Origin of the sequence: Acidovorax sp. SUPP2539 (assembly GCF_030158975.1) — a bacterium.
GTDB lineage: Bacteria > Pseudomonadota > Gammaproteobacteria > Burkholderiales > Burkholderiaceae_C > Paracidovorax.
Map to the genome: position 1 here is coordinate 784,422 of NZ_BQXJ01000002.1, position 50,832 is coordinate 835,253.

Genomic DNA, 50,832 nt, shown 5'->3' on the forward strand with positions numbered 1-50,832 from the left:
GGCGCGCGCACTCTTCCAGCGCCAGGATGTACAGGGCATAGAACAGCGTGCTGGCGAAGGTCAGCGTATCGCCCAGGTTCCAGGGGTCGTTCTCATGGAACATCAGCGCCATGCCGGCCAGGGCCATCGCGCAGGCGGCCCACAGGCGCCAGCCGTAGCGCCGCCCCAGCACGGCCATGGCCAGCAGCGGCACCACGAGCACGTTCAGCCCCGTCACGAAGGCATTGCGGTTGCTGGTGGTGCGCGCCAGCCCTTCGATCTGGAGCCAGAACGCCAGGAACAGTAGCAGGCCGAGCGCGAGGCCCCAGCGCGCCTCGGCGCGGCGCATGCCGCGCCACAGCGGGCCGAGCACCAGCAGCGCGATGGCAAAGCGCAGCCAGATGAGCTGCAGCGCATCGAGGTGCGCCGACAGCAGCTTCATCGCGGGGAAGGTCGTGCCCCACACCAGGGTCACGGCCAGCAGGGCCAGCAGGCCCAGGCGTTCAGGTTTCATGGAGACAGGGCGCCCGCGCACCCGAAAGCACGCGGGCCGTAAAAAGCCAGTGGCCCGGCGGGAAGGGGAGGCGTGCGCCTCCCCGGTTCACGCACCCATGCGGCCGATGAAGGCGCGGATGCGGTCGCTGGCGGGGTTGCCGAAGAACTCGGCTGGCGGCGCGTCGTGCGCGATGCGGCCCTGGTCGAAGAACATCACGCGGTCGGCCACCTCGCGCGCAAAGCCCATCTCGTGCGTGACCACGATCATGGTCATGCCGCCACGGGCCAGTTCGCGCATGACGTCCAGCACCTCCTGCACCATCTCGGGGTCGAGGGCGGAGGTGGGTTCGTCGAACAGCATCACCTTGGGCGCCATCGCCAGCGCGCGGGCGATGGCCACGCGCTGCTGCTGCCCGCCCGACAGCTGCCACGGGTACTTGTGCGCATGGTCCTGCATGCCCACGCGCCTGAGCAGCGACATGGCCTGTTCGTTGGCCTTGGCGCGCGGGGTGCGGTGGATGCGGCGGGGCGCCAGCGTCACGTTGTCCAGCACGCTCATGTGGCCGAACAGGTTGAACTGCTGGAACACCATGCCGACCTCGCTGCGCTGTTTTTGCAGCGTGCGCTGGTCGTCCGTCACCTCGGTGCCGCCGATGGTGATGCGGCCGCTGTCGTGGGGCTCCAGCCGGTTGATGGCCCGCAGCAGCGTGCTCTTGCCCGAGCCCGAGGCGCCGATGATGACCGTCACCTCGCCGGTGTTGAAGGTGGTGGACACCTCCTTGAGCACCTGGTGCGCGCCGAACGACTTGCACACGCAGTCGGCGACGATGTAGGGCGTGGCCTGGCTCATTGCGCCCGTCCTTCCACGTCGAAGCGGTACTCGACGGCGTTGGAGATCTGCGTGACCAGCGTGGTCAGCAGCAGGTAAGTGACGGCCACGGTGGAGAGCGTCGCGATGGGCTGGAAGGTCGCCGACTGGATGCGGTTGCCCACGTTGGTCAGCTCCACCACGCCGATGGCGTAGGCCAGCGAAGAGTCCTTGAGCAGCGCCACGAAGTTGCTCACCAGCGGGGGCAGGGAGATCTTGAAGGCCTGCGGAAACACCACGTCGAAGAACACGTGCAGGCGCGACAGGCCCAGGGCCCGCGCCGCCTCGGTCTGCCCGCGCGGCACGGCCAGCAGTCCGGCGCGCACCGCCTCGGCGTTGTAGGCACCCACGTTCAGTCCCAGCGCCACCACGGCGGCGGCGAAGTCGGGCAGGTTCAGCCCCGGCACCAGCACCGGCAGCGCGAAGTACACGAAGAGGATCTGCACCAGCAGCGGCGTGCCGCGGATGACCCAGATGTAGAACCCGGCGACCCAGCGCAGCGCGATCCAGCGCGAGGTGCGGGCCAGCGCGGCGCTGGTGCCCAGCACCAGGCCCACGCTGCCGCTCACCAGGGTGAGCCACAGCGTGGTGCGCGCGCCGTCGGAGAACGCCTGGGCGTTCGGTCCGATCGGGTCAGGCAGGAAGGAAAGAAGCTGGCCCAGCAGGGCCAGCGCCAACACCATCAGCAGCAGGGCGGAGACCAGCGTCGCATTGCTGCGGTGCTGGCGCGTCCAGTGCTGTGGCCACAGAGCATTGAGCATGGAAGGAAGGCGGTCCGAAGCCGGCGCCGCGGCTTATTGCGCGCAGCGGACGTCTTCGTTGAAGTACTTCTGGGACACGGCGGCGTAGCTGCCATCGGCCAGCACTTCGGCAAAGGCCTTGTTCCATGCGTCAGCCAGGCCGGTGTTGCCCTTGGAGACGGCGGGTGCGATCTTTTCGATGAAGAGCATGTCGCCCAGCTTCAGGCCCGCCTTGGGGTTCTTGGCGACCACTTCCTTGGCCACGAACTTGTCGGTCACCCAGGCATCGACGCGCTTGGAGGTGAGCGCGCTGCGGGCGTCCACGTCGGTGGGGAAGTTCTTCATTTCCTTGATGCCGGCGACCTTCTGCACGTTCTCCAGGTAGCTGGTGCCGGTCTGCACGGCGACGATCTTGCCGGTGAGGTCCTTGGCGGTGCGGATCTTGGGGTCGGTGGCGATGATCATGCCGCCCGAGCAGTAGTGGGGCGTGGCGAAGGTGACGGCCTTGGCGCGCTCTTCGGTCACGCCGTGCGAGGCGATGACGGCATCCCAGCGGTCCTGCGCCAGGCCGGTCAGCAGGGCATCGAAGCCCAGCGTCTTCCATTCGACCTTCAGGCCCATCTTCTTGGCGACCAGGTTGGCCACTTCGATCTCGAAGCCCGTGAGCTGGGTGCCCTGGAAATAGTTGAAAGGCGCGAACTGGCCTTCGGTGGCGATGATGATCTTGCCGTCCTTCTTGACGGCCTCCAGCGTGCGGGCCTGCACGGAAAAAGCGGCACACATTGCCACTACGGTGGCGATCGTCTTGAACATCTTCATCTCTGTTGTTCCTGCGCAGGGTGGTTTCAGGTACAAAAAATCCGGCTTGGCGGTTAGCGAAGCCGGAGCCAGCGGCCAGTGGGCCGCCCGCGGGACGGGCAGTCACGGGATTGCCACATTATAAAAGGCGTGCATGAGGCCATGCACACCCGCAAACCCTGAGCCGGAGCGCAAAAAACGGGCCCGCTTGGACTTTTTTTCTCAGCGCAGGAAGGCGTCGTAGCCCGTCTTGAGAATGAGCGCGCTGACCACCACGATGAAGATGCCGCGCACGAAGCCCGTGCCGTGCTTGAGCGCCATGTGCGTGCCGATGACGCTGCCCACCACGTTGGCCACCGCCAGCGGCACCGCGAAGTGCCACCACACGTGCCCCTTGGCTGCGAACAGGATGATGGCGGCCACGTTGGTGGCCAGGTTCAGCAGCTTGGCCGACACCGAGGCGTTCAGGAAGTCGTAGCCCAGCAGCCGCACGAACAGGAAGACGAAGAAGCTGCCTGTGCCCGGCCCGAAGAAGCCGTCGTAGAAACCCACCACCAGCCCGATGGCGCAGGCCAGGCGTGTCTCGATCCGGCCCTCGAAGCGCGGGGTGTGGTGGCGGCCCAGGTCCTTGCGGGCCAGCGTGTACAGCAGCACGGCCAGCAGGATCAGCGGCAGCAGCTTGCGCAGCGAATCCGCCGAGATCACCGTCACCGTCCAGGCGCCGGCGAAGGCCCCGATGAAGCCCGCCGCGGCGGCCGGGAGCATCGCCTGCCAGCGCATCTGCACGCGGCGGCTGTACTGCCAGGTGGCGATGCCCGTGCCCCAGATGGAGGCGCTTTTGTTGGTGCCCAGCAGCGTGGCGGGCGGCGCGTTGGGAAACGTGGCGAACAGGGCGGGCACGAGGATGAGGCCGCCGCCCCCGACGATGGCGTCCACGAAGCCGGCCAGCAGCGACGCCAGAGAAACAATGATCCATTCCATCCCCCGATTGTCGGGGCTGCCGCAGGGCGGAACGGGGAATGGGGGGCGATTCGTGCGTGCCGGCGCACAGCGAGCCGGCCAGGAGAACGGGCAAAGAAAAAGCGCCGGGGTCGCCGGCGCTTTGTAAAAAAGGCATCTTATAGGGGGATGCTCGGAATGGTTTGTTCGACTTCGAGATGTCTCCTCGGTCCCCTCGTTCGACGCGACGGGCGCGTTTTCGAGTGGTTGAACTGTAACGAGTGCACCCTGCTGGTGCATTGGTGGTTTCCCGCACCCCGTTCTGGGGCACCCTGGCGAAGCGCTTGCGGGATTGGCGAAGCTCGGGTGCGGCGGGCGGTTCTTTTTACGCGGTATTGATGCGCGGTTTGCTTCAATCGGCGGTCGTTTCGCTTCCCTCTTCAAGGCCTGTTCGCCATGACCGATCTTTCGCTTCGCCGCACCCTCTCCGCGCCTGCGGCCCTGGCCGCGTCCCGCTCGGCCGCCCCCGAGTGGCCGGCGTTCCCTGTCAAGGCGCCTGCGCTGCGCCGAACGGTCTCCGCCCCGGCCGGCCTGCGGGCCCGCAGTGCACCGCCGGCCCCGCAGCCGGGTGCGAGCCTGTCGCCCCGCGCTGCGCTGCTGCCCCGGGCCGCCTCGGCACCGGCGGCGCTGGGCGCCAGGAGGGTGGAAACGGACCGGCCCGCCGGCCCGGCGGTGGAGCGGATCGGCGCCCCGGAAGATGCTGCCGCCGAAACCGCCGAAACCGCCGAAACCGCCGAAACCGCCGAAACCACCGCGCCACGGCCGTCCGGATCGCCCTGGAGCGCGGTGCGCACCGTGTCGGCCTGGAGTGCCCCGGTGGTGGATGCCGCCGCGGCGGCGCTGTCCCTGGCGTCGGCCCGGCTGGCCGCAGTGCCCCGCGCCGCGCAGGCCACGGCCGCGGTCAGCGGCAGCCTGTGGGCGGGCGCTGGAATGGTGGGCGAAGTCGGCAACGTGCCGTACCGCGCCTGGACCACCGGGGCGAACGCCTTCGCCGTGGTGGCGGGCGGGCTGAGTGCCGCCGCCCCCTTCACGCTGGGGCCGGTGCAGCGCGCGATCGCCTACGGCTCCGCCGGTGCCTGGGCCGCGAGCGGCGCGGCGATGGCGCTCGGCGCCGTGGGCACGGGGGCCACCCATGCGGCCACGGGGCTGCTGCAGGGTGTGAGCGGCATCGCCAACCTGGCCGCCGCCGGCTTGAGCGCGGCGGCCGTCCAGGCGTCGACCCGCGATGCCAGCCAGGCCGTGCGGCTGCAGACGGCGTCTTCCGCCCTGTGGCTCGCGGGCTCGGCCGCGGCGGTGGGGGCGGTCTGGGCGAAGACGGCGCAGCAGTACCGCGAGCCGCAGGCCGATCCGGAGCGCGGCTGAGCGCGACCCCTGAAGCGCCGCAAGGAGATCAGCGCGTGGCCGCGGCCACCGCCTCGGCCCCGGGCGCTTCGGCCCGCGCCGCCTGCCGGATCCATTCGGCGGCCTTCTCGGCCAGCATCAGCGTGGGCGAGTTGGTGTTGCCGCTGGTGATGGTGGGCATGGCGCCCGCATCCACCACGCGCAGGCCGTCGATGCCGCGCACGCGCAGTTGCGAATCCAGCACCGCCATCGGGTCGCCGTCGCGGCCCATGCGCGTCGTGCCCACGGGGTGGAAGATGGTGGTGGCGATGTCGCCGGCCAGCCGCGCCAAGTCCTCGTCGGTCTCGAACTGCACGCCGGGCTTCCATTCCTCGGGCCGGTAGGGCGCCAGCGCCGGCTGGGCGACGATGCGGCGCGTCACGCGCAGGCTGTCGGCGGCGACCTGGCGGTCCTCGGGCGTGCTCAGGTAGTTGGGGGCGATGGCCGGCGCGGTGCGGAAGTCGGGGCCCTTGATGTGCACGGTGCCCCGGCTGGTGGGGTTCAGGTTGCAAACGCTGGCGGTGAAGGCGGGAAAGGCGTGCAGCGGCTCGCCGAAGGCCTCCAGCGACAGCGGCTGCACGTGGTATTCGAGGTTGGGGTGGGCCTGGTCGGGCGAGCTGCGCGTGAAGGCGCCCAGTTGCGAGGGCGCCATGCTCATGGGTCCGCTGCGCTTGAAGGCGTATTCGAGCCCGATCTTCGCCTTGCCCAGCCAGTTGCCGGCCAGCATGTTGAGCGTGGGCACGCCGTTCACCTTGAACACCGCGCGGATCTGCAGGTGGTCCTGCAGGTTGGCGCCCACGCCGGGCAGGTCGTGCACCACGTCGATGCCGTGCTGGCGCAGCAGCGCCGCCGGGCCGATGCCCGACAGCTGCAGCAGCTGCGGCGAGTTGACCGCGCCCGCGCTCAGCACCACCTCGCGCGTGGCGTGGGCGGTGACCATCTCCTCGCCGGTCCACACCTGCACGCCGGTGCAGCGGCGAGAGCCGTCGGGCTGGGTGTCGATCAACAGCCGGGTGGCCTGCGCGGCGGTCCACATCTCGAAGTTGGGCCGCCCGTAGCAGGTGGGGCGCAGGAAGGCCTTGGCGGTGTTCCAGCGCCATCCGGCCTTCTGGTTGACCTCGAAGTAGCCCACGCCTTCGTTGTCGCCGCCGTTGAAATCGTCGGTGGCCGGAATGCCGGCCTGCTGCGCCGCCTGGGCGAAGGCGTCCAGCACGTCCCAGCGCAGGCGCTGCTTTTCCACGCGCCACTCGCCGGTGCTGCCCGTGGTCTTGCTGCCGTGCAGGCGCTTGAAGGCCTCGGTCGCGGACGCGGGCTGGTCCAGGCGCCAGTGGTCCTCGTGGCGGCGGAAGTAGGGCAGGGCGTGTTCCCAGCGCCAGGCGTCGTCGCCCGTGATCTCGGCCCACTGGTCGTAGTCGCGCGCCTGGCCGCGCATGTAGATCATGCCGTTGATGCTGCTGCAGCCGCCCAGCGTCTTGCCGCGCGGGTAGCGCAGGCTGCGGCCGTTCAGGCCCGCGTCGGGCTCGGTGTGGTACAGCCAGTCGGTGCGCGGGTTGCCGATGCAGTACAGGTAGCCGACCGGGATGTGGATCCAGTGGTAGTCGTCCTTGCGGCCGGCCTCGATGAGCAGCACGCGGTGGCGGCCGCCGGCGCTCAGGCGGTTGCACAGCAGGGCGCCGGCCGTGCCGCCGCCGATGATGATGTAGTCGAAAGTGGTGTCGCTCATGGAGGCTGTTGGACGTTGAACACGTTCCCGGGGCATTGCGGCAGTGCCGGTCCATTGTGCGTAGCGCCGTGCCGCTGTCGATAGGGAAACAGCCGATTGCTATTATTTTTGTAGCTATATGCCCTAGAAGATATTGCGCTGGAGGGCGTTTTGATCATAATTCACGCGGCCCGTGCCCTGCGCAGGGACGCGTTCTGCGCTGACGCGCCCGGGCCCATCCGCTCCGCTACCATGCACAGCTTCTCCCGCCCCCCTCCATGACCGAAGACGACAGCCAGCCCCGCATCACCCGAGACGACACGCCCGACGGCCCCTGTGCGGTGTTGCACGGCCGCTGGGGTGCGGCGGAACTGGGCACGCGCCGCCACTGGCGCGCCCTGTCGGCCCAGCTGTCCGAAACGCGGGGCGGCCCGGCCATCGGCTGGGACCTGCGCAGCCTGCAATGGCTGGACCACGTGGGCGCGCAGCTGCTGTGGAACCACTGGGGCCGCGACTGGCCCGAGCGGCTGGCGCTCGACGACAGCCAGCGCGACATGCTCGAACGCGTGGCCGAATTCAGCACCACCCGCCCGCCCGACACACCCTGGCGGCTGGCCGAGCAGGTGGACCGGCTTGGCGTGCAGGTGCTGCACGCCCTGTCCCACATGCGCCACCTGCTCGAACTGGTGGGGCAGCTCTTCATCGACATCTTCCGGGCCGCCCGTTCGCCGCGCCGCGCGCCCTGGCGCGACATGTCGGGCCACCTGTACCGCATGGGCGCGACGGCGATGCCCATCACGGCCATCGTGGGCTTTCTCATCGGCGTGGTGCTGGCCTACCTGATGTCGCTGCAGCTGCGGCAGTTCGGCGCCGAGTCGTTCATCGTCAACATCCTGGGCATTTCATTGATCCGCGAGCTGGGGCCCATGCTCGCGGCCATCCTCGTGGCAGGGCGCTCGGGCTCGGCCATCACGGCGCAGATCGGCGTGATGCGGGTGACCGAGGAACTCGACGCCATGCGCGTCATGGGCATTCCGCACGGCTTTCGCCTCGTCATGCCGCGCGCCGTGGCGCTGGCCGTGGCCATGCCGCTGATCGCCGTGTGGACCACGCTGTGCGCGCTGGCTGGCGGCATGCTCGCGGCCGACCTCGCGCTGGGCGTGTCGCCCGCCTACTTCGTGCAGGCGCTGCCCAACGCGGTGAGCTTTCCCAACCTGGTGATGGCGGTGGCCAAGTCGGTGGTGTTCGGCGTGTCCATCGCGCTCATCGGCTGCCACTGGGGCCTGCGCGTCAAGCCCAACACGCAGAGCCTGGGCGAGGGCACGACGGCTTCGGTGGTGAGCTCCATCACCATGGTGATCATCGTGGACGCGCTGTTCGCCATCGCGTTCAAGAACCTCGGGATCTGACGCCATGGACGACACCTCGCTCATCCCCGCCCCCGCCGCGCACACCGCGCCGCAGGCCCCGCCCGCCGACGCGCCGCCGGTGGTCGAGATCAAGGGGCTGTCCACCGTGTTCGGCAAGGGCAAGGAGGCCTTCGCCGTGCACGAGAACCTCGACCTCACCGTGCGCCGCGGCGAAATGCTGGCCCTGGTGGGCGGCTCGGGCACGGGCAAGACCGTGCTGCTGCGCCAGATGCTGGGCCTCACGCGGCCTGCCAAGGGCGAGGTGACGGTGCTGGGCCGCCCCGCCGCCGAGATGGGCCGCGCCGGCGCCGCCAGCCGCGTGGGCATGCTGTTCCAGCAGGGCGCGCTGTTTTCCGCCTTCAACGTGCTCGACAACGTGGCCTTCGCGCTGCGCGAGCAGGGCACGCTGCCGGGCGATCTGGTCTGCGATGCGGCCATGGTCAAGCTGCAGATGGTGGGGCTGAAGCCCGAACACGCCACGCGCATGCCGGCCGACCTGTCGGGCGGCATGATCAAGCGCGTGGCCCTGGCGCGCGCGCTCATCATGGACCCGCCCCTGCTGCTGCTGGACGAGCCCACCGCGGGCCTGGACCCCAACAGCTCCGACGATTTCTGCGAACTGCTGCGCGAACTGCGCGCCGCCCTGGGCCTCACGGTGGTGATGGTCACGCACGACCTGGACACGCTGTTCGCGCTCAGCACGCGCGTGGCCGTGCTGGCCGAAAAGAAGGTCATCGTCTCCGGCCCCCCGCAGGAGGTCGTGCACTTCGACCACCCGTTCATTCAACATTTCTTTCTCGGCGAACGCGGCCGGCGCGCCATGGCGCCCGCACCGGTTTCGCCCTCGACCAAGGACGCCTGATGGAAAACAAGTCCCACGCCCTCGCTGCGGGCATCTTCGTGGTCGTCGTGGCGGCCCTGCTGGCGGGCCTGGGCCTCTGGCTCACGCGCGACAACACCAGTTACCAGCTCTACGAACTGTCCAGCAAGCAGAGCGTGGGCGGGCTGCAGCCGCAGGCCGCCGTGCGCTACAAGGGCGTGGCGGTGGGCAAGGTGGTGCGCATAGGCTTCGACCCCGACGTGGCCGGCAACGTGCTGATCCGCATCGCCGTGAGCGACCAGGCGCCCATCACCCCGGCCACCTTCGCCGTGCTGGGCTACCAGGGCGTGACGGGCCTGGCCCACGTGCTGCTGGACGACGGCCAGCAGGCCGAGCCGCCGCTGCCCAAGGGATCGAGCGGCCTGCCGCGCCTGCCCCTCAAGACCTCGCCGTTCGGCCAGCTGGCCGAGCAGGGGCCCGCCATCCTCTCGCAGGTGGAAGAGGCCACGGGCCGCATCAACGACCTGCTGAGCGACGACAACCAAAAGCGCATCGCCACCGCCATCGACAACCTGGGCCAGGCCGCCGGCAACGCCAGCGCGCTGATGAAGCGCCTGGACACCACCGTGGTGCAGCGGCTCGACCCCGCGCTGGCCGCCGTGCCGGGCGTGGCCAGCGATGCGCGCGAGACGCTGCAGGCGCTGCGCCAGGCCGGCAGCAGCGCCTCCGCCGCGGCCAACGAAGTGGGCGCCGCCGTCAAGCAGCTGAGCGCCGAGGGCGGCCCCATCGACCAGATCGCCGAGGGCTCCAAGTCGCTGGCCACCGCCGCCGACCGCTTCGGCCGCGTCACGCTGCCGCGCCTGAACCACGCCGCCGACGAGACCTCGCGCGCCGTGCGCCGCCTGGGCCGCACCGCCAGCACCATCAGCGACAACCCGCAGTCGCTCATCTACGGATCGGGCACCGCCGCCGGCGGGCCGGGCGAGCCCGGCTTCGAGGCGCCTGTTGCCTCCAAACCTTGAGAGGGCTTGCCATGAGTACTATTAAAATGATAGCTAAACGCCGGCGTTTTCATTGTGCTGGAGCCGTTTTCGGCCTGGCATTCGCCGCCCTGCTGGCCGGCTGCTCGGCGCTGCCCGCACCGCCCGTGCGCGCCGAGGTGTACGACTTCGGCCCCGGCCTGATGGAAGCCGCGCCCTCGGACCGCCGCGCGCCGCTGCCGCCCCTTGCCCTGGCCGACGTGACCACCACCGGCCCGGTCGAGGGCAGCACCGCCGTGCTGTACCGCCTGGCCTACGACGACGCGCGCCGCCTGCGCCCCTACAACCAGGCACGCTGGAGCCAGCCGCCCGCGCAGCTGGTGCAAAAGGCCGTGCGCGACCAGCTGGGCCTGCGCCGCGCCGTGCTGACGGGCGACGAAGGCGCCGCGCAGATCCTGGAGGGCGGCGCCCTGCCGGCCGTGCTGCGCCTGGAGATCGAGGAGTTCAGCCACGTGTTCAGCGCCCCGGCCACCAGCGCCGGGCTGGTGCGCCTGCGCGCCTCCATCGCCGAGTCCACGCCGGCCGGCGAGAAGCTGCTGGCCCAGCGCGTGTTCCTGGTCCAGCGCCCCGCCGCCACGGCCGATGCGCCCGGCGGCACCCGCGCCCTGGCCGACGCCACGGCCCAGGCCGCGCAGGACATCGGGCAGTGGCTGGAGCAGATGGGGCGCTGACCCGTCTCGTTTCGGCCCGCTACCTGCGCCGCGCCCGCGGCGCCTGCCCCGTCAGAAGCTGTGCCGCAGCGTCAGCGTCGCATTGCGCGGCGCGCCCGGCAGGTTCAGGTTGGGGCTGGTGCCGTGGGCCGAGACGATGTAGTTGCGGTCGAACAGGTTGCGCAGGTTCAGCTGCACCGTGGTCGCCTTGCCGATGCGGTACTGCGCCATGGCGTCCACCACCACATACGACGGCAGGGTCACCGTGTTGCCCGGGTTGGCGAAGCGGTCGCCCACGTAGTTGATGCCGCCCCCCACGCTCCAGTCGTCGCCCAGGCGCTGGGTGAGCCAGGCCGAGAACGCGTTGCGCGGCGTGATCGTGGCGCGTTTGCCCTGGACCGCCTGGCCGGCATCGGTGGCCGTGGAGCGCGTGATGCGGGTGTCCAGCAGCGCGTAGCTCAGCGTGGCCTGCAGGCCCGACGCCAGCTCGCCCGCCAGCGACAGCTCCAGCCCGCGCGTGCGCTGCGTGCCGATGGGGATCAGCTGCGTGGGCTGCGCCGGGTTGGTGGTCTTGATGTCGGTGCGCTCCAGCTGGAACAGCGAGGCCGTGGCCGTGGCGCGGCCGTCCATCAGGTCGAGCTTGGCACCCACCTCGTAGTTGGTCGTCTGCTCGGGCTTGATGGCCGTGTTGGTGGCCGACAGCGCGAACATCTCGGCCGAGGGCTGGTAGGAACGGCTCACCGACACGTAGTACGACTGCGCCGCCGTGGGCTGCCACACCAGGCCTGCGCGCGGGCTCCAGGTGGTGTCCGTGCGCTCGAAGTCGCTCTGGCCCGCCAGGCGGTTGTCGGTCTCCTGGCCGAAGCGGTCGTAGCGCAGGCCGGCCAGCACCTTCCACTCGGGCGACAGCGTGATCTGGTCCTGCACGTAGAGCGCGCGCGTCAGGTAGCGGTTCAGCGCGCTGGCCGACACGGCCCCGCCGCCGTTGAGCGGCGCCACCGGCAGCACCGGGTTCCACAGGTTCACGTTGCCCAGCGTGCCGCCGGTGAACGAGATCGCATCCTTGTTCTGCTGGCCCAACTCCAGGCCGTACAGCACCTCGTGCGCGATGCTGCCGGTGCGCAGGTTCTGGATCAGCTCGGTCTGGTTGAACACGCCGCGCTCGCGCCGGTCCACGCCCGAGCGCGTGAGCGCCACGGTGCCCGCGGCCTCGTTCGTGGTGCCCGCGGGCAGGGTGTTCTGGCGGTCCAGGTCGTAGTGGTAGTAGCGCAGGGCGTTGCGCACGCGCAGCGTGTCGGAAAAGCGGTGGCTGAACGTGGCGGTGAACGAGCTGACCGTGGATTCGGAGGTGTCCGCATCGCGCGCGTTGGCCGAGCCGAAGTAGGTGCCCGCGGGCACGTTGACCGGGCGGCCCTGATAGGCCGGGATGCCGAAGTCGGTCACGCGCTTGTCGTGCAGGTAGTCGGCCTGCAGCATGAGCGAGGTGGCGCCGTCGGGCTTCCACAGCACCGAAGGGGCGATGGCCTGGCGTTCCAGGAACTGCTGGCTGCGGTAGCTGTTGGCGTCCTCGGCCGCGCCGGTGACGCGCCAGGACCAGTCGCTGCCCGGGGGCGCGCGGCCCACGTCGAACTCGGCACGCTTGTCGGCCCAGCTGCCCACGCTCAGGGCGATGTCGGACACGTCCGTGCCGGGCTTTTTCGTCACGCGGTTGACCAGGCCGCCGGACGAGCCGCGCCCGTACAGCACGGCGGCGGGGCCCTTCACCACCTCCACCCGCTCGATGTTGGACAGGTCGCGGAAATACAGCGCGTCGTCGCGAAAACCGTCCACGAACTGGTCGCCGATGCTGGTGAAGCCGCGGATGCTGACCTGGTCGCGCTGGCCATCGCCATGCGACAGGCCCACGCCCGCCACGTTGCGCAGGGTGTCCTGCATCGAGGTCGCGCCCTGGTCGCGGATCACCTGCTGCGGCACCACGTCGATGGTCTGCGGCACGTCGCGCAGCGGGGCCTCGGTCTTGGTGCCGCTGGCGCTCGAAGCGGCGTTGTAGGCCGTGTCCTCGCCACGCGCCGCCTGCACGCGCACCTCGCTCATCGTGGCGCCGGCCGCCGCACCCGTGGCCCCCGGGGTGCCACCAGCGGGGGCGGTGCCCGCGCGCTCCACCGTGAAGGTGCGGGCATCCTGCGCGCGCACCACCAGCCCGGTGCCGGCGACCAGGCGCTGCAGCGCGTCGCGCACCTCCAGCGTGCCCCGCACCGCCGGCGCTTGCTGGCCCTGGGCGATGTCGGTGACGAACACGATCTGCACGCCGCTCTGGCGCGCCAGGGCGTTCAATGACTGCGCCAGGGGCTGGGCGGGCAGGTCCACTGCGACGGGCTGGGCCTGGGCGGCGGTGGCGGCGATGCACAGCGCGGCGGCCAGCGCGGCCCATCGGGCGCGGTGTGGCGGGCGGCGGTGTTGGGGGATCGGCATGGAGGCTCCTGGAAAGAAATCGGTCAAGACACAAAAAAAGGGACGGCGGGCGGGCAGGGTGCGCCCGTCCCCCTGTGAGCCGATGCAGCGGGCGGGTTTGTACACGTCGCCGATCCAAATCAATGAATGGCCAGCGGCAGCCCCTCGGCAGGAGACCGGGCACTGGGCATCGAAACGGGCGCCACCGCAATCAATGCGCCGGCATCCTGCTATGGTTTTTGATGTGCCGTGCGCAGGCCGATCACCACGCTGCCGTCTGCATGGCGGTCCACCCGCACCGGGGCCAGGCGCGGCAGCAGGTCGATCAGCTGGTCGATGCGGTCCAGGTCGAACTCCCCCGAGATGCGCAGCGTCGCGGCGTGCCCGTCGGCCAGCGTGATGGGGGTGCGGCGGTGGCGCTGCATCTCGGCCACGGCGTCGGCGAGCGGCGTGGCGTCCAGCCGCAGCCGGCCGGCCTGCCACGCGGCGACGCGGGCGGTGTCCGCTTCCACCGGGGCGGGCCAGGCCGTGCCCGGCCGGGTGTGCAGCGCCTGGCCCGCATGCAGCACCACCGGTGCCGTGCCAGTCCCGGCGTGCACGCGCACGCTGCCCTGCTGCACGGTGATGTCGGCGCCGGCTGCGGCCGCGTCGCCGGCCGCAGCCGTCCCGTCGCGGCGGATGTTGAAGACGGTGCCGATGTCCTCTACCGCCACCGCGCCCGCCTGCACGGTGAACGGGCGCTGCAGCCAGGGCGCCCAGGCGTGCCAGGGCGCGTGGGCGACTTCGAAGGCGGCCTCGCCGTGCGCCAGCGACAGGCGGCGCGAGCGCAGGTGCAGCGCCACCTCCACCCGGGTGCCGCTGTTCAGGCGCACCGTGCTGCCATCGGGCAGCGGCCGGGCCTGCCGCTCGCCCACGGCGGTAGCCAGCGATTCGCGGTGCAGCACCGGATCGGCCCACAGCACCCCCGCCAGCACTACCACTGCTAATGCCGTGGCCGCGCCCGCCGCGCGGGCTTTGGCGGGGCGCCGGCGTCGCTCGCGGCGCAGGGCCGCCGCCTGCTCGATGTCTTCGGGCGTGGGCAGATGCTGGCGCAGCAGGTCGGCGAACGGCGCCAGGGCGTCGTCGATGGGCAAGTGGGCGCGGCGGCCCGCGCTGCGCACGGAAGGGTTGCCGGCGCCGGCTGCACGGGCGGCCGGCGCCGCGGCGGATTCAGCGGGCGGCATGGCCGGCGCCCTCGATCAGCACCGGCTCCACGTCGCGCAGGGCGCGCGCCAGGTGCCGGGCCACCATCCCGCGCGAGACGCCCATGCGCCGGGCGGCCTCGTCCTGCGGCATGCCGTAGAGCTTGGTGAGGATGAACGCCTCGCGGCTGGCCTGCGGCAACTGCTCGATGGCGGCCAGCAGCGCCCGCTGGCGCTGGTGGGCGGCCAGCGCCAGTTCCGGCGGCGACAGCGGCGCGGCCGAAGGGACGGGGGCGTCCGCCTCGGGGTGCTCGTGCGCCGTCTCGCGGCGCCGGGCCTGGGCGCGGTAGCGGTCGATGGCCAGGTCCCGCGCCACGCGGCGCAGGAACGCCAGCGGATTGGCGATCTCGCCGGGCACCGGGCGCTCGAGCAGCCGCACGCACAGGTCGTTCACGATCTCGCGCGGAAAGCACTCGTCCCCGAAGCGGTGCCGCAGCGATCCCACCAGGTCCTCGTAGTGCTTCACCAGGGCGGCCAGCAGGGGCTCGGGCGGCGGAGGAAGCGAGGCGGGGTGCGGCATGGAACGCCGATTATAAAAAGAGAATGGGAATGATTCTTATTGTTGTATTTTTGCTGTGCTGCGGCGCTCCGGTGCCCCGCCGGGCGGCAGGGGCGCGTGGCCGGCCGGCTGCGGCCCTGCGGCGCAAAAGGCACAATCGCCCGTCCCACCGGGCCGCTCGCGCCCGGTCCCGTTGGAGCATGGAATGAGCAGCATCGACCTCGCAAGAATCAACGCCGAACTCGGCAAGGACGCCCAGGGCCTCGTGGACTGGGCCGTGGGCCTGGGCCGGCCCACCATCGTCACCACCAATTTCCGGCCGTTCGAGGCCGTCATCCTGCACATGGTCACGCGGGCCCGGCCCGACGTGCCGGTGGTGTGGATGGACAACGGCTACAACACCGAGGCCACTTACCAGTTCGCCGACGAGGTGACCCGGCAGCTCGGCCTGAACCTGTCGATCTACCTGCCGCGCCGCTCGCGCGCCCACCGCGAGGCCGTCGAAGGCCCGGTGCCCGCGCTCGACGATCCGCGGCATGCCGCCTTCACCGAAGAGGTCAAGCTCGAGCCCTTCGCCCGCGCGCTGCGCGAGACCGCGCCGCAGGTGTGGTTCACCGCGCTGCGCGCCACCGACACGGCCGTGCGCGCGCAGATGGACCCCGTGAGCATCAACCCCGACGGCCTGCTCAAGGTCGCACCGCTGCTGCACTGGTCGTCCAAGGACCTGTACGAATACCTCGTGGCCCACCAACTGCCCAACAACTTCGACTATGTGGACCCGACGAAGGGCGAGGACAACCGCGAATGCGGGCTGCATCTGGCGCACTGATCGCATGGGCCAATAGCCGAAAGGGGCGTGCACTGCACGCCCCTTTTTTTTGTCCTTATCAACCGTAGGCCTGGGCTGACGCGTGCTGCCCCCGGATGACTACGCCTGCCCCGAGGGGGCACTTTTACAGTTCGTCCATCGCATCCAGCCAGGGTTCCAAACCGTCTCGGAGTGGAGGGCTGAAGCGAATAACCAAGAGGACTTGTGCCATGAATGAAGACACCGTCAAGGGAAACTGGAAGCAATTCACCGGCAAGATCAAGGAGCAATGGGGCAAGTTGACGGACGACGATCTTGACGTGGCAGCCGGCAAGCGCGACCAGTTCCTGGGCAAGCTGCAAGAGCGCCAGGGTCTGGCCAAGGATGCCGCCGAAAAGGAACTGAAGTCCTGGCAAGACCGCCACCCCGAATTCCGTTTCGACAAGTAAATCCCGGGCCTTTCCCACTTTTTAAAACCAGCGGTGTTCGCCGTTCTGCCACAAGGCAAATCGACATCCGCACCCCCTTACAGACATTGAGGAGAAAAATATGAAACACGCACGCAATCTTCTGGCCATCGTGGCTGCCGGCCTTCTCGCCACCAGCGGCATGGCCATGACCAAGGAAGAGCACAGCGCCGCCAAGGACCGCATCTCTGCCGACTACAAGACCAACAAGCAGAAGTGCGACAGCATGACGGCCAACGCCAAGGACGTCTGCATGAAGGAAGCCAAGGGCGCCGAGAAGGTCGCCAAGGCCGAACTGGAAGCCCAGTACAAGCCCAGCGACAAGGCCACCTACAAGGTGAACGAAGCCCGCGCTGACGCCGCCTACGACGTCGCCAAGGAAAAGTGCGACGACCAGCAAGGCAATGCCAAGGACGTCTGCGTGAAGGATGCCAAGGCCGCCCACGTGAAGGCCAAGGAAGACGCCAAGGTGGCACGCGCCCAGGCCAAGCCTTCGGACAACATGGCCAAGAAGGACGCCAAGGTCGCTGAAGTGAAGAAGGACGCCGCTGAAGAAAAGCGCGAAGCCGAATACAAGGCCGCCAAGGAGCGTTGCGATGCCGCGACCGGTGACGTCAAGGACAAGTGCGTTGCCGATCTGAAGCGCGTCTACAACCAGTAAAACGGGTTGGCCTACCCCCGCGTTCGGATGAACGGATGGGGGTGCCAAAAACAAAAAGGCTTCGCAGTGCGAAGCCTTTTTTTGCTTTGCGGCGGCCGCAGCGAGGGGCTGTTCGTTCAGCGCCACCGCATGAAACGCGCCCGTCCGGCGGCCTTGGCCTGGTAGAGCGCCTGGTCCGCGTCGCGCACCAATTGCTTTTCTGTCACTTCCGCCGTGGGCTGCAGGGCCGCCACGCCGATGCTCAGGGTGACGTATGGGCCCAGGGGCGAAGCGCCATGGGGGAGGGCGGCATGGTCGAACGCCTGCAGCACCCGCTGGGCCACGACCTGCGCCTCGTCGCCCGTGGTGCCCGGCAGGAGCACCACGAACTCTTCACCCCCGTAGCGCATCGGCTTTTCATGGGCCCGGAACAACGCCCCCTGCAGCACGGCGCCGACCTGGCGCAGGCATTCGTCGCCGGCCTGGTGCCCGTGCATGTCGTTGTAGTGCTTGAAGTGGTCGATATCGATCATCAGCAGGGCCACGGATGCGTCTTGCCGGCGCGCCCGGCCCCACTCGGCGCTCAATGCCTCGTCGAACAGGCGGCGGTTGCCCAGCCCCGTGAGGGCATCCGTATAGGACAGTTCCGCCAGCGTGGCGTTCAGGCGCTGCAGTTGCAGCTCCGAGTGCTTTCGCTCGGTGATGTCCTGGAAGGCCCCGCTCAGCTGGACGATCCGGCCGTCCTGGTAGGTCGGCTCGCCCTGCGCACGCACCCAGAGATGGCGCCCCTTGTGCGAGATCATTTCCAGCTCCAGGTCCCACGGCGTGCCGTCGTCCATGCACCGCTGCACGGCCGCGCCGATGAGGGGGCGTGAGGCCTCGGTGTAGTAGTTCAGTGCCTGTGACAGGTCTGGCGCGGTTTGCGGCTCCAGGTCATGGATGCGGTAGACCTCGTCCGTCCACGCCGCCTCGCCCGTGGCCGGATTCAGCGTCCAGCCCCCCACGCGTGCCATGGCCCCCGATTGCCGCAGCAGCAGGGCCGCGCGCGCCAACGCCTCTTCGTCGAGCTTGCGCTGGGTGATGTCCATGAAGGTGCCGATGACCGTGGAGGGCGCGCCTGTGGCGCTGCGCCGGATGACCTTGCCGCGGGAGAACAGCCAGATCCATGGCCCCTGCGGGCCCTGCACCCTGAACTCGTTTTCGTAGCTTTCCGTCAGCCCGCCGAGATGCCGGCGGAACGCGGCCACGTTCGGCTCCTGGTCGAGCGGATGCAGCGCAGCGGTCCATTCGGGCACCGTCTTGGTCACCTCGGTGGGGCCGAAGCCCAGCATGGCCGATCCGCGGGCGTCCACCTGCAGCGTCATGGCCTCGATGTTTAGTTCCCACAGCCCCAGTTCGGCCCCTTCGAGGGCCCGCTCCAGCCGCGCGGAGCTGATGGCGAGCCTGTTGGCGTAATCCTTGTGGATGGTGATGTCCGTCACCGTGAGGTGGAACCCGACTGCGGGCGCCGATGCCGGGTCCAGCCCCTCCGGCTGGACATCGGGGATGTAGCTGGCGAACATGACCCGGGTTTCGCCGGCGGCGTTGGTGACCTCTGCCTCGAACTGCACCCGTTCGCCTTTCAGCACGCGGTCGATGTAGGGCCAGGCTTTGGCGAAGTGCGCCGGCCCCAGGATTGCATCCATGGAGCGGCCCACGATCTGCGCGGGGTCCTTGCCGAACCATCGGCCATAGGCCTTGTTGGCGAACTGGTAGCGCAGGTCCGCGTCCACGTGCGCGATGAGTGCGGGCACGCTGTCGGCCATCAGCTGCAGCTGGGCTTCGCGCCGGCGCAGCTGCTGGTCGGCCGCGACGCGCTCGCTGATGTCGTGCATGAAGGCCGTCACGATGCGGGACGATTCCAGCTGCACCTGGCTGAGGGTGATCTCCATGGGGAACTCGTGCTGGTCGCGGTGCCATCCCGGAAGGAGCTGCCTGCGGGCCCGCGTGTCCTCGTTGCCCATGAGCGCCGCTAGGCTGCGCGTTCGCATCGCCGGGGCCAGGATGGCCTCGGCCATCGGCCGCCCCAGCACCTCGGCCCGGCGCCAGCCGAACGTCGCCTGGGCGGCGCGGTTCCACTCCAGAATGTGGCCGTCCTCATCGGCCACGATGAAGGCATCCTCCGTGTTTTCCAGGATGCTGCGCATGCGGCGCTCGCTGTCGCGCAGGCGCTCCTCCATGGACCGTTGCTCCGTGACGTCCTGGATCTGGGCCACGAAATGCAGGGGCTGGTCGAATTCGTCCCGCACCAGCGAGACCGCCAGATGGGCCCACACCGTCTCGCCGTCCTTGCGCAGGTAGCGTTTGCCCAGCTGGTAGTTCTGCGTTTCCCTGCGGACCAGCCGGTCGATGTGGTCGCGGTGGGACATCAGGTCGTCGGGGTGGGTGAGCCGCCGGAAATCCATGTGCAGCAATTCGTCCCGCGAGTAGCCCAGCATGTCGCAGATCGCGTCGTTGACTTCGATCCAGTGGCCCGTGGTAGCGACCAGGACCATCCCGTGGGTAGCGGCGCTGAAGGCGCCCGAAAAGCGCTGGGCCGCGATCGTGGCGGCCCGGGTGGCGGCGCGCAGCGCCGTCACGTCGTGCATCAGGCACACCGCGCCCATCTTGGTGCCGTCCGCATAGAACAACGGCGACGCGTTGCACAGCACCGACCGGGGCGCCTGGCCCCTCGCCTTGATGACCAGCTCGAACCCGCGAACGGTCTCGCCGCGCCAGGCGGCCAGCAGCGGGATGTCCCCAGTCGCCAGCAGCCGCGTACCCGAGGCCTCGAACAGGTCGAAATGCTCGGCCCATTCGCTCGGCGGCAGGGAGCGAGGGTCGGTGCCGTGCCAAGCCCGGGCCACGTGATTGAACTCGCCCAGCAATCCATCGGGGTCGCAGGACACGACCGCATCGGGCATGGCCTCCAGCAGGCGGCCCAGGGTGCCCGCCTGGATCTGGGCCTCCCGGCGGCCCTGGCGTGCCTCCAGCTGGCTGACCACCTGCCTGGACAGGCGTTGCAGCGCCTCCCGCTGCGTTACGGACAGGCGCCGCGGCACCCGGTCGATCACGCACAGCGTGCCGTAGACATGCCCGGCGCTGCCCACCAGCGGCGCGCCTGCATAAAAGCGGATGCGCGGTTCGTCGAGCACCATGGGGTTGCTGGAAAAACGCGGGTCCTCCAGCGCGTCGGGAACTTCCAGGATCTGTGTGGACGCCAGCGCATGGCTGCAGAACGCGATCTCGCGCGGCGTCTGCGATGTGCCCAGGCCGCAGCTGGCCTTGAACCACTGGCGCGTTTCGTCGATCAGCGAGATGAGCGCGATGGGCACATCGCAGCACTGGCTGGCCAGCCACACCAGGTCGTCGAAGACCGGCTCTGGTGCCGAGTCCAGCACCCCGAGCATCTGGAGCGCGGCGACGCGCTCGCCTTCGTTCAACGGCATCGCGGCGGCGGCATTACCCGGGGTGGACGGCTGAGTCATCGAATAATTATCAGATGTCCGGCCCCTTTCCGGCAGGCCTGCGCCGCAGGCCGTGGCCCGGTGCGCGATCGCCGGCGCCCTGACCTGCATCAAAGCCCGGTGCCGCGGTGGCTCTTAAGCTGGCCTTCCACTGGATGCAAGGACTGGAAATGGCTGCACTGCAATGGTCCGAGGGCCTCGCCCTCGACCTTCCCCTCATGGACGAAACCCACCAGGAGTTCGTGGAACTGCTGGCCGCCGTGGAGGCCGCGCCGGACGCGCAGCTGCTGGGCGCCTGGCACGCGCTGGTGTCGCACACCGCCGACCACTTCGCCCGCGAGGACGACTGGATGGCCGCCACCCGTTTCGCCTCGGGCAACTGCCACAGCCTGCAGCACAAGGTCGTGCTGCAGGTGCTGCGCGAGGGCACGGCGCAGGCCGAAGCGGGCGAGCCGGCCGTGCTGCGCCGCATGGCATCGGAGCTGGCCCTGTGGTTTCCGCAACACACGCAGACCATGGACGCGGCGCTCGCCCTGCACCTGCGCCGCGTGGGCTTCGATCCCGCGACCGGCACCGTTCATGCGCCGGGCGCCCTGCCGGCGCAGGCCATTCACGGCTGCGGCGGCGCTTGCTCGGGCGACGATGGGGTCCCGCAGACAGAGACGGCCACAGCGCCCCGCCCGGCGCGCGAAGCGGTCGCGGCCTGAAGCCCGGCGGCCCTCGCCGCGGGCTAATGGCGCCCGCGGGGCAGCAGCAAGGCCGCCATCTGCCAGGAAAGCGTGCGCATGGCGCGGCGCCAGGCCGGGGACGCGGCATCCGCAGCCCCTGGCCAGTAGGCGGCCTTCAGAATGCCCTGCTTGGCCTGGCGCAATGCTTCGCGGTCCCGCGCCGCCAGGGCGCACAGCAGGCGGTCGTGGTAGCGCTGCAGGCGCTGCGCCTGCGCCATCGACAGGCCCTGCTCGCCGCGCTCCGGCTGCGCTGGCGCGGCCAGATGCGTATCCCAGGGGCTAGCCCGGTGGGCCGACCAGGGCGACGGCGCGCTCATGCGGCCTCCGGACGAGGGGTGGAAACAGGGCGTTGCGCGGTCAGGCCGTACCAGTTCACCCGTCGCGTGAGCACCATCACGGCGGCCAGCACCAGGAACAGCGCGATGGCACCCACGGCCAGCGCGGTCTGCTCCAGCTGCAGCAGCAGGTAGAGCAGGCCGTAGAGCAGCGCGATGCCGGCCCCGAACGGCAGGCCGAGCCACAGGCTGCCCAGCATGTGGCTGGCGTAGTAGGCCAGCAGCAGCACGCACGCGCTGGCCGCGATGGCATACGAAACGCCGAAGGGGAGGTGCTCCGACAGGCTCACCAGCAGCAGGAAGAAGCTGCACAGCGCACTGCCGACCAGCAGGTACTGCACCGGGTGCACCCGCAGCCGCTTCATCAGCTCGAACAGGCCCACCGCCACGAAGGTGAGCGCGATGAACAGCACGCCGTACTTGGTGGCGCGGTCGCTCAGGGAATAGGGATTGACCGGGTCCACGAAGGCCACGGTGAAGCTGTCGGCGCAGCCGCGGCCGTCGGCGGGCGCGGTGTCGTAGGCGCGGTCCGCGGTGGAGGCCGCCTCGCACGCGGGGCGGCCGGCGGCCACGTCCTGCTGGGCCGTGCTGGCCAGCGAAGACAGGCGCCACAGCGCGGAAAAGCCTTTGTCCCCCACGGTGCGCTCCGACGGCAGGAAGCGGCCGGCGAACGAGGGGTGGGGCCAGCTGCCGTCCATCTGCACCTGGGTCTGGCTGCCCAGCGGCACGATGGCCACGCTCTCGGTGCCCACGAGTTCCAGGTCCATCTCGGCCTTGAACGGGCCGGTATCGCCGCCTGGCCGCTGCACCAGCGCTTCGGGCAGCGGGGCATGCAGGCCGCGGGGGTAGGCGGGGTGGAAGGTGCCGGGCTTCAGGGCCAGCGCCTGGCCGCCGACGGTGAGCTGGGCCGCGCGGATGCCCCGCGCATCGCCCACCGCCATCATCAGCAGGGGCGCGCCGCACTGCATGCGCGAGCCCTGCACGGTGGTGTCCGGCCGCAGGCTCGCAAGCGACGACCACTCGGCGGCGACATGTGCCTTCAGGGTGTAGGTGTTGACCTTGTGCACGCCGCGCGAGCGCTCCTGCATCGCGGTGCCGGCACGCAATTGCAGGGTGTCCGGCATGGCGGTGAGCACGAACTCGCGCCGTTTCTCGACCGTGGTGCGCTCGCTGCCGGTGCCGGTCACGGCATCCCAGCTTTCCACGCAGGCGCTGTGGATCAGCGGCCCCAGCAGGGTTTGCGAGCCCGCCAGGCTGCGCGCCACGCCATCGGCGGTGAGGGTGCGGTAGCGTTGGCGGTCGCGCACCACGTCTTCGATGAGGCCCAGGCCGAACAGCAGGAGCAGGGTGATGGCCGCGAGCGCGGCCAGTTTGGTGAACAGGGGGTGTTTCAAGGAGGCTCTCCGCCAGTGGATGTGGAGGGCAGTGTGGTGATCGGGCGTGAGGCGGAAATGAAGTTTGTGAGTGCACGGTGAAGTGCGCCGGCGCGCGGCCGGCCCGGTGGCCGGGGCGCCGCCGTCAGGCGGCCGGAAAGGCGAGTTCGACCCGCAGCCCGGGCTGGGTGTTGCGCACCGCCATCGTTCCCCCGTGCAGCGCCATGATCCGGCGCACGATGGCCAGGCCCAGCCCCGAGCCGCTGCGCTCTCCACCCGGCCGCGCGGTGGTGAAAAAGCGCTCGCCCAGCCGCGGCAGCGCATAGTCCGGCACGCCGGGGCCCGCGTCCTGCACGGCCACCACCGGGCCCTGCAACTCCACGCGCACCGCGCTGCCGGCGGGCGCGAAGTCGATGGCGTTGTCGATCAGGTTGGTGATCGCCAGCGTGACCAGTTCGGCCTCCCACGGGCCGCCGGCGCCGTCGCCCGTGAGCACCAGGTCGATGGTGCGCTGGCTGGCGCGGGCCTGGGCCTGGCGCACGGCCAGGGCCGCGCAGTCCTGCAGCGAGACGGCGGCCGCGCCCTCGGCCCGCTGGCGCTGCTCGAGCTGGCTCAGCGCCAGCAGCCGGTCCACCAGGCGCTGCAGGCGCTCGCTTTGCTCGACCACCTGCGTGGCGAACTGGGCGCGGTCGGCCGGGGGCAGGTCCTCCTGCAGCAGTTCGCCCGCGCCGCGGATGGCGGCCACGGGGCTTTTGAGTTCATGCGTGAGGGCGCGCACGTAGCCTTCGATGTAGTCGTGCCCTTCCAGCCGCACGCGCATGCGGTCCATGGCGCGGGCCAGGTCGCCCAACTCGCCCGGCACCCGCGGCACGGCCAGGGGCTGCGTGGGGTTCAGGCCGCCGTCGGCCGGGCCCTGCACGCTCAGGGCGTAATCGCGCAGGCGGCGCACGTGCCACACGGTCCACACGGTGACGGCCACGCCCACGAGCGCCGACAGGGCCAGCAGCAGCAGGCCGCCGCGCAGCACCTTGCGCTCTGCCCGGTCGATGAAGCGCTGCACCGAGCGCGTGGGCTTGGCCACGGTCAGCACGCCGCCGATGGTGCGGCCGGACGGCCCGTCCACCAGGATGGGGGCGGCCACGTACATCACGCCGCTGGTGTCGTCGCCCTGCACCTCGCGCGTGGCGCGGGCGCCGTACTCGCCCCGCAGCGTGCGCGCCACGTCGCGCCAGCCCGAATAGTCCTCGCCCACGGCGCTGCGCTCGGAATCAAACACCACGCGCCCGGCGGCATCGGTCACGTAGATGCGGAAATCGAGCGTCTGCTTGGTCAGCCCCCAGATCGCGGCATCGACCGGGCGGCTCGCGTACTGGCGCACGTGCTGCGCGAAGCGGCTCTCGGGCGTGCCGGGCGCGGTGGCGCCCAGGCGGCCGGCGGCCAGGTCGTCGCTCGCCAGCTCGGCCAGGATGTTGGCGGTGTCCACCATCATGTCTTCCATCACCTCGCGCACGCTGGGCTTGATCTCGGCGGTGAACACGCGCAGCACGAAGAAGGCCGCGATGCCATTGATCAGGAAGAAGGCGAACAGCAGCCGGATGCCCAGGCGCATGGATCAGGCCCTCGCCATCGGGGGCTGCACGGAGCGGTGCCAGCGGTCGCTCATGGCTCCAGGCAGTAGCCCATGCCCCGGTGCGTGCTGATGTATTCGCGCGCCGGGTCCGCTTCGCGCAGCTTGGCGCGCAGCGTCTTGATGTGGGTGTCCACCGTGCGGTCGGTGCTTTCGCTGTCGTCGCCCCAGGCGCCGGCGAGCAGGGCCTCGCGCGACTGGATGCGGCCGGCGCCGCGCAGCAGGCAGGCCAGCAGGCGGTATTCGCGCCGCGTGAGCGGCAGCGGCCGGCCGTGCAGGCTCACGCGCTGGCCGGCGGCATCGTCGTGGAACGGGCTGGGCGGCGCCGATGCCGCCGCCAGCGGTGCGGGGGCCGCCGCGCGGCGCAGCAGCGCCTTCACACGGGCCGCCAGCTCGCGCGGGCTGAAGGGCTTGGGCAGGTAGTCGTCGGCGCCCAGCTCCAGGCCCAGCACGCGGTCAAGTTCTTCGCCGTGGGCGCTCAGCATGAGCACCGGCGTGGCCTGGTGCGCCGGGTCGCGGCGCAGGTCGCGCAGCAGATCGAGGCCGTTGCCGTCGGGCAGGCCCACGTCCAGCACCAGCAGGTCGAAGGGCCGGGCGCGCAGCTGTTCGCGCGCGTCCCGCAGCAGCAGGCTGTGCACGATGGACAGCCCCTCGCGCTCGAGCGCATAGGCCACCGTGCGCGCGATGGCGGGGTCGTCCTCCAGCAGCAGCAACCGGGCGTGGGTGGTGGCCATGCCGTGCCTTCAGCGCGCGACCAGCACGGGGAACAGCTTGCCCAGCCCTTCGGCCATCACCTCCACCGCCAGCGCCGCGAGGATCAGGCCCATGAGCCGCGTCATCACGTTGATGCCGGTCTTGCCCAGCACGCGCGCGATGGGGTCGGCCAGCGCGAAGCACAGCGCCGTGGCGCCGGCGATGACCACGCCGTAGCCCACCAGCGCCAGGTGCTGCCAGAAGGTCTGCGCCCGGTCGGCATAGATCACCACGGTGGACATGCTGGCCGGCCCGGTGAGCAGCGGGATGGTGAGCGGAACCACGGCGATGCTGTCGCCCTGCGCGGCCTTCTCGGCGCCTTCCTCCAGCTCGTGGGTGTGGGGCTTGGCCTCGGCCGGCTGGGCGTTGAGCATGTTCATCGCGCTGATGAGCAGCAGCATGCCGCCGCCCACCTGGAAGCTCTGCAGCGAGATGTTGAAGAACTCCAGGATCTGCAGCCCGAGCAGCGCACAGGCCGCGATCACGCAGAACGCGCTGAAGGCCGCCACCTGGATGGTGCGCCGGCGCTGGCGCTGCGAGAACCCGTCGGTGTAATGGATGAAGAACGGCACGATGGCCAGCGGGTTCACGATGGCCAGCAGCGTGATGAGCGGTTTCAGGTCCATCAGCGGCCTCCGGAGACTTCGAGCAGGGACAGGGTGGTGTAGCTGGCCGCCTCCGACATCAGCCAGACGATGGCCTCGGCCACCTCCTCGGCCGTGCCGCCCCGGCCCATGGGCACCTGGTGCGCCAGGTCGCGCACGCGGTCGGGCAGGCCGCCGCTGGCGTGGATGTCGGTGTCGATGAGGCCGGGCCGCACCGCATTCACGCGGATGCCCTCGGCCGCCACCTCGCGGGCCAGGCCGAGCGTGAGCACGTCGATGGCGCCCTTGGAGGCAGCGTAGTCCACGTACTGCCCGGCCGCGCCCAGGCGTGCCGCGGCGCTGGACACGTTGACGATGCTGCCGCCCGCGCCGCCGTGCTTCGTGCTCATGCGCCGCACGGCCTCGCGGGCGCAGAGAAAGCTGCCCACCACGTTGATGTCGAACATGCGGCGCAGGCGCTCGGCGCTCATCTGGTCCACTCGCGCGGGCACGTCGACCACGCCCGCGTTGTTCACCAGGGCGCCGAGCGCTCCCAGGCGGGCATCGACCGCCTCGAACAGGGCGACGACCTCGTCTTCCTTCGCCACGTCGGCCTGCACGGCGATGGCCTGGCCGCCCGCCTCGCGGATGGCCTGCACCACGGCGTCGGCCGCCTGCGCATCGCGGGCGTAGTTCACCGCCACCGCCCAGCCCTGGCGCGCGGCCAGCCGGGCGGTCGCTGCGCCGATGCCCCGGCTACCACCGGTCACAAGTACCACTTTGTTCAATTGCCGTCTCCTGCAAGAATGCACCGTTGGCGAAAGGTCCCGCATTACAGCATCCGCCGGCCCGGGCCACCACCGGGCCGGCGCGTCTTTTCACCGTTCCGCTTTCTTCCAACCACCCTCTCTCACTCATCCCTTCCGGCAAAGGAGTCGCATCATCATGGGCAATTTCGTGGACATCGCATCGGCTGACGGTTTCAAGGTGCCCGCCTGGGTCGCGCAGCCCGAGGGCCAGGCGCGCGGCGCCGTGGTCGTGCTGCAGGAAATCTTCGGCGTGAACTCGCACATCCGCGCCGTGGCCGACCGGCTGGCCGCGCGCGGCTACCTGGCCGTGGCGCCCGCCACCTTCGCCCGGGTGCAGCCCGGGGTCGAGCTGGGTTACAGCGCGCAGGACATGCAGGACGGCATCGCACTCAAGTCCCGGGTCGAGGCGCTGCCCGGCGCGGGCGTGCTGCCCGACATCCAGGCCGCCATTGACCACGCGGCGCAGGCCGGCGGCGGCAAGGTGGGCATCGTGGGATTCTGCTGGGGCGGCCTGCTCACTTGGCGCGCGGCGTGCGAGCTGCAGGGCCTGTCGGCCGCCGTCTGCTACTACGGCGGCGGCATGACCACCACCGAGGAAAGCGCGCGCACCCCGAAGGTTCCGGTGCTGGCGCACTTCGGCGACCGCGACCACTTCATCGCGCTCGACAGCGTGCAGGCCTTCGGCCGGGCGCACCCGGAAGTGGAGGTGCACGTGTACGACGCCGACCACGGCTTCAATTGCGACCAGCGCGGCTCCTACGACGAGGCCTCGGCCACCCTGGCGCGCGAACGCACGCTGGCGTTCTTCGCCAAGCACGTGGGCTGAGCGGAGCCCCCCGGGCCGCCTGACCGGCCGCGGGCCCGGAGGCGGCCGACCCGCGTCCTGCAACGGCAGGGGGCCGCCGACCGGCGTCCAATAGTGGCAAGAGGGCCGCCGACCGGCGTCCCACAGCGGCAGGGGGCCGAGGCTGACACGGCCGCCGGGGGCCGCCCCCTAGCGTCGGAAGAATGCGCCGCGATCTCCTTCCCCCCACCGATTTCCCTCTGGGCACCCCCGTGCGCCACGCACTGGACCGGGTCCAGGCGTTCGATGCCGACCCGCAGGCCCATGCCACCACCGCCGATCGTTTTCGCTGGCTCGCCAAGGTGACCGGCGAGGACGCAGCCATTGGCAAGCTGTTCGAGTCCCATCTGGACGCGGTCGGCATCGCACGGGAGATCCTGGGCGATGCCGACGCCGCCGCGCTGGTCCGTGCGGTCGATCCGTCGCAGGGCCTGTGGGGCGTATGGGCCGCGGGCGGGCCGGCCGGCACCGAACTGCAGCTGGCCGCAGGCCCCGACGGCGGGCTGGTGGTCTCCGGCCGCAAGTGCTGGTGCTCGGGCGCCTCGGGCGTCAGTGCCGCCCTGGCCACGGCCCGCGATGCGGACGGGCAGGTTCAACTGATTGCCGTGTCCATGCACCACCCCCGGGTCACCGTCACCCGCGAGGGCTGGGACGCCGTGGGCATGGCCGATACCGCCAGCGTCGACGTGCTGTTCGACACGGTGCCGGCATGGCCCGTGGGGGCGCCCGGCGCCTACCTGGACCGGCCGGGCTTCTGGCACGGCGCGGCCGGCATCGCCGCCTGTTGGCACGGTGCCGCTGCCGCCGTGGCACAGCGCCTGCGCGAGCGGGTGCAGCAGCGCGGCGCGGCGGCGGACGACCTGCTGGCCGCCCACCTGGGCGCGGTGGATTGCGCGCTGTCCGCGTCCGCCCTGGCACTGCGCCATGCCGCCGCCGCCATCGATGCGCACCGGGCGGGCGGCCCGCCGTTCGGCCGCCGCGAGGCCCTGCAGGTGCGCGGCACCGTGGAAGCGGCCGCGTCCACCACGCTTGACCATGTGGGGCGCGCCTTGGGGGCGGGCCCTTTGTGCCGCGACGCCGACCACGCCCAGCGCGTGGCGGATCTTGCGGTCTTCCTGCGCCAGAGCCATGCCGAATGGGACCTGGCGGTGCTCGGCCGCTTGGCGGCACAGGCGAACGAAACCCTTCCTGGAGACAACGCATGGACGCTGTGATCGCTTCCCACAAGCCCGCCGCCCGGCGCCTGCGGGCCGTGCCCGCGCGCACGCCGGTGCCGGCAGCGCCGCAGCCGCGGCTGCTGCCGGCCACCCCCGAATCGCTGGTAGCGCCCTTCAGCCGCGTGGTGGTCGTCGCGCCGCACCCCGACGACGAGGTGCTGGTGCTCGGCGGCACGGTGGCGCAACTGGCGCGCCGTGGCCACGAGGTGCTGGTCTACGCGGTCACCGATGGGGAGGCGAGCCACCCCGGCTCGCACGCCTGGCCCGCCGAGCGCCTGCGGCAGGTCCGGCCGCAGGAGTCGGCCGACGCCCTGGCGCAACTGGGCATCGCGGCGACCGTGGTGCGCCTGGGCCTGCCCGATGGCGGCCTGGCGGCCGAGGAGCTTGCGCTCGCGGCGCACCTGCAACTGGCGCCGGGCGACACGGTTTTCGTGCCGTGGCGCCACGACGGCCACCCCGACCACGAGGCCTGCGCCCGCGCCGCCCTGGCGGCGGCCCGAACGGTGGGGGCCTGCTGCATCGAATACCCCGTCTGGGCCCTGGTGCCCGAACACGCGGCCCACGCGCGGCTGCGCCATCGCACGCTGCGGCGCATCGCCGTGGCCGATGACCTGGTGCAGGCCAAGGCCCAGGCCGTGCGCGCCTTCCAGAGCCAGATCCAGCCGGACGGCGGCGTGGCGCCGGTGCTGCCGCCTTCGGCGCTGCAGGCCTGGAGCGGCCGCTTCGAGTGGGCGATGGCCTGACATGGGCGCGCCCCTGGCCGATACCGCGCACTTCGATCAACTGCACGCGCGCAGCGCCGACCCGTGGGGCGTGCACACGCGCTGGTACGAGCGCCGCAAACGCGATCTGATGCTGGCCGCGCTCCCCCGTCCCCGGTATGCCCAGGGCTTCGAGCCCGGCTGCTCGGTGGGCGGCAACACGGTGGCGCTGGCCGCGCGTTGCGACCGGCTCATCGCATCCGATGCCAGCGCGGCGGCGCTGGAGCGCGCCGCCGCCACGCTGAACGGCGCCGGCCATGTGGCGCTGCGGCACTGGCGCTTTCCGCAGCACTGGCCCGAGGCCCCCAGCGACCTCATCGTGGTGGCAGAACTGGCCTATTACCTGCCGCCGGCCGACTTCGCCCATTTCCTCGCGCAGGTGCCCGGGCATCTGCAGCGCGGCGGCCACCTGGCGATGTGCCACTGGCGCGCGCCGGTGGGCGATGCGCCGGCCCATGGCGACGGCGTCCACGCGCAGGCGCGGGACACCCTGGCGCTCGACCATGTGGGCGGCTGGTGCGACGAAGACATGCGCATCGACGTGTGGCAGAACGGGGGCGGCACCTCGGTGGCGGAGGCGGGCGGCGCGCAGGAGCGGCTGGCCCGTGCGGCGGAGGTCGCCCCATGATCGGCGTGTGCATTCCGGCGCACGACGAGGCCGCCCTCATCGGCGCCTGCCTGGATTCGGTGTGCGCGGCGGCCGCGCAGGTGCAGGAACCCGTGCGCATCGTGGTCGTAGCCGATGCCTGCCGGGACGCCACGGCGGCCCTGGCACGCACGTGGGGCTGCGACGTGGTGGAGATCGGCGCGCGCTGCGTCGGCACGGCGCGGGCGGTGGGCATGGACCACCTGGTCGGGCTCGGCGCCCGCTGGCTGTGCTGCACCGATGCCGACAGCCGCGTGCCGCCGCAGTGGATCACGGCGCAACTGGCCTGCGCTAGCGATGCCGTGTGCGGCACGATCGGCGTGGAGGACTGGCACGAGCACCCCCTGCACGTGGCGCAGGCCTTCGCATCGCACTACCAGGACCGCAACGGCCACCGGCACATCCACGGCGCCAACCTCGGCGTCTCGTCCGCGGCCTACCGGCGCGCGGGCGGTTTCGCGCCGCTCGTGGCGCACGAGGACGTGCGGCTGGTCGAGGCCCTGCTCGCCCAGCAGGCGACGGTGGCGTGGGTGCGCGATCCGAGGGTGATCACCAGCGCACGCTGCCTCGCCCGCGCGCCGGAAGGGTTCGCGGCGTGGCTGCAGGCGCGCTGGCACACGGGGGGCGGGGTGCCGGCCGGCGCCGCCCTGACGTGAAGCGGGCTGCCGCCGGCGCCCGCGCGGTGATCGAGCCAAAAAGGGCTTCAGCGCATATTTTTCTAGGGCATTGTGCTATTAAATAAATAGCAACCTGCCCCGGCCGTCCAGAGGCGCCAGGCGCCCCGCCGCGCCCGGCCTTCAGCGCACCGACACGAAGATCGGGTTGGAATAGAACCAGAGGTTGCCGTAGTTGCGGTCGTTGATCTGGTCGTGGCGCTGGGCCGGGTCGGAGGTGGTCACCGCCTGGTCCGCCAACGGCTCGCCGTTCGCGGTGAGGCCGGCCACGTTCTCACCCAGGTTCGTGCCGCGCAGGCGGAGGTACTGGTTCTTGGCGATGGTGAGCGGAATCTCCATGGTGTAGTAGCCCTCGCCGTCCTGCGTCCAGTCGGCGGCCGTGAACCGGCGCAGCACGCGGGTGGTCGGGTTGGTGGCCTGCTGGTAGGCGGCCGAGCCGGGCTGCGCGCGCTCGCCCACGTCGCCCGCGATGAGATCGATGTGGTCCACCTTGGGCGTCATGTTGCCCAGGTTGCCGCTGGCCACCGGGCGCTGGTAGTTGTTGACCGGCGGGCTCTTGAAGCGGATGCGCACCGTCACGCTCTCGCCGGCCGAGGCCTTGATCTCCTGGCCCATGGTGCCCTTGCCGCTCAGGGCGTACACGTTGAAGTCCAGCGCGTTGATGAGGTCGCCGAAGACGCCGAAGCTGCGGCCCGCGCGCAGGCTGTCGACCAGGCCGCCGATGCCCCCCTCCGCCTTGCTGGACTGCCAGACGTGGTTCTTGGCGTATTCGCCAGGGTAGTAGCCGCTGCTGTTGTTGTTGGAGTCGATCTCGAAGTGCGAGTCGGAGTCGGCGATGTTCCAGATGCGGCGGCCCTCGCCCAGCAGCGCGTCCCACACGCCGCCGAGTTTCGCCACGATGGCGTCGGTGCCGCCGTAGGTGCGGTTGGCTTGGTTGGCGTCGATGTAGGCCGAGGTGTAGCCGCCGCGGTCGGGTTCGAGCTGGTTGCCCACCATGCCTTCGATGGCGAACACGATCCTGGGCGCCAGGTCGTTCATCTGGCGCAGATCGGCGATCGAATACTTGCCCGGGTTGCGCGAGGGGTGGTTGATCAGGGCGTAGCTGGTGTCGGGGTACTTCGCCTTCAGCCAGGCGATGGCCTTGAGCGCGTCGTCGGCCGTCTGGTTGAAGCGCTGCGGGTACTGGGCCTTCCAGCGGGCCACGTCCGCCGCGTCGAAGAGCGATTCGGCGCCCGTGGTGAACAGGTACTGGAACTCCTTGGCCCCGCTGGTGGAGGGCTTCAGGCTGCCGCTGGACCCCTCGAAGAGGCCCACGCCGATGTGGTCGTGCGTGGGCATGTCCCACTCGAACCCCGAGAAGATCAGCTTGCCGGCGTAGTTGCCGGAGGCCTGCAGCGCCTGGATGCGCGGGATCTCATAGGCCTCCATGCCATAGGCGAAGGCCTTGGGAGCGGGCAGCAGGTTGGCCGCGTTGTCGTACTTGGACGAGCGCAGGTGGTTGGTCACCGCCATCCAGTCCAGGCGGTAGGTGGTGAAGGCCTTGCCGAGCAGGAAGTCGAGCGTCTGCGTCGTGCGCGAATCGTCCGATTGCACCGTGTGGGTGTGCAGGTCGCCGGTGGTCCAGCGGCCCTGTTCGGCGGCGGGCGTGCCGTCGCCGGAGCCGCCACAGCCCGCCAGCAGCAGGGAGGGAAGGGCCAGGGCGATGGCCAGGGGCATCCGCGCACGGCGGAAGGTTTTGGGGGCAGGAGCAGAGGGGCAGGTCATGGGTTATCTGGATTTTTTGACGCAGGGGCCGCCGGCCGGCGCATGCCGGTGGCAGCCCCGCGTTTGTAGAAATCTCGGATGAACCCGTGATGACATCGCCTGCGCAGGCGGCTTGCTGCCCGCGCGAATGCCCCGGAGTGAGGCCTTGGCGCAACAGTCGCCCCGGCCCCCCGGCCTCAGTGCGCGCCGGCCGCAGCGTCCGCGCTGCCGGCGCTGGGACGCACCGGGTGGGCCAGCCAGACCAGCGGAATCAGCAGCAGGAACAGCACGGCCGACGCATAGAAGATGTCGTTGGCGGCCAGCATGAAGGCCTGCTGGTTCACCATGCGCTCCACCTGCGCCAGCGCCTGCTCGGGCGTGAGGCCGCCCGCCTGCAGCCCCTGCAGCGTCTGCGTGACGGCCACGCCGCCCTGCTGCAGCCCTTCGGTGAGCTGCGCGTGGTGCAGCGTGGCGCGCCGCTCCCACAGCGTGGTCGAGACCGAGGTGCCGATGGCCCCGGCCGTGATGCGCATGAAGTTCGACAGCCCCGAGGCCGACGGAATGCGCGCGGGTGCGATCTCCGACAGCGTGATCGTCACCAGCGGGATGAAGAAGAACGCCATGGCGATGCCCTGGATGATCGTGGGCACCATGATCGTGGTCAGGTCGGCCTGGGTGTTGAACCGCGAGCGCATCCACAGCACCAGCGCGAACACCAGGAACGCGAAGGTGGCGAAGCGCCGCGGGTCCACCTTGGCGATGTTCTTGCCCACCACGGGCGACAGCACCAGCGCCAGCAGCCCCACCGGCGCCAGCACCTCGCCGGCCTGCGTGGCGGTGTAGCCCATGTACTGCTGCAGCCACAGCGGCAGCAGCACCACGTTGCCGAAGAACAGGCCGTAGCCCACCGACGTGGCCAGCGCGCCGGCCCAGAAGTTGCGGATGCGGAACAGCGTGAGGTCCACCACCGGGTGCGGCTCGCCGCGCTCCCAGATCATGAAGGCGGCGAAGCCCACCACCGCCACCACGCCGCACGCCACCACCCAGGGCGAGGCGAACCAGTCGTGCTCCTTGCCGATGTCCAGCATCACCTGCATGGCCGCGACCCAGATCACCAGCAGCGCCAGGCCGATGGAGTCGATGGGCAGCGCCCGCCGCTCGGATTCGCGCTTGTGGAAGATGCTCCAGGTGACCAGCACGGCCATGATGCCCACCGGCACGTTGATGTAGAAGATCCACGGCCAGCTCATGTTGTCGGTGATCCAGCCGCCCAGGAGCGGCCCCATCACCGGCGCGACGAGCGTGGTCATCGACCACATCGCCATCGCCAGCCCGGCCAGCGCCTTGGGGTAGCTGGACAGCAGCAGCGACTGCGACAGCGGAATCATCGGCCCGGCCACGAAGCCCTGCAGCGCGCGGAAGGCGATCAGCGTGGCCATGTTGGGCGCGATGCCGCACAGCAGCGAGGCGATCACGAACAGCGTCACGCTGGCCACGAACAGGCGCACCTGCCCGAAGCGCTGCGACAGCCAGCCCGTCAGCGGCACCGCGATGGCATTGGCCACCGCGAAGCTGGTGATGACCCAGGTGCCTTGCGTGGGGCTCACGCCCAGGTCGCCCGCGATGGCGGGCAGGGACACGTTGGCGATGGACGTGTCCAGCACGTTCATGAACGTCGCGGCCGAGAGGGCCAGCGTGCCCCACATGCGCGCGCTGCCTTCGAGGGGCGGCGGCGCCTGGGGCGCAGGGGTGTTGGGGGAAGACATGGGTCAGCGTGTTGTGGGAGTGGTTCTACGGCTGGCCCGCTGCGGCGGCGCGCGGCGGGTCTGTCTTGGGGGGCGAGGCGCCGCCGGGGCGGTCCGCAGGGTCAGTGCGACGCGGTCGTGGCCGGCGCCATGGCGACCTGCGACGCACCCTTGGCCGGCGCGGCGGCCAGCGTGGGCTTGTAGCCCGGGCCGGCGTTGGCCGCGATGATGCGGGCCACGTCGGCGCCGGCGCCCTTGTCCAGGTCGTCGTACACCGCGGTCTGCGCCACGGCCTGGGTGCGCGGCGCGTCGGCCAGCAGGTGGCCGCTGCGGTCCTGCGTGTCCACCTTCACGTCCATGGACAGCCCCACGCGCAGCGGGTGGGTGCGCAATTGCTCGGCGTCGATCGCGATGCGCACCGGCACGCGCTGCACCACCTTGATCCAGTTGCCGGTGGCGTTCTGCGCGGGCAGCAGCGCGAAGGCCGAGCCCGTGCCCACGCCCATGCCGGCGATGGTGCCGGTGTATTCCACCTTCTTGCCGTACAGGTCGGCCGTGAGCTTGGCGGGCTGGCCCAGGCGCAGGTTGCGCAGCTGGTTTTCCTTGAAGTTCGCATCCACCCACACCTGGTTGAGCGGCACCACGGTCATGAGCGGCGTGCCGGCGGCCACGCGCTGGCCCAGCTGCACGGTGCGGCGCGCCACGTAGCCGTCCACGGGGGCGGGCAGGTCGGTGCGGCGGGCGGCCAGGTAGGCCTCGCGCACCTTGCCGGCGGCGGCCAGCACGTTGGGGTTCTGGTCCACCGAGATGCCCTGGGTGAGCGACTGGTTGCTGGCGAGCTGCTCGCGCGCCGACACCACGCCGGCCTCGGCCGCGGCCAGCGCCGTGCGGGCCGCGTCGAGCTGGCTCTGGGCGTGGTTCAACTCTTCCTTGGACACGGCGCCGTTGCCCGACAGGGCCTGGCGGCGGCGCAGGTCGTCGGTGGCGCGGGCGATGTCGGAGCGGGCCTTGGCCACGTCCGCCTGGCGCAGGCTGATCTGCGCGTTGAGCGAGCCGTTGTTGGCATAGAGCGTGCGCGCCTGGCGCACCGCCTGGGCCAGGCCCGCCTCGGCCTGCTCCAGCGCCACGCTGGCATCCGCGGGGTCGAGCTTGACCAGCGCGGCGCCGGCCTTCACGAAGTCGGTGTCGTCGGCCAGGATGGACATCACGGTGCCGCCGGTCTGCGGCGTGATCTGGATGACATTGCCCTGCACGTAGGCGTTGTCGGTGTCTTCGTAGTGGCTGGCCACCAGCCAGTCGTACACGCCCCAGGCGCCGCCCGCGACCACCACGACGGCGGCAAGCGAGATCAGGGCCTTGCGGCGGCGGGCCTTGGCGGCGCCGGGGTCTGCGGGCGCGGTGGCGGGGGTTTGCGGTGCGTTCATGGAAAGGGCTCCTCGCGGTCGGGAAGGTGTTCGGTTCGGTAAAAAGGGGTGGCGGGCGGCTCAGTGCGCGGCGGTGGCGGCGGCAGGGGCCGCCGTGGCCACGGCACCCGCGGCGCCGGGCGTGGTGGCGGCGTAGCCACCGCCCAGGGCGCGGATCAGCGCGACCTGGGTGTCCAGGCGGCGGGCCTCCAGGTCCACGGCCTGGCGGCGCTGCAGCAGCACGGCCGTCTCGGCGGTGAGCACGTTCAGGTAGTTGCCCAGGCCCGCCTGGTAGCGCTGGCGGGCGATGTCGTAGGCGGCCTCGGCGGCCTCCTGGGCATGGCGCTGCTCGGCCTGCTGGCGGTCGATGGAGCGGGCCGAGGCGAGCTGGTCGGCCGCGTCATGCACGGCATCCAGCAGCGCGGCGTTGTAGCTTTCGACCGCCGCATCCACGTCGGCGGCCTTGCCGCGCAGGTTGGCGCGCAGGCGGCCCGAGTCGAAGATCGGCAGGCGGATCGCCGGGCCGATGCCCCACTCCTTGCTGCCGGCCTCGGCGAAGCGGTCCAGCCCGATCGACGACAGGCCCAGGAAGGCCGTCAGGTTCACGTTCGGATAGAACTGCGCCTTGGCCACGGCCACGTCCTGGGTGGCGGCCTCCACGCGCCAGCGCGCGGCGGCCACGTCGGGCCGCCGGCCCAGCAGGTCGGCCGGCAGCGTGCCGGGGATTGCTATCGAATGAATAGCATTCAGGGCAGGAAATTCTAGGGCGTTCGCGGCATTTGGCTGACCCACTAGCGCGCTCAGGGCATTGCGGGTGAGGGCGATCTGCTCCTGGATCGCCTCGATCTGCTGGCGCGCCTCGGGCAGGCCGCCTTCGCTCTGGCGCCGCTCCAGCTGGGTGTCCAGGCCCGCATCCACGCGGTCGCGCACCAGGCGCAGCGTTTCGTTGCGCTGGGCCAGCGTGCGTTCGGCCACGCCCAATTGGGCCTTCAGGCGCGCCAACTGGAAATAGCTGTGCGTCACGTTGCTGGCCAGCAGCAGGCGCGCGGCCTGGGCGTCGGCCTGCGCGGCGTTGGCGCTGCCCAGGGCGGATTCGAGCGCGGCGCGGTTCTTGCCGAAGAAGTCGATCTCCCAGCTGCCCGACAGGCGCGCCGTTCCGCTGTTGAGCACGCTGCCGGCCAGCGGTGGCGGGTAGGGGCCGTTGGCGCTGTAGAGCTGCCGGTTCACGTCCAGGCTGCCGTTGAGCTGCGGGCCGTCGGCCGCGCGGGCGGTCTCGATGAAGGCCTGGGCGCGGGCGATGCGCGCCTCGGTGAGCTTCAGGTTGGGGTTGGTGGCCAGGGCGCGGTCGATGAGCGCATCGAGCTGGCCGTCGCCGAAGCCCAGCCACCAGTCCGTGGGCAGCGTGGCTTCGGCGAAGGATTGCTGCGCCGCCGCGCCGGCACCGGCCGCCGGCGCCGCGAGGCCGAGCGAGGCGGCATCGCGCATCTGCGCATGGGGCGCGATGCCGGACATGTCGGCACAGGCCGTGAGGCCCGGCAGGGCCGCCAGCGCGATGGCCAGCGTGGCGAAATACTGCAGCGCGCCGCGCAGCGGGCTGGGGGTGTCGGGCGCCGCGGCGTCGCGGGCCGAGGCCGCATCGGCTGCGGCGGGCGTGGAGTGAAAGGTGGCGTTCATGGTGGACTGACTCTCAGGATGGGCGGGGCGTGGCGGTGTCGGCCGCCGCCCCCAGCGTCTGCAGGTTGCCGTGGATGCGCTTGAGGAAATCCTGCAACTGGTGGTACTCGGCCGGCTGGAAACCCTGGGCGCACACCTGCTGCACGTTGCCCAGGATGTCGGGAATCTGCGCGGCCGCCGCATGCCCTTCGGGCGTGAGTTCGATGTGCACGACCCGGCGGTCTTCCAACGAGCGCGTGCGGGAGCACAAGCCCTTGGCCTCCAGCCGGTCGAGCAGGCGGGTCATGCCGCCGGCGTCGAGCTGGCACAGCCGCGCCAGGCCCGCAACCGTGTTCTCGTGGTTCAGGTACAGGCGCAGCAGCGGCTTCCATTGCGCATCGGTCAGGCCCAGGGGCTCCATGCGGCGCTCGATCTCGCTGGCGACGATGCACACGATGCGACGCATCTGGTAGCCGATGCTTTCTTCCACCAGAAAAGGAATGCCCGCCACGGTGAGCGGGGCGGGCGGCAGGCGGCTGGCATCGGTTTTTTGGGCGTCGATCATGGCCTGAACAATAATTGACTAGACAAACAATGTCAAGTCTCTATTTGCCAGGTCGGGTTCGAAGGGGTTCAGCTGCCGGTGGAGGCGTAGTGCCGCAGGCCCAGGCGCCAGGCCCAGAAGGCGGCGGCCAGGAAGGCGAAGCCGGCGGCGGGCGACACCCAGCCCACCCAGGCGGGCGCGCCCAGCGGGTCGGAGTGCGACAGGATCGCCAGGCCCGGGTAATACGCCACGCAGGCCAGCGGCACGGCGAAGGTCAGCAGCCGGCGAAACCACTGCGCATAGAGCGCCAGCGGGTACTGCGCCGCCTGCACGCCGCCGTAGGTGAGGACGTTGGCGATCTCCAGGCTCTCCACGGTCCAGAACGCCAGCGTGCCCTGCAGCACCAGGATGCCCAGAAACAGGGCCACGCCCCCGGCCACCGCCCATGCCGCCAGCGCGAGGGTGGCCGGCGTCCAGTCGATCGGCGCCTGCGCGGTGGCGAACGCCACCACCATCAGCCCCTGCAGCAACCGCCCCAGCCGGCTCAGGCGCAGGTCGTGGCCCATGAGCTGCAGCGCGAGCGGCCGCGGGCGCAGCAGCAGCCGGTCGAACGCGCCCGTGCGCAGGAACTCGGTGCCCAGCACGTCGAAGCCCCGCCCCAGCGCGTCCGCCACCGCGAACATGCAGTTCACCAGGCCGTAGAACAGTGCCACCTCGCCCAGGCTCCAGCCCTGCACGCTGCCGAAGCGGTGGAACAGCGCCCACACCGCGACCACCTCGATGCCCGTGGCGAGGAACTGTCCCAGGGTCATCAGCATGGCGGACGCGGGGTAGCGCGCCTGTGCATGCAGCGAGGCGCCTGCCAGGCGGATGAAGAGCGCGAACGATCCCATCTCAGCCGCCCTGGATTTCGAGGTGGCGCAGCGTGCGCCGCATCGCCAGCCGGCCCAGCGCCACCAGCACGGCGATCCAGAAGGCCTGAAGGGCCAGCCCCCCCACGGCCTGCCAGCCGGCCCAGTGCCCTGAATGGATGCGTGACGGAATGTCCAGCAGCCCCGCCAGCGGCTGCGCGATCAGCGCCCACTGCCACGCATCGGGCAGCAGCGGCAGCGGCAGCAGGTTGCCCGACAGCACCACCACCGCCGGCACGGCCAGCGCGTTGATGCCGCGCTCGTTGAGCGCCGCCGTGGCCGCCACGTTCAGCAGCATCACCAGCGCGGTGGACAGCAGCACCGCCAGGCCGGCCGAGAGCACGAACGCCAGCCCCGCCGCCGCGCTGGCCGGCGGCTGCCAGGCCCATTCGCGCCAGCCCAGCAGCGGCAGCACCCCGGCGGCGAAGGTCGCCATCAGCGCCACGCGCGGCAGCACCCGCGCGGCGATCCAGCCGGCGCTGCGCGCGAACCACAGGCCGTAGGCGTCCACCGGCCGCAGCCGGTCGTACGCCACGGCGCCCGTGCGAACGGACTGCGCCACCTCGGGGTCGCCCGACCACGGCAGCAGTGCCAGCAGCCCCTGGGCCAGCCAGGTGTAGGTGATGGCCTGCTGCAGCGGCATGGGCGCGCCCGAGGCGCCAGCGCCCCCGTAGAACGCGGCCAGCACCATCACCTTGATGCCGCCCCACCAGCACTGCGTGCCGAAGCCGGCGAGCGCCGCCGTGCGGTACTGCAGCATCTGCAGGAAGCGCGAGACGAACGCGGCGGTGTAGGGCCGCAGCGCCAGCGGCGGCCTCATGCCTCGGCCGCGCCGTGCAGCGCGTAGAAGCGGGCGATGACCTCCTCGATCGCCAGGCCCTCCAGGCGGATGTCCTGCACGGCGTGCGCGGCCACCAGCTGCGCGATGAGCGCGGGCGCCGTGGTGACGGCCGGATCGAACCCCAGTACCAGCGAGCGGCCTTCGCGTGCGTGGACCGACACGCCGGGCTGCGGCGCCAGCACGGGCGCGTCGTGCCCGAAATCGACCACCAGGCGCCGCTCGGCCATCACCTGGGCGCGCAGGGCCTCGACCGGGCTGTCGGCCAGCACGCGGCCATGGCCGATCACGATCACGCGCTCGGCCAGCGCCTCGATGTCGTGCATGTCGTGGGTGGTGAGCAGCACGGTGGTGCCGCGCTCGCGGTTGGCGCGGCGCACGAAGTCCCGCACCGCAAGCTTGGACGGCGCATCCAGGCCGATGGTCGGCTCGTCCAGGAACAGGATGTCGGGCTCGTGCAGCAGCGCCGCCGCGATCTCGGCGCGCATGCGCTGGCCCAGCGAGAGCTGGCGCACGGGCTGGGCCAGCACGCCCTCCAGCGACAGCAGCGCGACCAGCTCGTCGCGTGCGCGGCGGTAGCGCCGCTCGTCCACGCGGTAGATGTCGCGCAGAAGGTCGAAGCCCTCGCCCACCGGCAGGTCCCACCACAGCTGGGTGCGCTGGCCGAACACCACGCCGATGCGGGCGACGTGGCGCTCCCGGTCGTCGCTGGGGTGACGGCCGTCGATCTCCACGCGGCCGCCGTCGGGCCGCAGGATGCCGGACAGGATCTTGATGGTGGTCGATTTGCCCGCGCCGTTCGGCCCGATGAAGCCCAGCAGCTCGCCGCGCTCCAGCGTGAACGACACCCCCGACAGCGCCGCCACCGTGCGCGTGCGCCGGTGCAGCAGCCCGCGCAGCGCGCCGCCCAGGCCCGGCGCGCGCTCGGCGATGCGGTAGGTCTTGACGAGCTGATCGACGAGGATGTGGGACATGGGGAAACAGGGCGCCGCTGCGGGCGGGCCGCAAGGGCGTGGGCGGGAGCGATGTGCGAAGGGGCGCCGATTCTATCGGCGCGCAGGGCGCGGCGCCCCGTGCCCCCTCAGTGGTGGCCCGTGCGGGCCAGGTAGCGCTTGCGCCAGAACAGCGCGATCAGCGCCACCGCGATCACCGTCATCGAGCCCATCGCCCACCAGAAGCCGTCCTGCTTGTGCACCAGCGGAATGAACTCGAAGTTCATGCCGAAGATGCCCGCGATGAGGTTCAGCGGCAGGAACACGGCGGTGAGCGCCGTGAGCGTGCGCATGATGTCGTTGGTGCGGTTGCTCTGCACGCTGAAATGCATCTGCACCGCCGTCTCGGTGCTCTGCTCCAGCCGGCGCACGTGGTGCACCACGCGTTCGATGTGCTCCAGCACGTCGCGGCTGCGCACCTTGAGCAGGTCCAGTTCGCGCTGCAGCGCCGGGGTTTCGGGCTCGGGCCAGGTCTCCACCGCATCGATCCAGTCCTGCACGGCGGTGTTCTGGTCCTCGCAGATTTCGTCGAGCTGGTGCAGCGCCAGCCGGGCCTCCAGCAGCGCGCTCCAGTTGGCGAAGCGCGCCCGGGGCTTGAGCAGCTCGGCCTGCCAGTGGTCGAGCTGCCGGCTCAGTTCCCGGCGCAAATCCAGGTAGCCGTCCACGATCAGGTTGACCACGCGCATCATCAGATCGGCGGGCGAGGTCGGCAGGCGCGCCACCGGCGAGGAGCCCGGCGGCCGGTGGTCGCGCGGCCCATCGCCCTGGGCCTCCCCCCGCGCGGTGGCCAGCAGCCGCGCCGCATAGGCATCGCGCACCGCGCAGTCGGCCGGGTGCACCGACAGCAGCACCTGATCGAACACGGCGAATCCCACAGGGCTGGTGTCGATGCGGCGCAGCACCGGTGGGCCCGTCATGCGGCCCGGCGCGGCGGGAGGCGCGGCCTGCGGGCTTGCTGCGGTTGCCGCGCCGGCTGCGCTGACCGGTGCCGCGCCCGGGCCGGCGGCCGCCAGGCGGCGGAACACCAGCAGGTCGTACTGCGAGGTGTAGTCGTAGTGCGATGGCAGCTGCGCGTTCAGCAGGTCGGACACGTGCAGGTCCACCAGTTGCAGGCCGGTGGTGGCCTGCAGCGCGGCCTGCAGCAGGCCCAACTGCTCGCCGAAGGCCGCGCGGGTGCACGAGATCCAGTAAAAGCCGGCGGCCGGGGGCTGGGAGGGCAGGGCGGCCAGCTCGGTGGCGTTGCCCTGGTGGATGTGAAAGATGCGCATGGGGGCCTGGGGCAGGGCGGGGAAGACGCCGGCGCCGGCCCTGCGGGCAGGCGCCGGGGGGCGGTCGCTTACTTTTGCAGCAGCCGCGCCGCGTCACGGGCGAAATACGTCAGCACGCCATCGGCGCCGGCGCGCTTGAAGGCCAGCAGGCTTTCCATCATCACCGCGTCGTGGTCGAGCCAGCCGTTGGCGGCCGCGGCCTTGAGCATGGCGTACTCGCCGCTCACCTGGTAGGCGAAGGTGGGCACGCGGAATTCGTCCTTCACGCGGCGCACCACATCCAGGTACGGCATGCCGGGCTTGACCATCACCATGTCGGCGCCTTCGGCGATATCGAGGGCGACCTCGCGCAGCGCCTCGTCGGTGTTGCCCGGGTCCATCTGGTACACGTTCTTGTCGGCCTTGCCCAGAGCGCCGCGCGTGCCCACGGCATCGCGGAACGGGCCGTAGAAGGCACTCGCGTACTTGGCGCTGTAGGCCATGATGCGCGTGTGGATGTGGCCCTGCACTTCGAGCGCCTCGCGGATCGCACCGATGCGCCCGTCCATCATGTCGCTGGGCGCCACGATGTCCACGCCCGCCTCGGCATGCGTGAGCGCCTGGCCGGTGAGGATCTCCACCGTTTCGTCGTTGATGATGTAGCCGGTGGTATCGAGCACGCCGTCCTGGCCGTGGCTCGTGTAGGGGTCCAGCGCCACGTCGGTCATCACGCCCAGCGCGGGGAATTCTTTCTTGAGCGCCCGCACCACGCGGGGAATCAGGCCCTCGGGGTTGAGCGCCTCCTTGCCGTCCGGCGCCTTGAGCGCGGGGTCGATGGCCGGAAACAGCGCCAGCACCGGAATGCCCAGCTTCACGCAATCCTCGGCCACCGGCAGCAGGAGGTCCAGGCTCAGGCGCTCCACGCCCGGCATCGACGCGATGGCCTCGCTGCGGCCCTGGCCTTCGTGCACGAACACGGGGTAGATCAGATCGTGCGGCGTGACGGCATGCTCGCGCACGAGGTTGCGGGTGAAGGCATCGCGGCGCAGGCGGCGCGGGCGGTTCTGGGGGAAGGGGGTGGGGCTGGACAGATGCATCCCGAAATTGTGCGCCACATTGCCGCGGGGCGGTCTCCGCCCGGCCCTTCGACGTGACGTCGGCAGCCGTGGTTTTTGCGCGTCGGACTCCGCCGGACGGCCCGACACGGCACGTACACTGCCCCCATGCTCTGGGTCAAAGCCTTTCACATCGTCTTCGTGGCCAGCTGGTTCGCCGGCCTGTTCTATCTGCCTCGGATCTTCGTCAACCTGGCCATGGTGGCACCGGGCTCGGCCGCCGAGCGCGACCGGCTCCTGCTCATGGCGCGCAAGCTGCTGCGTTTCACCACCTTCCTGGCCGTGCCGGCCATCGCGCTGGGGCTGTGGCTCTACCTGGGGTACGGCATTGGCCGCGGGCCGGGCAACGGCTGGATGCACGCCAAGCTCCTGGTCGTGGTGCTCGCCGTGGGCTACCACCATGCCTGCGGCGTGCTGCTGCGCAAGCTGGCCAGCGGCCAGAGCCGGCGCAGCCACCGCTGGTTCCGCTGGTTCAACGAGGTGCCGGTGCTGCTGCTGGTGGCCGCGGTGGTGCTGGTCGTCGTCAAACCCTTCTGACGCGCCGGCCGCGCGCTCCCGCCGTGCACAAGACCTCCGCCTGGCCCCTGGCGCTGATCTACGCGGCCCTCGTGGTCTTCGCCAGCCTGTTCCCCTTCGACGGCTGGCGCGAGCAGGGCATCTCGCCATGGGTGTTCCTCACCGCCCGCATCCCCCCGCCGTACTGGACGTGGTTCGACGTCAACATCAACATCGCCGGCTATGCGCCATTCGGCTTCCTGCTGGCGCTGGCCCTGCTTCGCACCGGCTGGCCACGCTCTGCGGTGCCCGTGGCCGCGCTGGCGGGCGCGCTGCTCTCGATGCTGATGGAGTTCCTGCAGATCTACCTGCCGCGGCGCGTGCCCTCCAACATGGACCTGATGCTGAACGCGCTCGGCACGCTGGGCGGCGCGCTGCTGGCGGCGCTGCTGGAGCGGCTGGGCGCGCTGGCCCGCTGGAGCCGGCTGCGGGCGCGGTGGTTCGTCGCCGACGCCAGCGGGGCGCTGGCCTTGCTCGCGCTGTGGCCGGTGGCGCTGCTGTTTCCCGCCGCCGTGCCGTTCGGGCTGGGCCAGATGTGGGAGCGGCTCGAGATCGCGCTGGAAGACCTGCTGGCCGACACCCCGTTCCTGGACTGGCTGCCGCTGCGCGAAACGCCGCTGGAAGCCCTGTCGCCCAGTGCCGAACTGCTGGCCGTGATGCTGGGCCTGCTCGTGCCCTGCCTGCTGGGCTACTGCGTGATCCGCCACATCGGCCGCCGCGTGGCGTTCTCGCTGGCCACGGTGGTGGCGGGCGTGTCGGTGACCGCGCTGTCCTCCGCGCTCAGCTACGGCCCGGCGCATGCCTGGGAGTGGCTCGGCACCCCGGCCCGCGTGGGCGTGTGGGCCGGCATGGCCGTCGCGCTGATGCTGGCCGGCCTGCCCCGCCGGGCCAGCGCTGCTGTGCTGCTATTGCTGCTGATGCTGCACCTGAACATCCTCAACCAGGCACCCACCAGCGCCTATTTCGCCGACACCCTGCAGGCCTGGGAGCAGGGCCGCTTCATCCGCTTTTACGGCCTGGGCCAATGGCTGGGCTGGCTCTGGCCCTACGCCACCCTGGTCTATGTGGTGCAGCGCGTGGCCCGGCGCGATCGGGACCCGGCCGAGGGCCACGCGGATACCCCTGTTCGCATCGGCTCCTAAAATGCCTGGATGACCGACACCCCCACGCCGCCAGCCGCGCAGCCTGGCTACTACGCCCGCCACATCTTCTTTTGCCTGAACGACCGCACCAACGGCGAGGACAGTTGCGCCCACCACGGTGCGCAGGCCGCGTTCGACCGCTGCAAGTCCCAGGTCAAGGCGGCCGGCCTGTCCGGCCCCGGCAAGGTGCGGGTGAACAAGGCCGGCTGCCTGGACCGCTGCGCGGGCGGCCCCGTCGCCGTGGTCTATCCGGAAGGCACCTGGTACACCTTCGTGGATGGCAGCGACATCGACGAAATCGTGGAATCGCACCTGAAGAACGGCCAAGTCGTCGAACGCCTGCTCACGCCGCCGGAACTCGGGCGCTGATTCGCGCGCCGATCGGTTTTTCAGTGTTTTTGGCTGTCTGCCCTAGATTTTATTGTCCTGACAGCTATTTATTTGATAGCAAATCCAGTGAATGCCCAGACTGAACGCCTGACCCTCACCGGCGCTGCCGGAGCCATCGAAGCGGCGCGCGATGCGGCCCAGGCGCCGGACGGCGCGCCCTCGCGCGGCGTGGCGGTGATCGCCCACCCGCACCCGCTGTTCGGCGGCACCATGGACAACAAAGTGGTGCAGACCCTGGCGCGCGCCTTCGTGCACAGCGGCTGGACCGCCGTGCGCTTCAATTTCCGGGGTGTGGGCGCCAGCGCCGGCACGCATGACGCGGGCCAGGGCGAGCTGGAAGACTTCCTGGAAGTGGTGCGCCAGGCGGCGCCCGAGGGGCCGCTGGCCCTGGCGGGCTTCTCGTTCGGCGCCTTCGTCACCAGCCATGCGCTGGAGCGCCTGTGGGGCGAGCGCAGCATCGAGCGGGTGGTCCTGGTCGGCACCGCCGCCAGCCGCTTCACCGTGGCGCCCGTGCCGGCCGAGGCGCATGAGCGCACGCTGGTCGTGCACGGCGAGCAGGACGACACCGTGCCGCTCTCGGCCGTCATGGACTGGGCGCGGCCGCAGATACTCCCCGTCACAGTCGTGCCCGGCGGCGGGCATTTCTTTCACGGACAATTGCCGCTCCTGAAAAACCTGGTGTCCCGCCACCTGCTGGCGGGGAACTGACCGCCCTCCAGACGCTCCCTACCGGGCACCGCACGGCGCGCCATCCCCGCCGCCGTTTTTGACCGTTTGGTTTGTTTCCTTGCCCCGAATGCCTGTTTCCATGAAGCCCTTCCTCTCCACGCTGCGTTCCTTCGTTCTTGCCGCCGTGCTGGCGCCTGCCGCCCTCTGGGCGCAGGGCCAGGCCCCCCAGCCCCCCGAGATCGCCGCGCGCAACTACCTGCTGCTCGACGTGACCGCCGGCCAGGTGCTCGCCGCCAAGGACATCGACGCGCCGGTGGAGCAGGCATCGCTCACCAAGCTCATGACGGGCTACCTGGTCTTCGACGCGCTGCGCGCCAAGAAGATCACGCTGGAGCAGAAGCTGCCCGTGAGCGTGCTGGCCTGGAAGATGCCCGGCTCGCGCATGTTCATCGATCCCAAGATGCAGGTGCCGGTGGAAGACCTCATCAAGGGCATGATCGTGCAGTCGGGCAACGACGCCACCATGGCCCTGGCCGAAGGCGTGGGCGGCACGGCCGAGAACTTCGTCAAGCTCATGAACGACCAGGCCAAGGCCCTGGGCATGAAGAACACGGCCTACAAGAACCCCGAAGGCCTGACCGAGCCGGGCCACACGACCACCGCGCGCGACCTGGGCGTGCTGGCCACCCGCCTGATGCAGGAATTCCCCGAGTACATGCACTATTACGCGACCAAGCACTACGCGTACCCGGGCACGCCGCCCTCCAATGGCACCAACCGCAATTCGCTGCTGTTCCGTGATCCCACGGTGGACGGCCTCAAGACCGGCCACACCGCCGCTGCCGGCTACTGCCTGGTGGCCACGTCCAAGCGCGACTTTCCGAACGTCGGCCAGCGCCGTCTGCTGTCCATCGTGCTGGGCGCCTCCAGCGAGAACGCCCGGGCGAACGAGAGCCAGAAGCTCCTGAACTGGGGCTACACGGCCTTCGATGCCGTGAAGCTGTTCGACGCCGGCCAGCCCGCCGCCACGCCGGCCGTCTGGAAGGGCAAGCAGAACACCATCCAGATCGGCCGCCCGGACGCCATCGTCGTGACCGTGCCGTCGGGCAGCGCCGGCAAGGTCACGACGCAGATCGTGCGCACCGACCCGCTGGTGGCACCCTTCACCAAGGGTCAGTCGATCGGCACCCTGAAGGTGTCGCTGGGCGAGCAGCCTATCGCCGAAGTGCCGCTGGTGGCGCTGGAGACGGTGGAGCAGGCCGGCATCTTCGGCCGCGCCTGGGATGCCATCCGCCTGTGGATCAAGTGACACGGCGGCGGCCGGCTGGCCGCCCCGCGATTGCCCCGTCAGCGCCAACCTGCTATATTAGAAGGCTTTTCGGAATTTCCGAAGGGATTCACGTTTTCGTTTTTCACGAAGCATTTCACGTTTAGGGACGTATTCATGCCAACCATCAATCAACTGGTCCGTCAGGGTCGCGAGGTCGAAAAGATCAAGTCGAAGAGCCCCGCGATGGAAAACTCTCCTCAGCGCCGCGGCGTGTGCACCCGTGTGTACACCACGACGCCAAAGAAGCCTAACTCCGCGCTGCGGAAGGTCGCCAAGGTTCGCCTGACCAACGGTTTCGAAGTCATTTCCTACATCGGCGGCGAAGGCCACAACCTGCAGGAACACAGCGTCGTGCTGGTTCGCGGCGGTCGTGTCAAGGACTTGCCCGGTGTGCGTTACCACATCGTGCGTGGCTCGCTCGACTTGCAAGGCGTGAAAGACCGCAAGCAAGCGCGCTCCAAGTACGGTGCCAAGAAGCCCAAGGCCAAGTAAGCCCTGCGCTTTTTTGCAAAAGATATCCGGTGCTGTTTCCCGCGTGGCGCGGTGATCCAGCGTAGTGACCCCAAGCGCAACTGTCTTGCGTGGGTCGAGTAAGTGGGAGTCCTGAATGGCTCTCGCGGTGTCTGAAAAGATGCCAACTGAAGCAAACATGAGGTGAAAAAATGCCACGTCGTCGCGAAGTCCCCAAACGTGAAATCCTGCCGGATCCCAAGTTCGGCAATGTAGAGCTGTCCAAATTCATGAACGTGATCATGGAAGGCGGCAAAAAGGCAGTGGCAGAGCGCATCATTTACGGCGCTCTGGAACTGATCGAGAAGAAGCACCCTGACAAGGACCCTCTGGAAGCGTTCACCGTTGCCATCAACAACGTGAAGCCCATGGTCGAAGTGAAGTCCCGCCGCGTGGGTGGTGCCAACTACCAGGTGCCTGTGGAAGTGCGCCCCGTGCGCCGTCTGGCGCTGTCGATGCGTTGGATCAAGGAAGCCGCCCGCAAGCGTGGCGAAAAGTCGATGGCGCAACGCCTGGCCAACGAATTGCTGGAAGCCACGGAAGGCCGTGGCGGCGCGATGAAGCGCCGTGACGAAGTGCACCGCATGGCCGAAGCCAACAAGGCATTCAGCCACTTCCGCTTCTAAGCCTCCAGGCTTTCTCCGGTGCAAACGTAAGGCCGCTGGCATTTTCTGCCTGCGGCCTTATCTTGATTCAGGTCGCCGGCAAATTGTGGTGCTGCGTCGCAAAAGCGGGTGGCCCATCACAACGAACACAACGTTCAACCAAGGATTTACCATGGCTCGCAAGACCCCCATCGAGCGCTACCGCAATATCGGTATCTCGGCCCACATCGACGCTGGCAAGACCACGACGACCGAGCGGATTCTTTTCTACACCGGTGTGAACCACAAGATCGGTGAAGTGCATGACGGCGCAGCCACCATGGACTGGATGGAGCAGGAGCAAGAGCGCGGCATCACGATCACCTCGGCTGCCACCACCTGCTTCTGGAGCGGCATGGACCGTTCGTTCCCTGAGCACCGCATCAACATCATCGACACCCCCGGCCACGTGGACTTCACGATCGAAGTGGAACGTTCCATGCGCGTGCTGGACGGCGCCTGCATGGTGTATTGCGCCGTGGGCGGCGTGCAGCCACAGTCGGAAACCGTGTGGCGCCAAGCGAACAAGTACAAGGTGCCTCGCCTCGCGTTCGTGAACAAGATGGACCGTACCGGTGCCAACTTCTTCAAGGTCGTCGAGCAGATGAAGCTGCGCCTGAAGGCCAACCCCGTGCCGATCGTGATCCCGATCGGTGCCGAAGAAAACTTCACGGGCGTGGTCGACCTGCGCAAGATGAAGGCCATCATCTGGGATGAAGCCTCGCAAGGCATGAAGTTCACCTTCGAAGAGATCCCCGCCGACCTGCTGGAAACGGCCAAGGAATGGCGCGAGAAGATGGTCGAGGCGGCTGCTGAAGCTTCCGAAGACCTGATGAACAAGTATCTGGAAGAAGGTGATCTTTCCGAAGAGGAAATCACCCTCGGCCTGCGCACGCGCGCCATCGCTTGCGAAATCCAGCCCATGCTGTGCGGTACGGCCTTCAAGAACAAGGGTGTGCAGCGCATGCTGGACGCCGTGATCGAACTGATGCCTTCGCCGGTGGACATTCCTCCCGTGGGCGGCACCGACGACGACGAGCAGCCGACGAGTCGCAAGGCCGACGACTCGGAAAAGTTCTCTGCCCTGGCGTTCAAGCTGATGACCGACCCGTTCGTGGGTCAGCTGACGTTCGTGCGCGTTTATTCCGGCGTTCTGTCCAAGGGCGACACGGTGTACAACCCCGTGCGCGGCAAGAAGGAGCGCATTGGCCGTATCGTGCAGATGCACGCCAACAACCGCGAAGAAGTCGATGAGATCCGCGCTGGAGACATCGCCGCCTGCGTGGGCCTGAAAGACGTGACGACCGGTGAAACCCTGTGCGATCCCTCGGCCATCGTGACGCTGGAGCGCATGGTGTTCCCCGAGCCCGTGATCCGTCAGGCCGTGGAGCCGAAGTCGAAGGCCGACCAGGAAAAGATGGGTATCGCGCTGGGTCGTCTGGCTGCCGAAGATCCTTCGTTCCGCGTCAGCACCGACGAAGAATCCGGCCAGACCATCATCGGCGGCATGGGCGAGCTCCACCTGGAAATCATCGTGGACCGCATGAAGCGCGAATTCGGCGTGGAAGCCAACGTGGGCAAGCCTCAAGTGGCCTACCGCGAAACCATCCGCAAGACGGTGGAAGAGGCCGAAGGCAAGTTCGTTCGCCAGTCCGGTGGTAAGGGCCAGTACGGCCACGTCGTGCTCAAGATCGAACCGAACGAAGCCGGCAAGGGCATCGAGTTCGTCGACGCCATCAAGGGCGGTGTGGTTCCTCGCGAATTCATCCCCGCGGTGGAAAAGGGCATCAACGAAGCCGTCACGCAAGGCGTGCTGGCCGGCTACCCGGTGGTGGACGTCAAGGTCACGCTGCACTTCGGTTCGTACCACGATGTGGACTCGAACGAACTCGCGTTCAAGATGGCCGCCATCTTCGGTTTCAAGGAAGGTTGCCGCAAGGCCAACCCCGTGATTCTCGAGCCCATGATGGCCGTGGAAGTCGAAACGCCGGAAGACTACGCCGGTACGGTGATGGGCGACTTGTCGTCCCGCCGTGGCATGGTGCAGGGCATGGACGACATGGTCGGCGGCGGCAAGGCCATCAAGGCGGAAGTGCCCCTGTCGGAAATGTTCGGCTACTCGACCTCGCTGCGCTCCGCAACGCAAGGCCGCGCCACCTACTCGATGGAATTCAAGCACTACAGCGAAGCCCCTCGCAACGTGTCGGAAGCCATCATGGCTGCACGCGCCAAGTAATTGGCAAAGGGAGGGGCGGCTTCGGCGGCCCCTTTCGGTTGGTTTTATGGAATTGGTTGCCAGCGCCTATCGAGTAGGCGCTGGCGGCTATGAAAAAAATAGCAGCAAGATCCTTGCAATCTGCGACCCGGTGCCGTCCTGTTGCCCTGTGCGGGACGACTCAGCAATCGGGTGCAGACGTTAAACCCTGACACAGGCATTGCTCTTTGGAGATTCAAAATGGCAAAAGGTAAGTTCGAACGTACCAAGCCCCACGTGAACGTGGGCACCATCGGTCACGTGGACCATGGCAAGACGACGCTGACGGCGGCCATCGCCACGGTGCTGTCCTCCAAGTTCGGCG

The 50,832-nt window shown here is 69.9% G+C and carries 49 protein-coding genes (1 of these 49 cut by a window edge); 23 read left to right on the forward strand and 26 right to left on the reverse strand.

From position 1 onward, the window contains the following. From AVTE2539_RS11175 to AVTE2539_RS11195, 5 genes are all read right to left on the reverse strand, one after another. Positions 1-493, reverse strand: partial view of a DMT family transporter gene (locus AVTE2539_RS11175; RefSeq protein ID WP_284410578.1) — the 5' portion only. The gene continues 422 nt to the left of window position 1, outside the view; the window shows 493 of its 915 coding nt (coding positions 1-493); it begins with the start codon at positions 491-493; the stop codon falls past the left edge of the window. Positions 494-580: 87 nt separating this feature from the next. Beyond that, entirely contained in the window at positions 581-1,324 is a 744-nt protein-coding gene (locus AVTE2539_RS11180) for an amino acid ABC transporter ATP-binding protein (protein WP_284410580.1), read from the reverse strand. Continuing rightward, positions 1,321-2,103, reverse strand: coding sequence for an amino acid ABC transporter permease (locus tag AVTE2539_RS11185; protein WP_284407827.1), 783 nt, complete (start codon positions 2,101-2,103; stop codon positions 1,321-1,323). The genes AVTE2539_RS11180 and AVTE2539_RS11185 overlap by 4 nt, the downstream gene beginning before the upstream one ends. A gap of 33 nt (positions 2,104-2,136) precedes the next feature. Then, complete coding sequence (locus tag AVTE2539_RS11190; RefSeq protein ID WP_284410582.1) at positions 2,137-2,901, reverse strand: ABC transporter substrate-binding protein; 765 nt, start codon at positions 2,899-2,901, stop codon at positions 2,137-2,139. 201 nt (positions 2,902-3,102) lie between these two features. Then, positions 3,103-3,861 carry a sulfite exporter TauE/SafE family protein gene (locus AVTE2539_RS11195; RefSeq protein WP_284394620.1) on the reverse strand — a complete coding sequence of 253 codons (759 nt, stop codon included), beginning with the start codon at positions 3,859-3,861 and terminating at the stop codon, positions 3,103-3,105. A 414-nt stretch (positions 3,862-4,275) separates the two neighbouring features. Between AVTE2539_RS11195 and AVTE2539_RS11200 the strand changes: the two genes are divergently transcribed. After that, positions 4,276-5,241 (forward strand): hypothetical protein, encoded by a 966-nt coding sequence (locus AVTE2539_RS11200; RefSeq protein WP_284410584.1) that lies wholly within the window; start codon positions 4,276-4,278, stop codon positions 5,239-5,241. Between the two features lie 28 nt (positions 5,242-5,269). On the opposite strand, the gene AVTE2539_RS11205 is transcribed toward AVTE2539_RS11200, so the two are convergent. Next, positions 5,270-6,982: a GMC family oxidoreductase gene (locus AVTE2539_RS11205; protein ID WP_284410586.1), complete on the reverse strand. Its 1,713-nt coding sequence runs from the start codon at positions 6,980-6,982 to the stop codon at positions 5,270-5,272. Positions 6,983-7,239: 257 nt separating this feature from the next. On the opposite strand from AVTE2539_RS11205, the gene AVTE2539_RS11210 reads away from it, so the two are divergent. From AVTE2539_RS11210 to AVTE2539_RS11225, 4 genes are read left to right on the forward strand one after another with little or no spacing between them, the layout of a single operon-like run. Beyond that, the gene (locus AVTE2539_RS11210; protein ID WP_284410588.1) at positions 7,240-8,370 is read left to right on the forward strand and encodes an MlaE family ABC transporter permease; all 1,131 of its coding nucleotides are present in this window, start codon (positions 7,240-7,242) and stop codon (positions 8,368-8,370) included. Positions 8,371-8,374: 4 nt separating this feature from the next. After that, a complete protein-coding gene (locus AVTE2539_RS11215) occupies positions 8,375-9,232 on the forward strand; it encodes an ABC transporter ATP-binding protein (protein WP_284407832.1) in 858 nt (285 codons plus the stop codon). Continuing rightward, positions 9,232-10,212: an MlaD family protein gene (locus tag AVTE2539_RS11220; protein ID WP_272565877.1), complete on the forward strand. Its 981-nt coding sequence runs from the start codon at positions 9,232-9,234 to the stop codon at positions 10,210-10,212. The genes AVTE2539_RS11215 and AVTE2539_RS11220 overlap by 1 nt, the downstream gene beginning before the upstream one ends. An 11-nt stretch (positions 10,213-10,223) precedes the next feature. Continuing rightward, the gene (locus AVTE2539_RS11225; protein WP_284410591.1) at positions 10,224-10,901 is read left to right on the forward strand and encodes an ABC-type transport auxiliary lipoprotein family protein; all 678 of its coding nucleotides are present in this window, start codon (positions 10,224-10,226) and stop codon (positions 10,899-10,901) included. 51 nt (positions 10,902-10,952) lie between these two features. Here the strand turns inward: AVTE2539_RS11225 and AVTE2539_RS11230 are convergent, their stop codons facing one another. From AVTE2539_RS11230 to AVTE2539_RS11240, 3 genes are all read right to left on the reverse strand, one after another. After that, positions 10,953-13,352, reverse strand: coding sequence for a TonB-dependent siderophore receptor (locus AVTE2539_RS11230; protein WP_284410593.1), 2,400 nt, complete (start codon positions 13,350-13,352; stop codon positions 10,953-10,955). A gap of 209 nt (positions 13,353-13,561) precedes the next feature. Next, a complete protein-coding gene (locus AVTE2539_RS11235) occupies positions 13,562-14,554 on the reverse strand; it encodes a FecR family protein (RefSeq protein ID WP_284410595.1) in 993 nt (330 codons plus the stop codon). Further along, complete coding sequence (locus AVTE2539_RS11240; protein WP_284410598.1) at positions 14,541-15,092, reverse strand: RNA polymerase sigma factor; 552 nt, start codon at positions 15,090-15,092, stop codon at positions 14,541-14,543. The genes AVTE2539_RS11235 and AVTE2539_RS11240 overlap by 14 nt, the downstream gene beginning before the upstream one ends. Positions 15,093-15,276: 184 nt before the next feature. On the opposite strand from AVTE2539_RS11240, the gene AVTE2539_RS11245 reads away from it, so the two are divergent. The 3 genes from AVTE2539_RS11245 (at position 15,277) to AVTE2539_RS11255 (ending at position 17,007) form a co-directional block, all read left to right on the forward strand. After that, the gene (locus AVTE2539_RS11245; RefSeq protein ID WP_272565862.1) at positions 15,277-15,900 is read left to right on the forward strand and encodes a phosphoadenosine phosphosulfate reductase domain-containing protein; all 624 of its coding nucleotides are present in this window, start codon (positions 15,277-15,279) and stop codon (positions 15,898-15,900) included. 209 nt (positions 15,901-16,109) lie between these two features. Next, a complete protein-coding gene (locus tag AVTE2539_RS11250; protein ID WP_272565861.1) occupies positions 16,110-16,328 on the forward strand; it encodes a CsbD family protein in 219 nt (72 codons plus the stop codon). Positions 16,329-16,428: 100 nt separating this feature from the next. After that, complete coding sequence (locus AVTE2539_RS11255) at positions 16,429-17,007, forward strand: hypothetical protein (RefSeq protein ID WP_284406718.1); 579 nt, start codon at positions 16,429-16,431, stop codon at positions 17,005-17,007. Between the two features lie 116 nt (positions 17,008-17,123). Here AVTE2539_RS11255 and AVTE2539_RS11260 read toward each other — a convergent pair whose 3' ends face one another. Beyond that, positions 17,124-20,492, reverse strand: a complete 3,369-nt coding sequence (locus AVTE2539_RS11260) for a PAS domain S-box protein (protein WP_284410600.1) — start codon at positions 20,490-20,492, stop codon at positions 17,124-17,126. A gap of 149 nt (positions 20,493-20,641) precedes the next feature. Here AVTE2539_RS11260 and AVTE2539_RS11265 point away from each other — a divergent pair, with 149 nt between their 5' ends. Then, positions 20,642-21,178, forward strand: a complete 537-nt coding sequence (locus tag AVTE2539_RS11265) for a hemerythrin domain-containing protein (protein ID WP_284410602.1) — start codon at positions 20,642-20,644, stop codon at positions 21,176-21,178. A gap of 23 nt (positions 21,179-21,201) precedes the next feature. Here AVTE2539_RS11265 and AVTE2539_RS11270 read toward each other — a convergent pair whose 3' ends face one another. From AVTE2539_RS11270 to AVTE2539_RS11295, 6 genes are all read right to left on the reverse strand, one after another. Next, entirely contained in the window at positions 21,202-21,516 is a 315-nt protein-coding gene (locus AVTE2539_RS11270; protein WP_284410604.1) for a hypothetical protein, read from the reverse strand. Next, positions 21,513-22,928 (reverse strand): cell envelope integrity protein CreD, encoded by a 1,416-nt coding sequence (gene creD, locus AVTE2539_RS11275; protein WP_284410606.1) that lies wholly within the window; start codon positions 22,926-22,928, stop codon positions 21,513-21,515. Before creD ends, AVTE2539_RS11270 begins: the two co-directional genes overlap by 4 nt. Before the next feature lie 124 nt (positions 22,929-23,052). Then, complete coding sequence (gene creC / locus AVTE2539_RS11280; protein WP_284406713.1) at positions 23,053-24,516, reverse strand: two-component system sensor histidine kinase CreC; 1,464 nt, start codon at positions 24,514-24,516, stop codon at positions 23,053-23,055. Positions 24,517-24,566: 50 nt separating this feature from the next. Beyond that, positions 24,567-25,268, reverse strand: coding sequence for a response regulator (locus AVTE2539_RS11285; RefSeq protein WP_284394603.1), 702 nt, complete (start codon positions 25,266-25,268; stop codon positions 24,567-24,569). A gap of 9 nt (positions 25,269-25,277) precedes the next feature. Then, positions 25,278-25,913 (reverse strand): MarC family protein, encoded by a 636-nt coding sequence (locus AVTE2539_RS11290; protein WP_272565846.1) that lies wholly within the window; start codon positions 25,911-25,913, stop codon positions 25,278-25,280. After that, positions 25,913-26,659, reverse strand: a complete 747-nt coding sequence (locus tag AVTE2539_RS11295; protein ID WP_284394602.1) for an SDR family oxidoreductase — start codon at positions 26,657-26,659, stop codon at positions 25,913-25,915. The genes AVTE2539_RS11290 and AVTE2539_RS11295 overlap by 1 nt, the downstream gene beginning before the upstream one ends. Positions 26,660-26,816: 157 nt before the next feature. Between AVTE2539_RS11295 and AVTE2539_RS11300 the strand changes: the two genes are divergently transcribed. The 5 genes from AVTE2539_RS11300 to AVTE2539_RS11320 all read left to right on the forward strand — a co-directional run bounded on the left by AVTE2539_RS11300 (position 26,817) and on the right by AVTE2539_RS11320 (position 30,804). Continuing rightward, on the forward strand, positions 26,817-27,506 hold the full coding sequence (locus AVTE2539_RS11300) for a dienelactone hydrolase family protein (RefSeq protein ID WP_272565844.1): 690 nt from the start codon (positions 26,817-26,819) through the stop codon (positions 27,504-27,506). A gap of 182 nt (positions 27,507-27,688) precedes the next feature. After that, positions 27,689-28,738: an acyl-CoA dehydrogenase family protein gene (locus AVTE2539_RS11305; RefSeq protein WP_284410607.1), complete on the forward strand. Its 1,050-nt coding sequence runs from the start codon at positions 27,689-27,691 to the stop codon at positions 28,736-28,738. Further along, entirely contained in the window at positions 28,726-29,484 is a 759-nt protein-coding gene (locus tag AVTE2539_RS11310) for a PIG-L deacetylase family protein (protein WP_284410609.1), read from the forward strand. Before AVTE2539_RS11305 ends, AVTE2539_RS11310 begins: the two co-directional genes overlap by 13 nt. 1 nt (position 29,485) lies before the next feature. After that, entirely contained in the window at positions 29,486-30,130 is a 645-nt protein-coding gene (locus tag AVTE2539_RS11315) for an SAM-dependent methyltransferase (protein ID WP_284410614.1), read from the forward strand. Then, complete coding sequence (locus tag AVTE2539_RS11320) at positions 30,127-30,804, forward strand: glycosyltransferase family 2 protein (RefSeq protein WP_284410615.1); 678 nt, start codon at positions 30,127-30,129, stop codon at positions 30,802-30,804. The genes AVTE2539_RS11315 and AVTE2539_RS11320 overlap by 4 nt, the downstream gene beginning before the upstream one ends. Positions 30,805-30,945: 141 nt before the next feature. Here AVTE2539_RS11320 and AVTE2539_RS11325 read toward each other — a convergent pair whose 3' ends face one another. The 10 genes from AVTE2539_RS11325 to hemB all read right to left on the reverse strand — a co-directional run bounded on the left by AVTE2539_RS11325 (position 30,946) and on the right by hemB (position 42,995). Next, positions 30,946-32,538 (reverse strand): S-layer protein, encoded by a 1,593-nt coding sequence (locus AVTE2539_RS11325; protein ID WP_284410617.1) that lies wholly within the window; start codon positions 32,536-32,538, stop codon positions 30,946-30,948. A gap of 224 nt (positions 32,539-32,762) precedes the next feature. Further along, positions 32,763-34,331: a DHA2 family efflux MFS transporter permease subunit gene (locus AVTE2539_RS11330; protein WP_284394591.1), complete on the reverse strand. Its 1,569-nt coding sequence runs from the start codon at positions 34,329-34,331 to the stop codon at positions 32,763-32,765. 101 nt (positions 34,332-34,432) lie between these two features. After that, the gene (locus AVTE2539_RS11335; RefSeq protein WP_284406704.1) at positions 34,433-35,734 is read right to left on the reverse strand and encodes an HlyD family secretion protein; all 1,302 of its coding nucleotides are present in this window, start codon (positions 35,732-35,734) and stop codon (positions 34,433-34,435) included. 60 nt (positions 35,735-35,794) lie between these two features. After that, positions 35,795-37,387 (reverse strand): efflux transporter outer membrane subunit, encoded by a 1,593-nt coding sequence (locus tag AVTE2539_RS11340; protein WP_284410619.1) that lies wholly within the window; start codon positions 37,385-37,387, stop codon positions 35,795-35,797. Between the two features lie 13 nt (positions 37,388-37,400). After that, a complete protein-coding gene (locus tag AVTE2539_RS11345; protein WP_284410621.1) occupies positions 37,401-37,931 on the reverse strand; it encodes a MarR family winged helix-turn-helix transcriptional regulator in 531 nt (176 codons plus the stop codon). A 68-nt stretch (positions 37,932-37,999) separates the two neighbouring features. Then, positions 38,000-38,803 (reverse strand): ABC transporter permease, encoded by an 804-nt coding sequence (locus AVTE2539_RS11350; RefSeq protein ID WP_284410623.1) that lies wholly within the window; start codon positions 38,801-38,803, stop codon positions 38,000-38,002. 1 nt (position 38,804) lies between these two features. Continuing rightward, on the reverse strand, positions 38,805-39,641 hold the full coding sequence (locus AVTE2539_RS11355; RefSeq protein WP_284410625.1) for an ABC transporter permease: 837 nt from the start codon (positions 39,639-39,641) through the stop codon (positions 38,805-38,807). Next, entirely contained in the window at positions 39,638-40,633 is a 996-nt protein-coding gene (locus AVTE2539_RS11360) for an ABC transporter ATP-binding protein (RefSeq protein WP_284410628.1), read from the reverse strand. Before AVTE2539_RS11360 ends, AVTE2539_RS11355 begins: the two co-directional genes overlap by 4 nt. Before the next feature lie 107 nt (positions 40,634-40,740). Beyond that, a complete protein-coding gene (locus tag AVTE2539_RS11365) occupies positions 40,741-41,919 on the reverse strand; it encodes a magnesium transporter CorA family protein (RefSeq protein WP_284410631.1) in 1,179 nt (392 codons plus the stop codon). A gap of 68 nt (positions 41,920-41,987) precedes the next feature. Further along, positions 41,988-42,995: a porphobilinogen synthase gene (hemB, locus tag AVTE2539_RS11370; RefSeq protein WP_284410633.1), complete on the reverse strand. Its 1,008-nt coding sequence runs from the start codon at positions 42,993-42,995 to the stop codon at positions 41,988-41,990. Between the two features lie 126 nt (positions 42,996-43,121). Between hemB and AVTE2539_RS11375 the strand changes: the two genes are divergently transcribed. From AVTE2539_RS11375 to AVTE2539_RS11415, 9 genes are all read left to right on the forward strand, one after another. Then, positions 43,122-43,550, forward strand: coding sequence for a CopD family protein (locus tag AVTE2539_RS11375; protein ID WP_272565831.1), 429 nt, complete (start codon positions 43,122-43,124; stop codon positions 43,548-43,550). Between the two features lie 23 nt (positions 43,551-43,573). Then, the gene (locus AVTE2539_RS11380) at positions 43,574-44,710 is read left to right on the forward strand and encodes a VanZ family protein (RefSeq protein WP_272565830.1); all 1,137 of its coding nucleotides are present in this window, start codon (positions 43,574-43,576) and stop codon (positions 44,708-44,710) included. Between the two features lie 9 nt (positions 44,711-44,719). Then, entirely contained in the window at positions 44,720-45,079 is a 360-nt protein-coding gene (locus AVTE2539_RS11385; RefSeq protein ID WP_284406699.1) for a (2Fe-2S) ferredoxin domain-containing protein, read from the forward strand. 87 nt (positions 45,080-45,166) lie between these two features. Next, complete coding sequence (locus AVTE2539_RS11390; protein ID WP_272565829.1) at positions 45,167-45,808, forward strand: alpha/beta hydrolase; 642 nt, start codon at positions 45,167-45,169, stop codon at positions 45,806-45,808. 100 nt (positions 45,809-45,908) lie between these two features. Further along, the gene (locus AVTE2539_RS11395) at positions 45,909-47,078 is read left to right on the forward strand and encodes a D-alanyl-D-alanine carboxypeptidase family protein (RefSeq protein ID WP_272565828.1); all 1,170 of its coding nucleotides are present in this window, start codon (positions 45,909-45,911) and stop codon (positions 47,076-47,078) included. Positions 47,079-47,213: 135 nt separating this feature from the next. Then, positions 47,214-47,591, forward strand: coding sequence for a 30S ribosomal protein S12 (gene rpsL / locus AVTE2539_RS11400; protein ID WP_010104110.1), 378 nt, complete (start codon positions 47,214-47,216; stop codon positions 47,589-47,591). A gap of 170 nt (positions 47,592-47,761) precedes the next feature. After that, the gene (gene rpsG / locus AVTE2539_RS11405) at positions 47,762-48,235 is read left to right on the forward strand and encodes a 30S ribosomal protein S7 (protein ID WP_056668881.1); all 474 of its coding nucleotides are present in this window, start codon (positions 47,762-47,764) and stop codon (positions 48,233-48,235) included. Positions 48,236-48,386: 151 nt separating this feature from the next. Beyond that, the gene (fusA, locus tag AVTE2539_RS11410; protein WP_272565827.1) at positions 48,387-50,489 is read left to right on the forward strand and encodes an elongation factor G; all 2,103 of its coding nucleotides are present in this window, start codon (positions 48,387-48,389) and stop codon (positions 50,487-50,489) included. A gap of 219 nt (positions 50,490-50,708) precedes the next feature. Next, the coding region (locus tag AVTE2539_RS11415) for a GTP-binding protein (RefSeq protein ID WP_284410709.1) at positions 50,709-50,832 on the forward strand (124 nt) is incomplete at its 3' end.

What these genes read in the sequence shown, in the direction of transcription:
- AVTE2539_RS11180 (WP_284410580.1), bottom strand. Translation starts at nt 1,324, where the DNA reads ATGAGCCAGGCCACGCCCTACATCGTCGCCGACTGCGTGTGCAAGTCG.
- AVTE2539_RS11185 (WP_284407827.1), bottom strand. Translation starts at nt 2,103, where the DNA reads ATGCTCAATGCTCTGTGGCCACAGCACTGGACGCGCCAGCACCGCAGC.
- AVTE2539_RS11190 (WP_284410582.1), bottom strand. Translation starts at nt 2,901, where the DNA reads ATGAAGATGTTCAAGACGATCGCCACCGTAGTGGCAATGTGTGCCGCT.
- AVTE2539_RS11195 (WP_284394620.1), bottom strand. Translation starts at nt 3,861, where the DNA reads ATGGAATGGATCATTGTTTCTCTGGCGTCGCTGCTGGCCGGCTTCGTG.
- AVTE2539_RS11200 (WP_284410584.1), top strand. Translation starts at nt 4,276, where the DNA reads ATGACCGATCTTTCGCTTCGCCGCACCCTCTCCGCGCCTGCGGCCCTG.
- AVTE2539_RS11205 (WP_284410586.1), bottom strand. Translation starts at nt 6,982, where the DNA reads ATGAGCGACACCACTTTCGACTACATCATCATCGGCGGCGGCACGGCC.
- AVTE2539_RS11210 (WP_284410588.1), top strand. Translation starts at nt 7,240, where the DNA reads ATGACCGAAGACGACAGCCAGCCCCGCATCACCCGAGACGACACGCCC.
- AVTE2539_RS11215 (WP_284407832.1), top strand. Translation starts at nt 8,375, where the DNA reads ATGGACGACACCTCGCTCATCCCCGCCCCCGCCGCGCACACCGCGCCG.
- AVTE2539_RS11220 (WP_272565877.1), top strand. Translation starts at nt 9,232, where the DNA reads ATGGAAAACAAGTCCCACGCCCTCGCTGCGGGCATCTTCGTGGTCGTC.
- AVTE2539_RS11225 (WP_284410591.1), top strand. Translation starts at nt 10,224, where the DNA reads ATGAGTACTATTAAAATGATAGCTAAACGCCGGCGTTTTCATTGTGCT.
- AVTE2539_RS11230 (WP_284410593.1), bottom strand. Translation starts at nt 13,352, where the DNA reads ATGCCGATCCCCCAACACCGCCGCCCGCCACACCGCGCCCGATGGGCC.
- AVTE2539_RS11235 (WP_284410595.1), bottom strand. Translation starts at nt 14,554, where the DNA reads ATGCCGCCCGCTGAATCCGCCGCGGCGCCGGCCGCCCGTGCAGCCGGC.
- AVTE2539_RS11240 (WP_284410598.1), bottom strand. Translation starts at nt 15,092, where the DNA reads ATGCCGCACCCCGCCTCGCTTCCTCCGCCGCCCGAGCCCCTGCTGGCC.
- AVTE2539_RS11245 (WP_272565862.1), top strand. Translation starts at nt 15,277, where the DNA reads ATGAGCAGCATCGACCTCGCAAGAATCAACGCCGAACTCGGCAAGGAC.
- AVTE2539_RS11250 (WP_272565861.1), top strand. Translation starts at nt 16,110, where the DNA reads ATGAATGAAGACACCGTCAAGGGAAACTGGAAGCAATTCACCGGCAAG.
- AVTE2539_RS11255 (WP_284406718.1), top strand. Translation starts at nt 16,429, where the DNA reads ATGAAACACGCACGCAATCTTCTGGCCATCGTGGCTGCCGGCCTTCTC.
- AVTE2539_RS11260 (WP_284410600.1), bottom strand. Translation starts at nt 20,492, where the DNA reads ATGACTCAGCCGTCCACCCCGGGTAATGCCGCCGCCGCGATGCCGTTG.
- AVTE2539_RS11265 (WP_284410602.1), top strand. Translation starts at nt 20,642, where the DNA reads ATGGCTGCACTGCAATGGTCCGAGGGCCTCGCCCTCGACCTTCCCCTC.
- AVTE2539_RS11270 (WP_284410604.1), bottom strand. Translation starts at nt 21,516, where the DNA reads ATGAGCGCGCCGTCGCCCTGGTCGGCCCACCGGGCTAGCCCCTGGGAT.
- creC (WP_284406713.1), bottom strand. Translation starts at nt 24,516, where the DNA reads ATGCGCCTGGGCATCCGGCTGCTGTTCGCCTTCTTCCTGATCAATGGC.
- AVTE2539_RS11285 (WP_284394603.1), bottom strand. Translation starts at nt 25,268, where the DNA reads ATGGCCACCACCCACGCCCGGTTGCTGCTGCTGGAGGACGACCCCGCC.
- AVTE2539_RS11290 (WP_272565846.1), bottom strand. Translation starts at nt 25,913, where the DNA reads ATGGACCTGAAACCGCTCATCACGCTGCTGGCCATCGTGAACCCGCTG.
- AVTE2539_RS11300 (WP_272565844.1), top strand. Translation starts at nt 26,817, where the DNA reads ATGGGCAATTTCGTGGACATCGCATCGGCTGACGGTTTCAAGGTGCCC.
- AVTE2539_RS11305 (WP_284410607.1), top strand. Translation starts at nt 27,689, where the DNA reads ATGCGCCGCGATCTCCTTCCCCCCACCGATTTCCCTCTGGGCACCCCC.
- AVTE2539_RS11310 (WP_284410609.1), top strand. Translation starts at nt 28,726, where the DNA reads ATGGACGCTGTGATCGCTTCCCACAAGCCCGCCGCCCGGCGCCTGCGG.
- AVTE2539_RS11315 (WP_284410614.1), top strand. Translation starts at nt 29,486, where the DNA reads ATGGGCGCGCCCCTGGCCGATACCGCGCACTTCGATCAACTGCACGCG.
- AVTE2539_RS11320 (WP_284410615.1), top strand. Translation starts at nt 30,127, where the DNA reads ATGATCGGCGTGTGCATTCCGGCGCACGACGAGGCCGCCCTCATCGGC.
- AVTE2539_RS11325 (WP_284410617.1), bottom strand. Translation starts at nt 32,538, where the DNA reads ATGCCCCTGGCCATCGCCCTGGCCCTTCCCTCCCTGCTGCTGGCGGGC.
- AVTE2539_RS11330 (WP_284394591.1), bottom strand. Translation starts at nt 34,331, where the DNA reads ATGTCTTCCCCCAACACCCCTGCGCCCCAGGCGCCGCCGCCCCTCGAA.
- AVTE2539_RS11335 (WP_284406704.1), bottom strand. Translation starts at nt 35,734, where the DNA reads ATGAACGCACCGCAAACCCCCGCCACCGCGCCCGCAGACCCCGGCGCC.
- AVTE2539_RS11340 (WP_284410619.1), bottom strand. Translation starts at nt 37,387, where the DNA reads ATGAACGCCACCTTTCACTCCACGCCCGCCGCAGCCGATGCGGCCTCG.
- AVTE2539_RS11345 (WP_284410621.1), bottom strand. Translation starts at nt 37,931, where the DNA reads ATGATCGACGCCCAAAAAACCGATGCCAGCCGCCTGCCGCCCGCCCCG.
- AVTE2539_RS11350 (WP_284410623.1), bottom strand. Translation starts at nt 38,803, where the DNA reads ATGGGATCGTTCGCGCTCTTCATCCGCCTGGCAGGCGCCTCGCTGCAT.
- AVTE2539_RS11355 (WP_284410625.1), bottom strand. Translation starts at nt 39,641, where the DNA reads ATGAGGCCGCCGCTGGCGCTGCGGCCCTACACCGCCGCGTTCGTCTCG.
- AVTE2539_RS11360 (WP_284410628.1), bottom strand. Translation starts at nt 40,633, where the DNA reads ATGTCCCACATCCTCGTCGATCAGCTCGTCAAGACCTACCGCATCGCC.
- AVTE2539_RS11365 (WP_284410631.1), bottom strand. Translation starts at nt 41,919, where the DNA reads ATGCGCATCTTTCACATCCACCAGGGCAACGCCACCGAGCTGGCCGCC.
- hemB (WP_284410633.1), bottom strand. Translation starts at nt 42,995, where the DNA reads ATGCATCTGTCCAGCCCCACCCCCTTCCCCCAGAACCGCCCGCGCCGC.
- AVTE2539_RS11375 (WP_272565831.1), top strand. Translation starts at nt 43,122, where the DNA reads ATGCTCTGGGTCAAAGCCTTTCACATCGTCTTCGTGGCCAGCTGGTTC.
- AVTE2539_RS11385 (WP_284406699.1), top strand. Translation starts at nt 44,720, where the DNA reads ATGACCGACACCCCCACGCCGCCAGCCGCGCAGCCTGGCTACTACGCC.
- AVTE2539_RS11395 (WP_272565828.1), top strand. Translation starts at nt 45,909, where the DNA reads ATGAAGCCCTTCCTCTCCACGCTGCGTTCCTTCGTTCTTGCCGCCGTG.
- rpsL (WP_010104110.1), top strand. Translation starts at nt 47,214, where the DNA reads ATGCCAACCATCAATCAACTGGTCCGTCAGGGTCGCGAGGTCGAAAAG.
- rpsG (WP_056668881.1), top strand. Translation starts at nt 47,762, where the DNA reads ATGCCACGTCGTCGCGAAGTCCCCAAACGTGAAATCCTGCCGGATCCC.
- fusA (WP_272565827.1), top strand. Translation starts at nt 48,387, where the DNA reads ATGGCTCGCAAGACCCCCATCGAGCGCTACCGCAATATCGGTATCTCG.